This is a genomic window from Streptomyces fulvoviolaceus (genome assembly GCF_000718165.1).
GTDB classification, from domain to species: Bacteria; Actinomycetota; Actinomycetes; order Streptomycetales; family Streptomycetaceae; genus Streptomyces; species Streptomyces fulvoviolaceus.
The window spans coordinates 114,677-170,151 of the sequence record NZ_JOEY01000004.1; the positions used below are offsets into that span (position 1 = coordinate 114,677).

General features: G+C 69.2%; 57 protein-coding genes, 1 tRNA gene and 2 pseudogenes (2 of these 60 running past the window's edge). 13 read left to right on the forward strand and 47 right to left on the reverse strand.

Going from position 1 to position 55,475, the window contains the following annotated elements:
* On the forward strand, window positions 1-157 hold the end of the coding sequence (locus tag IG08_RS0105525; RefSeq protein ID WP_030596921.1) for an ABC transporter ATP-binding protein. 1,067 nt of this gene lie to the left of the window's left edge; the window shows 157 of its 1,224 coding nt (coding positions 1,068-1,224); its start codon lies off the left edge, out of view; it ends in the stop codon at window positions 155-157.
* A complete protein-coding gene (locus IG08_RS0105530; protein WP_030596922.1) occupies window positions 154-1,026 on the forward strand; it encodes an ABC transporter permease subunit in 873 nt (290 codons plus the stop codon). Before IG08_RS0105525 ends, IG08_RS0105530 begins: the two co-directional genes overlap by 4 nt.
* Before the next feature lie 8 nt (window positions 1,027-1,034).
* Here the strand turns inward: IG08_RS0105530 and IG08_RS0105535 are convergent, their stop codons facing one another.
* Window positions 1,035-1,376, reverse strand: coding sequence for a hypothetical protein (locus IG08_RS0105535; protein WP_030596924.1), 342 nt, complete (start codon window positions 1,374-1,376; stop codon window positions 1,035-1,037).
* Window positions 1,377-1,599: 223 nt separating this feature from the next.
* Between IG08_RS0105535 and IG08_RS0105540 the strand changes: the two genes are divergently transcribed.
* Window positions 1,600-2,628, forward strand: a complete 1,029-nt coding sequence (locus IG08_RS0105540; RefSeq protein WP_030596926.1) for an LLM class flavin-dependent oxidoreductase — start codon at window positions 1,600-1,602, stop codon at window positions 2,626-2,628.
* A gap of 90 nt (window positions 2,629-2,718) precedes the next feature.
* On the opposite strand, the gene IG08_RS0105545 is transcribed toward IG08_RS0105540, so the two are convergent.
* Window positions 2,719-3,111, reverse strand: coding sequence for an SCO5389 family protein (locus tag IG08_RS0105545; protein WP_030596928.1), 393 nt, complete (start codon window positions 3,109-3,111; stop codon window positions 2,719-2,721).
* Between the two features lie 246 nt (window positions 3,112-3,357).
* Here IG08_RS0105545 and nucS point away from each other — a divergent pair, with 246 nt between their 5' ends.
* Window positions 3,358-4,029, forward strand: a complete 672-nt coding sequence (nucS, locus tag IG08_RS0105550) for an endonuclease NucS (RefSeq protein ID WP_030596930.1) — start codon at window positions 3,358-3,360, stop codon at window positions 4,027-4,029.
* A gap of 67 nt (window positions 4,030-4,096) precedes the next feature.
* On the opposite strand, the gene IG08_RS0105555 is transcribed toward nucS, so the two are convergent.
* The 3 genes from IG08_RS0105555 to IG08_RS0105565 form a co-directional block, all read right to left on the reverse strand.
* A complete protein-coding gene (locus IG08_RS0105555) occupies window positions 4,097-6,661 on the reverse strand; it encodes an ATP-binding protein (RefSeq protein WP_030596932.1) in 2,565 nt (854 codons plus the stop codon).
* A 268-nt stretch (window positions 6,662-6,929) separates the two neighbouring features.
* On the reverse strand, window positions 6,930-7,253 hold the full coding sequence (locus tag IG08_RS0105560; RefSeq protein WP_030596935.1) for an STAS domain-containing protein: 324 nt from the start codon (window positions 7,251-7,253) through the stop codon (window positions 6,930-6,932).
* 151 nt (window positions 7,254-7,404) lie between these two features.
* Window positions 7,405-8,253 carry a 3-hydroxyacyl-CoA dehydrogenase family protein gene (locus IG08_RS0105565; protein ID WP_030596937.1) on the reverse strand — a complete coding sequence of 283 codons (849 nt, stop codon included), beginning with the start codon at window positions 8,251-8,253 and terminating at the stop codon, window positions 7,405-7,407.
* A 510-nt stretch (window positions 8,254-8,763) separates the two neighbouring features.
* Between IG08_RS0105565 and IG08_RS62955 the strand changes: the two genes are divergently transcribed.
* From IG08_RS62955 to IG08_RS0105580, 3 genes and pseudogenes are all read left to right on the forward strand, one after another.
* Entirely contained in the window at window positions 8,764-8,892 is a 129-nt protein-coding gene (locus IG08_RS62955; protein ID WP_420823279.1) for a hypothetical protein, read from the forward strand.
* A gap of 15 nt (window positions 8,893-8,907) precedes the next feature.
* A pseudogene (locus IG08_RS62960) lies at window positions 8,908-9,081 on the forward strand (ABC transporter permease); the annotation flags it as partial.
* 13 nt (window positions 9,082-9,094) lie between these two features.
* Complete coding sequence (locus IG08_RS0105580; RefSeq protein WP_030596941.1) at window positions 9,095-9,667, forward strand: cob(I)yrinic acid a,c-diamide adenosyltransferase; 573 nt, start codon at window positions 9,095-9,097, stop codon at window positions 9,665-9,667.
* Here the strand turns inward: IG08_RS0105580 and IG08_RS0105585 are convergent.
* Window positions 9,664-10,086, reverse strand: coding sequence for a hypothetical protein (locus tag IG08_RS0105585; RefSeq protein WP_052424492.1), 423 nt, complete (start codon window positions 10,084-10,086; stop codon window positions 9,664-9,666). The two genes, IG08_RS0105580 and IG08_RS0105585, sit on opposite strands and share 4 nt — an antisense overlap.
* Before the next feature lie 37 nt (window positions 10,087-10,123).
* A complete protein-coding gene (locus IG08_RS0105590) occupies window positions 10,124-10,690 on the reverse strand; it encodes a hypothetical protein (RefSeq protein WP_030596945.1) in 567 nt (188 codons plus the stop codon).
* A 153-nt stretch (window positions 10,691-10,843) separates the two neighbouring features.
* On the opposite strand from IG08_RS0105590, the gene IG08_RS0105595 reads away from it, so the two are divergent.
* The 3 genes from IG08_RS0105595 (at window position 10,844) to IG08_RS0105605 (ending at window position 14,596) form a co-directional block, all read left to right on the forward strand.
* On the forward strand, window positions 10,844-12,016 hold the full coding sequence (locus IG08_RS0105595; RefSeq protein WP_030596946.1) for a sensor histidine kinase: 1,173 nt from the start codon (window positions 10,844-10,846) through the stop codon (window positions 12,014-12,016).
* Window positions 12,013-12,654, forward strand: a complete 642-nt coding sequence (locus tag IG08_RS0105600) for a response regulator (RefSeq protein ID WP_030596947.1) — start codon at window positions 12,013-12,015, stop codon at window positions 12,652-12,654. The genes IG08_RS0105595 and IG08_RS0105600 overlap by 4 nt, the downstream gene beginning before the upstream one ends.
* A 118-nt stretch (window positions 12,655-12,772) precedes the next feature.
* Window positions 12,773-14,596 carry a glycoside hydrolase family 18 chitinase gene (locus tag IG08_RS0105605; protein ID WP_030596948.1) on the forward strand — a complete coding sequence of 608 codons (1,824 nt, stop codon included), beginning with the start codon at window positions 12,773-12,775 and terminating at the stop codon, window positions 14,594-14,596.
* 198 nt (window positions 14,597-14,794) lie between these two features.
* Here the strand turns inward: IG08_RS0105605 and IG08_RS0105610 are convergent, their stop codons facing one another.
* The 19 genes from IG08_RS0105610 to IG08_RS0105700 all read right to left on the reverse strand — a co-directional run bounded on the left by IG08_RS0105610 (window position 14,795) and on the right by IG08_RS0105700 (window position 33,061).
* Entirely contained in the window at window positions 14,795-15,241 is a 447-nt protein-coding gene (locus tag IG08_RS0105610; RefSeq protein WP_030596950.1) for a DUF2550 domain-containing protein, read from the reverse strand.
* Between the two features lie 145 nt (window positions 15,242-15,386).
* Window positions 15,387-15,761 (reverse strand): F0F1 ATP synthase subunit epsilon, encoded by a 375-nt coding sequence (locus tag IG08_RS0105615; RefSeq protein ID WP_030596952.1) that lies wholly within the window; start codon window positions 15,759-15,761, stop codon window positions 15,387-15,389.
* A 111-nt stretch (window positions 15,762-15,872) separates the two neighbouring features.
* On the reverse strand, window positions 15,873-17,309 hold the full coding sequence (gene atpD, locus IG08_RS0105620) for a F0F1 ATP synthase subunit beta (RefSeq protein WP_030596953.1): 1,437 nt from the start codon (window positions 17,307-17,309) through the stop codon (window positions 15,873-15,875).
* Window positions 17,309-18,226 (reverse strand): F0F1 ATP synthase subunit gamma, encoded by a 918-nt coding sequence (locus IG08_RS0105625; RefSeq protein ID WP_030596954.1) that lies wholly within the window; start codon window positions 18,224-18,226, stop codon window positions 17,309-17,311. Before IG08_RS0105625 ends, atpD begins: the two co-directional genes overlap by 1 nt.
* Window positions 18,227-18,246: 20 nt before the next feature.
* Window positions 18,247-19,839 carry a F0F1 ATP synthase subunit alpha gene (atpA, locus tag IG08_RS0105630; RefSeq protein WP_030596955.1) on the reverse strand — a complete coding sequence of 531 codons (1,593 nt, stop codon included), beginning with the start codon at window positions 19,837-19,839 and terminating at the stop codon, window positions 18,247-18,249.
* 123 nt (window positions 19,840-19,962) lie between these two features.
* Window positions 19,963-20,778, reverse strand: a complete 816-nt coding sequence (locus IG08_RS0105635) for a F0F1 ATP synthase subunit delta (protein ID WP_030596956.1) — start codon at window positions 20,776-20,778, stop codon at window positions 19,963-19,965.
* Complete coding sequence (locus tag IG08_RS0105640) at window positions 20,775-21,320, reverse strand: F0F1 ATP synthase subunit B (protein ID WP_030596957.1); 546 nt, start codon at window positions 21,318-21,320, stop codon at window positions 20,775-20,777. The genes IG08_RS0105635 and IG08_RS0105640 overlap by 4 nt, the downstream gene beginning before the upstream one ends.
* Before the next feature lie 41 nt (window positions 21,321-21,361).
* Window positions 21,362-21,598, reverse strand: coding sequence for an ATP synthase subunit c family protein (locus tag IG08_RS0105645; protein ID WP_019060721.1), 237 nt, complete (start codon window positions 21,596-21,598; stop codon window positions 21,362-21,364).
* Window positions 21,599-21,672: 74 nt separating this feature from the next.
* Window positions 21,673-22,494 carry a F0F1 ATP synthase subunit A gene (atpB, locus tag IG08_RS0105650; RefSeq protein WP_030596958.1) on the reverse strand — a complete coding sequence of 274 codons (822 nt, stop codon included), beginning with the start codon at window positions 22,492-22,494 and terminating at the stop codon, window positions 21,673-21,675.
* A gap of 225 nt (window positions 22,495-22,719) precedes the next feature.
* The gene (locus IG08_RS0105655) at window positions 22,720-23,157 is read right to left on the reverse strand and encodes a Cg1360 family ATP-synthase-associated protein (protein ID WP_030596960.1); all 438 of its coding nucleotides are present in this window, start codon (window positions 23,155-23,157) and stop codon (window positions 22,720-22,722) included.
* 311 nt (window positions 23,158-23,468) lie between these two features.
* Window positions 23,469-24,812, reverse strand: coding sequence for an MraY family glycosyltransferase (locus IG08_RS0105660; protein WP_030596962.1), 1,344 nt, complete (start codon window positions 24,810-24,812; stop codon window positions 23,469-23,471).
* A gap of 129 nt (window positions 24,813-24,941) precedes the next feature.
* Window positions 24,942-26,183, reverse strand: coding sequence for a serine hydroxymethyltransferase (locus tag IG08_RS0105665; RefSeq protein ID WP_030596963.1), 1,242 nt, complete (start codon window positions 26,181-26,183; stop codon window positions 24,942-24,944).
* Window positions 26,184-26,354: 171 nt separating this feature from the next.
* Window positions 26,355-27,023 carry an arsenate reductase/protein-tyrosine-phosphatase family protein gene (locus IG08_RS0105670; RefSeq protein WP_030596965.1) on the reverse strand — a complete coding sequence of 223 codons (669 nt, stop codon included), beginning with the start codon at window positions 27,021-27,023 and terminating at the stop codon, window positions 26,355-26,357.
* Window positions 27,020-27,667 carry an L-threonylcarbamoyladenylate synthase gene (locus tag IG08_RS0105675; protein ID WP_030596966.1) on the reverse strand — a complete coding sequence of 216 codons (648 nt, stop codon included), beginning with the start codon at window positions 27,665-27,667 and terminating at the stop codon, window positions 27,020-27,022. Before IG08_RS0105675 ends, IG08_RS0105670 begins: the two co-directional genes overlap by 4 nt.
* A 55-nt stretch (window positions 27,668-27,722) precedes the next feature.
* Window positions 27,723-28,568 (reverse strand): peptide chain release factor N(5)-glutamine methyltransferase, encoded by an 846-nt coding sequence (prmC, locus tag IG08_RS0105680; protein WP_030596968.1) that lies wholly within the window; start codon window positions 28,566-28,568, stop codon window positions 27,723-27,725.
* Window positions 28,569-28,609: 41 nt separating this feature from the next.
* Window positions 28,610-29,686, reverse strand: a complete 1,077-nt coding sequence (prfA, locus tag IG08_RS0105685) for a peptide chain release factor 1 (RefSeq protein ID WP_030596970.1) — start codon at window positions 29,684-29,686, stop codon at window positions 28,610-28,612.
* Window positions 29,687-29,805: 119 nt separating this feature from the next.
* Window positions 29,806-30,027, reverse strand: coding sequence for a 50S ribosomal protein L31 (gene rpmE / locus IG08_RS0105690; RefSeq protein WP_030596971.1), 222 nt, complete (start codon window positions 30,025-30,027; stop codon window positions 29,806-29,808).
* A gap of 170 nt (window positions 30,028-30,197) precedes the next feature.
* Complete coding sequence (locus IG08_RS0105695) at window positions 30,198-31,337, reverse strand: LCP family protein (RefSeq protein ID WP_030596973.1); 1,140 nt, start codon at window positions 31,335-31,337, stop codon at window positions 30,198-30,200.
* Window positions 31,338-31,546: 209 nt separating this feature from the next.
* Window positions 31,547-33,061 carry a trypsin-like serine protease gene (locus IG08_RS0105700; protein ID WP_234342808.1) on the reverse strand — a complete coding sequence of 505 codons (1,515 nt, stop codon included), beginning with the start codon at window positions 33,059-33,061 and terminating at the stop codon, window positions 31,547-31,549.
* Between IG08_RS0105700 and IG08_RS61150 the strand changes: the two genes are divergently transcribed.
* Entirely contained in the window at window positions 33,045-33,326 is a 282-nt protein-coding gene (locus tag IG08_RS61150) for a hypothetical protein (RefSeq protein WP_234342809.1), read from the forward strand. The genes IG08_RS0105700 and IG08_RS61150 overlap by 17 nt on opposite strands.
* 219 nt (window positions 33,327-33,545) lie before the next feature.
* Here the strand turns inward: IG08_RS61150 and rho are convergent, their stop codons facing one another.
* The 7 genes and pseudogenes from rho to IG08_RS0105735 all read right to left on the reverse strand — a co-directional run bounded on the left by rho (window position 33,546) and on the right by IG08_RS0105735 (window position 42,675).
* The gene (rho, locus tag IG08_RS0105705) at window positions 33,546-35,543 is read right to left on the reverse strand and encodes a transcription termination factor Rho (protein WP_030596976.1); all 1,998 of its coding nucleotides are present in this window, start codon (window positions 35,541-35,543) and stop codon (window positions 33,546-33,548) included.
* Between the two features lie 438 nt (window positions 35,544-35,981).
* Window positions 35,982-36,926 carry a homoserine kinase gene (gene thrB, locus IG08_RS0105710; RefSeq protein WP_030596978.1) on the reverse strand — a complete coding sequence of 315 codons (945 nt, stop codon included), beginning with the start codon at window positions 36,924-36,926 and terminating at the stop codon, window positions 35,982-35,984.
* Between the two features lie 245 nt (window positions 36,927-37,171).
* Window positions 37,172-38,230 (reverse strand): threonine synthase, encoded by a 1,059-nt coding sequence (gene thrC, locus IG08_RS0105715; protein ID WP_030596980.1) that lies wholly within the window; start codon window positions 38,228-38,230, stop codon window positions 37,172-37,174.
* A 6-nt stretch (window positions 38,231-38,236) separates the two neighbouring features.
* A complete protein-coding gene (locus IG08_RS0105720; RefSeq protein WP_030596982.1) occupies window positions 38,237-39,529 on the reverse strand; it encodes a homoserine dehydrogenase in 1,293 nt (430 codons plus the stop codon).
* A gap of 156 nt (window positions 39,530-39,685) precedes the next feature.
* Entirely contained in the window at window positions 39,686-41,077 is a 1,392-nt protein-coding gene (gene lysA, locus IG08_RS0105725; RefSeq protein WP_030596984.1) for a diaminopimelate decarboxylase, read from the reverse strand.
* 16 nt (window positions 41,078-41,093) lie between these two features.
* On the reverse strand, window positions 41,094-42,062 hold the full coding sequence (gene nrtL, locus IG08_RS0105730) for an ArgS-related anticodon-binding protein NrtL (RefSeq protein WP_030596986.1): 969 nt from the start codon (window positions 42,060-42,062) through the stop codon (window positions 41,094-41,096).
* A gap of 87 nt (window positions 42,063-42,149) precedes the next feature.
* Window positions 42,150-42,675 (reverse strand): annotated as a pseudogene (locus tag IG08_RS0105735) (response regulator).
* A 239-nt stretch (window positions 42,676-42,914) separates the two neighbouring features.
* On the opposite strand from IG08_RS0105735, the gene IG08_RS0105740 reads away from it, so the two are divergent.
* A tRNA-Arg gene (locus tag IG08_RS0105740) sits at window positions 42,915-42,986 on the forward strand.
* Window positions 42,987-43,249: 263 nt separating this feature from the next.
* Window positions 43,250-44,296, forward strand: coding sequence for a Swt1 family HEPN domain-containing protein (locus tag IG08_RS59950; protein WP_030596988.1), 1,047 nt, complete (start codon window positions 43,250-43,252; stop codon window positions 44,294-44,296).
* A gap of 49 nt (window positions 44,297-44,345) precedes the next feature.
* On the opposite strand, the gene IG08_RS0105750 is transcribed toward IG08_RS59950, so the two are convergent.
* From IG08_RS0105750 to IG08_RS0105815, 14 genes are all read right to left on the reverse strand, one after another.
* Window positions 44,346-45,788 (reverse strand): tyrosine-type recombinase/integrase, encoded by a 1,443-nt coding sequence (locus tag IG08_RS0105750; protein ID WP_030596989.1) that lies wholly within the window; start codon window positions 45,786-45,788, stop codon window positions 44,346-44,348.
* Window positions 45,785-45,955 carry a helix-turn-helix transcriptional regulator gene (locus IG08_RS0105755; protein WP_030596990.1) on the reverse strand — a complete coding sequence of 57 codons (171 nt, stop codon included), beginning with the start codon at window positions 45,953-45,955 and terminating at the stop codon, window positions 45,785-45,787. The genes IG08_RS0105750 and IG08_RS0105755 overlap by 4 nt, the downstream gene beginning before the upstream one ends.
* Before the next feature lie 332 nt (window positions 45,956-46,287).
* Window positions 46,288-47,832 carry a YfjI family protein gene (locus IG08_RS0105760; protein WP_234342810.1) on the reverse strand — a complete coding sequence of 515 codons (1,545 nt, stop codon included), beginning with the start codon at window positions 47,830-47,832 and terminating at the stop codon, window positions 46,288-46,290.
* Between the two features lie 178 nt (window positions 47,833-48,010).
* Window positions 48,011-48,928 carry a bifunctional DNA primase/polymerase gene (locus IG08_RS0105765; protein WP_234342811.1) on the reverse strand — a complete coding sequence of 306 codons (918 nt, stop codon included), beginning with the start codon at window positions 48,926-48,928 and terminating at the stop codon, window positions 48,011-48,013.
* Window positions 48,929-49,012: 84 nt separating this feature from the next.
* Window positions 49,013-49,489, reverse strand: coding sequence for a hypothetical protein (locus IG08_RS0105770; protein WP_030596994.1), 477 nt, complete (start codon window positions 49,487-49,489; stop codon window positions 49,013-49,015).
* Window positions 49,486-49,746 (reverse strand): hypothetical protein, encoded by a 261-nt coding sequence (locus IG08_RS0105775; RefSeq protein WP_030596996.1) that lies wholly within the window; start codon window positions 49,744-49,746, stop codon window positions 49,486-49,488. Before IG08_RS0105775 ends, IG08_RS0105770 begins: the two co-directional genes overlap by 4 nt.
* A 13-nt stretch (window positions 49,747-49,759) precedes the next feature.
* On the reverse strand, window positions 49,760-49,954 hold the full coding sequence (locus tag IG08_RS0105780; RefSeq protein WP_030596998.1) for a hypothetical protein: 195 nt from the start codon (window positions 49,952-49,954) through the stop codon (window positions 49,760-49,762).
* Complete coding sequence (locus IG08_RS0105785; RefSeq protein ID WP_030597001.1) at window positions 49,951-50,226, reverse strand: hypothetical protein; 276 nt, start codon at window positions 50,224-50,226, stop codon at window positions 49,951-49,953. Before IG08_RS0105785 ends, IG08_RS0105780 begins: the two co-directional genes overlap by 4 nt.
* 141 nt (window positions 50,227-50,367) lie before the next feature.
* Window positions 50,368-52,641 carry a cell division protein FtsK gene (locus tag IG08_RS0105790; RefSeq protein ID WP_030597004.1) on the reverse strand — a complete coding sequence of 758 codons (2,274 nt, stop codon included), beginning with the start codon at window positions 52,639-52,641 and terminating at the stop codon, window positions 50,368-50,370.
* 255 nt (window positions 52,642-52,896) lie between these two features.
* A complete protein-coding gene (locus IG08_RS0105795; RefSeq protein ID WP_030597007.1) occupies window positions 52,897-53,259 on the reverse strand; it encodes a hypothetical protein in 363 nt (120 codons plus the stop codon).
* Between the two features lie 32 nt (window positions 53,260-53,291).
* A complete protein-coding gene (locus tag IG08_RS0105800; RefSeq protein WP_030597012.1) occupies window positions 53,292-53,663 on the reverse strand; it encodes an RRQRL motif-containing zinc-binding protein in 372 nt (123 codons plus the stop codon).
* Between the two features lie 8 nt (window positions 53,664-53,671).
* The gene (locus IG08_RS0105805) at window positions 53,672-54,634 is read right to left on the reverse strand and encodes a DUF2637 domain-containing protein (protein ID WP_043453330.1); all 963 of its coding nucleotides are present in this window, start codon (window positions 54,632-54,634) and stop codon (window positions 53,672-53,674) included.
* Entirely contained in the window at window positions 54,631-55,284 is a 654-nt protein-coding gene (locus tag IG08_RS0105810) for a GGDEF domain-containing protein (protein ID WP_030597018.1), read from the reverse strand. Before IG08_RS0105810 ends, IG08_RS0105805 begins: the two co-directional genes overlap by 4 nt.
* Window positions 55,281-55,475, reverse strand: the 3' end of a protein-coding gene (locus IG08_RS0105815) for a hypothetical protein (protein WP_030597021.1). The gene runs 405 nt beyond the window's last position; 195 of the gene's 600 nt are visible here — the last part of the coding sequence; the start codon falls outside the window, past its right edge — the gene reads right to left on this strand; it ends in the stop codon at window positions 55,281-55,283. Before IG08_RS0105815 ends, IG08_RS0105810 begins: the two co-directional genes overlap by 4 nt.

Consider the following 55,475-nt stretch of genomic DNA (forward strand, 5'->3'; position numbering starts at 1 on the left):
GGTGCAGCCGATGCAGCCGCCCGCGAGCCCCTACGGCGCCCCTGCCGGGCCCGGTGCGGGCGCGCCCAACCCGTACGCCGCCCAGGCGCCCGCCGCGCCGCCCGCCGCTCCCGCGGCCCCCGCCTCCGACCTGACCAAGCCCGAGGACGCCCGATGAGCACCCCGCAGCCCCCGATGCCGCAGGCCCCGGCGCCGAACTGGCAGCCGGCGCCCGGACCGTCGTACCCCAGCTACACCTCGCCGATCCCGGTCGTGCGCACGCACCTCGGGCACGCGATCGCCTCGGAGTGGACGAAGATCAGGTCGGTGCGCTCCACGATGTGGACGCTGGGCGTGTTCGTGCTGCTCAACGTCGGCATCGGCCTCGGGACCGCCGCGCTGGTCGCCGCCAACGCGGGCGCGGGCAGCCTGAGGGACGAGAACCCGCTGTCCTTCGGCTTCTTCGGGCTGCTGCTCGGCTGCATGTGCGTCATCACGCTCGGCGTGCTGACCACGGCCTCCGAGTACGGCACCGGCATGATCCGGACCACGGCGGTGGCCTGCCCCTCGCGCGGCCGGGTGCTGACGGCGAAGGCGATCGTGTTCTTCTCGGTCGCGTTCGTGGTCACCCTGGTCTCGGTGCTCGTCGTCGCCCTCGCGGACGTGGCGCTGCTGGACGGCGCCAGGGAAGCGACCGGCGAGGAGTGGCTGAAGGGCACCGTCGGCATCTCGCTCTACATCGCGCTGCTCGGCCTGCTCTCGCTCCTCGTCGGCTCGATCATCCGGCACTCGGCGGGCGCGATCACCATCATGATCGGCCTGGTGCTGGCCCCGCTGGTCATCGCGCTGTTCATGTTCTCGGAGTCCCTGGACAGCCTGCGCCAGGCCCTGTTCGAGTACTCCATCCCGAACCAGCTGAGCGTCTTCTACTCCAACTCGCTCACCGAGTCCGGCCCGTCCGGCTGGGACCCGCTGTGGATCGCGCTGGGCGTGACGGCGGCGGCCTTCGCCGCCGCGTACGCGCTGCTGGAGAAGCGGGACGTCTGAGAGGACCCCTAGAACTTCGGCGCGTTACGGGACCGCTGCACCCGCGAGGTGCGGCGGTCCCGCGCGTTCCAGCAGGCCTTGTGCCAGTGGCGGCGCTCGTCGACACCCGAGTGGTCGGGCCAGGCCACCACGTGCGGGACGCCGTCCGGGATCATCTGGTCGCAGCCCGGGCAGCGGTACGTCTTGCCCTGGGCGCTTGCCCCCGCCACATGGCGGACGTTCCACTCCTCGCCCCGCCAGCTCTCCGCGGACTGGAAGCCGCCGTAGCGGCCCGAACGGTCGTCCTCGGCACTCCCGCCGGCCGAGCCTGACGAACCAGCTCCCTTGGGTCGGTTGCGACGCGGGGACACAGAACACCTCACGGGGCTATACAGGATGCAGGGGCTGTGTCCAGCCTACGCGGCGCGGACCGGGGTAGGCGTGGGGAACCAACCCCCACAAGTCCCCCTCCGGGGGGACCCATTCTGCAGACAATCCGTAAATCTCTTCGCCAGGCCGTGTCCTCGGCACGTGTCAGACGGTTATGCCCTGTGGGGGAGCTCCGTGTCGGGGCCAAGGAAGCAGGAAAAGCACATGCGCGTAGGAAGTTTCGTGTTGGCGGCCCAGTTCCCGGGGCAGGGCCAGGGGGAGGCGCTGCACCGCGCGGTCCGCTCGGCCGAGGTCGCGGAGGAGGCCGGGCTCGACGCGGTCTGGCTGGCCGAGCACCACTTCGTGCCGTACGGCACCTGTCCGTCGGCGATCACCCTGGCCGCGTTACTGCTGGGACGCACCCGGCGCATCCGGGTCGGCACCGCCGTCAGCGTGCTGCCCACCGTCCACCCCGTCGCCCTCGGCGAACAGGCCGCGCTGCTGCACCTGACGAGCGGCGGCCGCTTCTCGCTGGGTGTGGGACGCGGCGGGCCGTGGGTCGACCTGGAGGTGTTCGGCGCGGGCCTGGAGGCGTACGAGAAGGGGTTCCCGGAATCACTCGATCTGTTGGTGCGGTGGCTGCGCGAACCGTCGGTCGCGGCCTCGGGAGAGCGCTTCTCCTTCCGTGAAGTGCCCGTCGTACCGCGGCCGTCGGAGTCGCTGTCGGAGACCGCGGGACCGGAGGTCGTCCTCGCGTGCACGTCGCCGGCGAGCGTACGGCTGGCCGCCGAGCGCGGGCTGCCGATGCTCCTCGGGATGCACATCGGGGACGAAGAAAAGGCCGAGATGGTGTCCCTGTGGCGCAAGCTCGCGCGTGCGGCGGGGCGTTCATCGGAGGAGGTCCTCGGCGCGGCCCATGTCTCGGCGGGCGTCTGCCAGATCGCGGACCGGCGCACCGACGCCGTGGAGACGCTGGTGAAGGCGATGCCGGGCTGGCTGCGGCAGGGGCTCGGCGCCCATGTCACGGTGGACGGCCGCGAGCGCCCGATGCGCGACCCGCTGGCGTACACCGAACTGCTCTGCGGGCTGCACCCGGTGGGCACTCCGCGGCTGTGCGCCGACCGCCTCGCGGCGACCAGCGAGCGGACCGGCATCTCCCGCTTCGCCCTGCTCGTCGAGGGCTCGGGAGACCTGGCTGCCACCGAGGAGAACGTACGACGGCTGGGTGCCGAAGTGCTCCCGCATCTCGGCTGAAAGTGGAACGTCCCTGTCCGGCACGGAGCTTGCCGCCCCAGTACTGATGCACCTCCCGCGTACGGAGCGGCAAGCAAGCGGCGCGCTGCGTCAGCAGTCCCGGAACTCCGGCGACTGGTTCAGCAGCTGACTGCGGACCGAGGTGAAGCGGGTCAGCGTCTCGTCGACCGTGGTGTCCAACGGGAACACCGCCACGCGGTGGCAGTTCTGGAAGGCCAGCCGCACCCCGAAGTGCCGCTGCAGCGCGCCGCGTATCGCGTCACTCGCAAGCGCACGCAGCAGCTGGCCGCGTGCCTGCTCGTCCGGCGGCGGCGTCTGGTTGTCGGCGAACTGGCCGCCGTCCACCTTCAGCTGAGCCACCAGGGAGCTGATCATCTCCCATGCGTAGGGCAGGGAGGTCCGGACGCAGTCGACGAATTCCGCTTCGTCGACCTCGCCTCGCTCGGCCTTCTCGAGTAGGGCCGGTGAGACGTCGAGCGACATGGGTTCTCCTCTCGCACCCCTGTGGACAACAGGGGTTGCCGGACAGATGAGGGAGTTCGCGATACCGAACACGCTCAGTACACGTCTCGCGACCTCCCGTTTACTACGGTAAGCAACGGACGGTGACGGCACCAGGAGAATGCGTACAAAGAGCGTCCTCAATGGGCCCACAATCGGCCACAACTGAACACGGGTCTTCCGGGCCGAATCGCGTGGACATGCGCCCGTCGAGTAGCGTTGCCGACCATGCGTCTCGTCATTGCCCGGTGTTCCGTCGACTACGCGGGCCGGCTCACCGCCCACCTGCCCTCGGCCCCCCGTCTGATCCTGGTGAAGGCGGACGGCAGCGTCTCGATCCACGCGGACGACCGGGCCTACAAGCCCCTGAACTGGATGTCGCCGCCCTGCACGTTGAAGGAGGGTTCGGGCGATGAAGAGGGCGTCTGGACCGTCATCAACAAGGGCGGCGAGAAGCTGATCATCACGATGGAGGAGATCCTCCACGACTCCTCGCACGAACTCGGCGTGGACCCCGGCCTGATCAAGGACGGCGTGGAAGCACACCTTCAGGAGCTCCTCGCCGACCGCATCGACACCCTCGGCGACGGCTACACCCTCATCCGCCGCGAGTACATGACGGCCATCGGTCCGGTCGACATCCTGTGCCGGGACGCCGAGGGCGGGACCGTCGCGGTCGAGATCAAGCGACGCGGCGAGATCGACGGCGTCGAGCAACTCACGCGCTACCTCGAGCTGTTGAACCGCGACCCCCATCTCGCCCCGGTCCGCGGCGTCTTCGCCGCGCAGGAGATCAAGCCGCAGGCCCGCGTCCTCGCGACCGACCGCGGGATCGGCTGCACGGTCCTCGACTACGACGCCCTGCGGGGCATCGAGGACGACAAGCTGCGGTTGTTCTGACGGTCGCTTCCCTACGGCACAGAAGGGCCCGGTCCATCGGATGGACCGGGCCCTTCTGTGCCGAGCGTCAGATCACCGGCTTCGAGCTGCTCGCCGAGGCGGCGTCGCTGCTCTCCGGGGCGCCGGCGGAGCTGCTGGTCTCCGCCGGGGAGGACGAGACGGGGCCACTGGCCGAGTCGGAAGTGGTCGGCGTCGTGTCCGTCGGAGTGACGGTGGGCGTCTCCGTCGGGGTTTCCGTCGGGGTTTCCGTGGGCGTCTCCGTCGGAGTTTCCGTCGGCGGCTTCGACGTCGACGTCGGCGGCTTCGACGTGGGTGTCCTCGTCGGCGACTTGGTCGGCGAACTCGACGAACTGCCGCCCTGCGTCCCGCTCGGGTCGTCGGACGGCTCCGCCGTGTCCGTCGGGGTCGGGTCGTCGGAGGTGCCGTAGGTCCCGTCGGGGCCCGGGTCGGTGGGACGGCTGGTCGCCGTGCCGGTGTCGCCGTTGCCGTCGTCGTTCTTCGGCACGTCGGCGCCCAGGCTGCCGTCGTCCGCGCCCTGGCTGGCCGACGGGTTGACGCCGACCTGGTCGGACGGGTTGTCGGTGTCGGGGTTGGAGGTGGCGCCGAGCGTCACCACCGTGCCGAGCACGGCCACGAGCAGCGCGCCCGCGCCGGCCGCCACCAGGTTGCGCTTGGCGAGACCCTTGAGGCCGCCCCGGGCCTTGCGTGACGGGGCGGGCGACGGCGACGTGGCCCGGTGGACGACGATGGTCTGCGAGTCACCCACGGGCGGCTGCAGCGGCGGGAAGGCCGCGGGCACCCCTCCCGGCGGCGACGCCGACTCCTCGTACCGGGCGTCGGGCACCTCCTCGCCCGCCATGGCGCCGAGGCGGGCCAGTCCGGGCGCGGTGCCGTCGCGGTCGGAGACCAGGGCGAGGGCACGGCGGCCCGCTACGGTGCCGCGCTTGTCGGCGACCGCACCGCGCAGGCCGACGGAGGACTCCAGCTCGGTGCGGGCCCGGTCGAGCTGGCCGCCGCAGAGCGCGAGGATGCCCAGCTCGTGGTGGAAGTAGGCCTGTTCGGAGACCTCGCCGGAGAGCCGGGAGGCCTCGGCACCGGACCGCAGGGCCCGCTCCCAGGCACCCCAGTGGCCGCCCGCTGCGAACGCGGGAGCCGCCGTGCGGGCCAGCTGCACGGTGGCGCTCTCCTCGCCCTCGCCGGGCGCGGTCGTCGTCGGCGCCAGAATGCCGAGGGCGGCGAGCAGGGCGTCCGCCTCGGCGCACACCCGCTCCGGGGTGACCGAGGGATGTCCGGCCCACCAGCCGTAGTGCTGGGCGGCGGCGAGGGCGCGGGCCTCGACACCGTCGCCGTATCCGGCGGCCTCCAGCTGGGTCAGCACACCGGCGGCGAGCCGGTAACGGGAGCCGACCGGGGAGACGAGCCCGCTGTCGGCGAGTTCACCGAGCGCGGCGTCCGCGTGGGTGTCGCCGACCAGCGCGGGCAGATGGGCCTGGTGCGGCACCTCGCCGCCGAGCGCGACGGCGAACCGCAGGGTGGCGCGCGCCGACTCGCTGAGCCGGGCGGCGAGCAGCGGCGCGGGCGCGGCGGCCTCGCCGAGCGCCGGCAGGGGTACGTCCTCACCCTCGTCGGCGTCGGGACCGAAAGGCGCGTCGAGGGGTGCGTCGAAAGGCGCGTCCACGGGCGGCGCGTCCGCGAACACGCCGAACTCGTCGACGGCGCTCGCGTCGGCCCGGAGCCGGTCGCGCTGCCGCAGCAGGGCGCCGGCCTGGACGAAGCGCAGCGGCAGACCCTCGGACTCGAACCAGAGGTCGCCCGCCCAGTTCGACTCCTCCTCGGTGAGGACCCGGCCGACGGCACGCTCCAGGAGCTCCACGCCGTCGCCTCGGTCCAGGCCGCCGAGGAAGACCTCTTCGAGCGCGGAGTCGGCGGACGGGGCGGGCACGTCGGGCGTGGCCGCGATCAGGAAGGCGCACTCGGGAGTCGCGTCGAGGAGCTCGTCGAGGGCGGCACCGCCGAACTCGATGTCGTCGAGGACGACGACCGCACCGATCTCCCGGACGTGGGTGAGCAGCTGGTCCCGGTCGGGGCGGTACAGGGGCGAGTTGTAGACGGCGTAGAAGAGGTCGTAGAGCAGGTCGCTCGCCGTGCGGTGGAAGCCGGTGAGGCGGACCACGCCGTCGGGGGCGAGGTCCGCGCAGTCCTCGGCGACGAGGTCGAGGAGGCTGGTGCGGCCGGTGCCGGCCGCACCGGTGAGGCGTACGGAACGGCCGCGGGCGAGCAGCCGTACGAGACGCTCGCGCTCGTCCTGGCGGGCCAGGAGCGGCAGCGCGCGCCGGGTCGGTCCGGGCGGGACGGGCGGCTTGGCCGCGCGGTCCACCTCGGCACGCTCGGCCGCGCCGAACTTCTCGGGCCGGGCCGGTCGCTCGCCCGGCGGGCAGGCCTCTATCTCGCTGCCGTCGACGGGATTGACGGTGAGCAGGAAGTCGCCGGCGACGAGCTGCACCGTGCGGGCCAGCGCCGGCGCGTGCTGGCCGAAGTCGGGTGTGAGGGGGTCCCTGGGCGGGCGCTGACGGGGCGTACTGCCGTCCCCGTCATGGCCGTACTCCTCGGGTCCCCGGTTGTTCGGGTCCATAGGTTTCAAGCCCCCCAAAAGCGTCTCGTGTGCCGATTGCGGCCCCTCCCGGCCTGTTGCACACCGCGCTGTCGCTTCTGGTCCGGGCCCGCTGGAAGGGAATTAGGCAGCGGGCGACCGAACCCTAAACCTTCGCACAGTATCTACGACAGCCCGGGGTACCGCGCCGTTCGAGACGTCACAGTCTCGTGAGGATTGCGCGCGTCGTGCGTTGCGTGGACGCCTGCCGAGGTCTCCCCCGAAACACGTGACACTTCCGGCGGAAGTGTCACACTCGGGGCAGTGACTCCACCCCGATACCACCCTCGATCGCCAGGATCCGGTGCAGCCGGGTGGCGACCAACAGGCGCTGCATCTGCGGCGGTACGCGACGCAGCACCAGGCGTCGGCCGCAGCGGCCGGCACGTCGGTGCGCCCCCATGATCACCCCGAGTCCGGTGGCGTCCCAGGAGTCCAGCTCGGACAGATCGAGCACCAGGTCGCCGACTCCGTCGTCGACGGCCGAGTGCAGGACCGTACGGGCGTCCGCCGCGCTGCGGACGTCGAGGCGGCCCCCGACGACCAGCTCGGCGTGGTCGCCCCTGATGTACATATGCGCTCCCCGAGAGTGCGTGTCGTACTCCACGAATGTGATGTCCGGTGATGCCACCTCTGACTGCGTTGAGCGGTCATAGGTTGCCGTCCGTAAGCGAACCGATACCGAATTCACCCCCCGGTGTGATGCGCGAGGGGTCTGTGCGGTTTCAGTGCTTGTAGAAGCCCTGCCCGCTCTTGCGCCCGATGTCACCGGCATCCACCATCCGGCGCATCAGCTCAGGCGGCGCGAACTTCTCGTCCTGGGTCTCGGTGTAGATGTTGCCGGTGGCGTGCAGCAGGATGTCGACGCCCGTCAGGTCCGCCGTCGCAAGGGGTCCCATGGCGTGACCGAAGCCCAGCTTGCAGGCGAGGTCGATGTCCTCGGCGGTCGCGACTCCCGACTCGTACAGCTTGGTCGCCTCGACCACGAGGGCGGAGATGAGACGGGTGGTCACGAACCCGGCCACATCCCTGTTCACGACGATGCAGGTCTTGCCGACGGACTCGGCGAACTCCCGCGCGGTGGCGAGGGCTTCGTCGCTCGTCTTGTAGCCGCGGACCAGTTCGACGAGTTGCATCATCGGCACCGGCGAGAAGAAGTGCACACCGACGACCCGTTCGGGGTGCTCGGTGGCCGCCGCGATCTTGGTGATCGGGATGGCGGAGGTGTTGGAGGCGAGCACGGCGTCCGGACGCACGATCTTGTCGAGCGCACGGAAGATCTCGTGCTTGACCTCGAGCTTCTCGAAGACGGCCTCGACGACGATGTCCGCGTCCGCGGCGGCGTCCAGGTCGGTGGTCGCGGTGATCCGGCCGAGGGCGGCGTCGGCGTCGTGCGCCTCCAGCTTGCCCTTGCTCACGAACTTGTCGTACGACGCCTTGATGCCGTCGGTGCCACGCTTGAGTGCCTCGTCCGTGACGTCCCTGAGGACGACGTCCCAGCCCGCCTGCGCGGAGACCTGGGCGATACCGGAACCCATCAAGCCGGCGCCAATGACGGCAAGCTTCCGTGCCACTGTTGCGACTCCCCTTTGCAACGCCTTACACCCTGTTTACGTGCCTCTCCGGCGGACCCTAGCGCTCGTGAGGGGCTGTGTGACCGGTAAGTAATGCGCGTCACGTCTCATCTGACGGACATCACACCGGCATGGGTCATCAGTGGTCTCGTACGGCGTAGTTGAGGACCTTTTCGCTCAACAGCTCCTCGATGTCACCGAGAAGCACGAGCACCTCTCGTGACACTTCGTCCGGATTGTGCCCGGCGATCATCTCACGGCCGACGGTGACGAAACCCGTCTGGTGGACCCGGCAGACCTGACCGGCGATCAGGCCGGGGAGCGGGTCGTGGGAGCGGGTCGCCCGGAGTCACGCCGGTCTCCTCGCGCGGGGTGGCTGCGAGCTGGTCGCGGCTCTCCTGGCCCCGGACGCCTCCCCGATGGCCTCCGTCACAAAGCCGTGCAGCGCACTCATCCACTGCCGCCACCTGCACCAGTCCCGTCCGCGCCCGCTTCGCGCCGCTGTTCGGTGTGCCGGCGCCCGGGCTGCTGCTCCAACTCGGACCGTTCGGGGCGCTGTTCGCGGGTTTCCTGGTCATCGTCGAGAAGGGGCAGGGGGCGATCGAGCGGATGCGGGTCTGTCGTACGCGCCGGCGATGAAGGTCCGCGATGACCCTGGACGCGCTCTCCCACTTCATGCCGTTCCGCTATCCGGTGGACGCGATGCGGGACGCGTACGTCGGCTCGTACGCGACGGATCACCTGCTGTACGGCGTCCTCGTGGCCGTCGCCTTCGCGGGACTCGCCGTGACAGTGGGCACACGCGTGTTCCGGACGGCCGGAGCGTAACTACGCTGGCCATATGGTCAATCTGACGCGCATCTACACCAGGACCGGCGACCAGGGCACCACCGCCCTCGGCGACATGAGCCGGGTCGCCAAGACCGATCTGCGGATCTCCGCGTACGCGGACGCCAACGAGGCGAACGCGGTGATCGGCACGGCGATCGCGCTGGGCGGCCTGGAGGAGGAGATCGTCAAGGTCCTCACCCGCGTCCAGAACGACCTGTTCGACGTGGGCGCGGACCTGTCGACGCCGGTGGTGGAGAACCCGGAGTTCCCGCCGCTGCGGGTCGAGCAGTTCTACGTCGACAAGCTGGAGGCGGACTGCGACCACTTCAACGAGCAGCTGGAGAAGCTCCGCTCCTTCATCCTCCCGGGCGGCACCCCGGGCGCGGCCCTGCTCCACCAGGCCTGCACGGTCGTACGACGGGCCGAGCGCTCGACGTGGGCCGCGCTGGAGGTGCACGGCGAGGCGATGAACCCTCTCACCGCGACCTACCTCAACCGGCTGTCGGACCTGCTGTTCATCCTGGCGCGGACGGCCAACAAGGACGTGGGCGACGTGCTGTGGGTGCCGGGCGGGGAACGCTAGGAAGGCTCCTTCAGTACGCCGTCGGCAGTCAACCGCAGACTCCCCTGCAGGGCCTGGTCGCATGCCGCCCGCGCCATCCGCAGCGTCACGGTGCCGGAGGTGGCCAGCTTCGCGGTGCCCTGCCGGGTGGTGAGGCTCAGGCGGACCTGCGTCCGCCGTTCGTCGAAGTCCTCCGGCAGCCGCACCGACACCCGCCCGGTGCCGCCGTACACGAGCGGCTCCCCGCTGTCGCAGTGGGACGCCACGCACATCCGGTACATGTCCGTCTCGCCGTACGGCAGCTCGTCCGCCTCCCAGGTCACGGAGACCTGGGAGGCGAGGTCGAGCAGCGGGCACGTCCTGGTGTCGCTGCCGCAGGCGGTCAGCCACCAGAGCGCCAGGCCTGCCGCGCCGGTGGTCAGGAGCGGTCGGCTCCGCACGTCGTGTTCCTCCCCGGGTCAATCCCCGAGCCGAAGATCACCCGGGAGGAGGATTATGCGGGACGGCGTACGCCGGCGGCTTCTTCGGCCAGATCAGATACGTCAGCGCGATCAGCCCGTGGATGCCGGCGGCCCGCAGCGCCGCCCACTGGAAGGACCTCAGCGACGACACGTCGCCACTGTCGCCGACGTACCAGACCGCGGCCTGCAGCAGCGTGCAGGCCACGGCCGCGGCCAGCAGCGTACGCAGCCACAGGCGGCCCTCGTGGCGGGCCCGGGCGAGGCCGAAGCGCGGGGGCTTCGGCGGGGACGGGCCGCCGGCCAGGCGGTGGGCGGCGTGGCCGTCCAGCCAACGGATCGTGTAGTGGCCGTAGGCGACGGTGAAACCGATGTAGAGCGCCGCGAGGCCGTGCTCCCAGCTCGGTTCGGCACCGTTCTTCAGGTCGATGGCGGTCACCACGAACAGGACCAGCTCCAGGACCGGCTCGCACAGCAGCAGGACCACGCTCGTGCGACGCCACTTCAGCAGGTAGCGGACGCCCAGGCCCAGCGCCAGCAGCACCCAGAAGCCCACCTCACAGGCGATGATCAACGCGACGATCACGGCTCGCTCCCTTCGGTCACCCTTCCAGGCTCCCGTCGGGATCCGCCCCGCTCGTCGTCGGCGGTGACGAAGTCGCGGTACATCGAAAGATGCAGTCCAGGACCCTTCCCCGGGGGCAGGCGGCCGGGACGCGGGCCGTGTTGGATGGAGCGCATGGCCGTAGCGCTCCCCCGTCCGCATCGTTTCGACGTGTACGTCGCCGTCGGTGGGCTGCTCGGCGGTCTGCTGCTGGTGGGCATCGGGCTGGGCGTGCGGACGTCCGGGGACCCGGTCACGCTCCTCGACGGCCCTTGGCCGGTCCTGGTGCCGTTGTGCGTGATGGCCGGTTGCGAGCTGCTGCGCCGGACCGCGCCGCGCACCGCCCTGCTGACCGGCACGGTCGCGATCACCGCGGACACGCTGACCCAGGGCAACGTGGCCACGGTGCTGATGTTCACCGACCTCGTGTACGCCGCCGTCCTGTACGGCCCGCCCGCCTCCGCCCGCCGTATCCCCTGGATCACCGGGCTGCTCACGGTGGCCGGGATGCTGGTGCCGTTCGCGGTGTGGCGCGACCCGGAGACCCTGCTGATCGGCGTGGTCATCGGCGTCGTCGCGTTCGGGCCCGCGGCCACCGGCTGGATCGTCCGCGACCACCGGGACGCGGCCGTCGCCGCCCGCCTGCGCGCCGAGCAGACGGCGCTCCTCGCCGAGATGGACCGCACCCAGGCGGTCACCGCCGAGCGGGCGCGCATGGCGCGGGAACTGCACGACATGGTCGCCAACCATCTGTCGGCGATCGCCATCCACTCCACGGCCGCGCTCTCCATCGACGACCCGGGCACCTCCAAGGAGGCCCTGTCCGTCATCCGGGAGAACAGCGTGGCCGGCCTGACGGAGATGAGGCGGCTCATCGGCATCCTGCGGGACGCCGGCAGCGACACCGCACCGGCGGCCGCACCCACCCTGGACGGCCTGGCCTCGCTCGTCGAAGGCGCCCGCGCCAACGGCCTCGACATCCGCCTCGACGCCGACCACGGCAGCGTCCCCGCCCCCGTCGAACTCGCCGCCTACCGCATCGTCCAGGAGTCCCTCACCAACGCCCTCAAGCACGCCTGCCCGGGCCGGGTCACCGTCGCCCTCGGCCGCCGTGACGGCGTGCTCGACGTCCGGGTGAGCAGCCCGTACGGCCACCGGGACGGCCCGCGTGCCCCGGGTTCCGGAGCCGGACTGGTCGGCATGCGGGAGCGGGCCGCGCTGCTGGGCGGCACCTTCACCGCCGGTCCCGACGGCGCGCTGTGGGCCGTACGCGCCACCCTTCCCCTCACCGAAGGAGACCCGGAATGATCCGTGTTCTCGTCGCCGAGGACCAGTCCGCCGTCCGCGCCGGGCTCGTCCTCATCCTGCGCAGCGCACCCGACATCGAGGTGGTCGGCGAGGCGGCGGACGGCGAGCAGGCGGTGGCGCTGGCGCGGGAGCTGAGGCCCGATCTCGTCCTGATGGACATTCAGATGCCGCGGGTGGACGGGGTGTCGGCGACCCGGCAGGTCGTCGAGGAGCGCCTGGCCGACGTGCTCGTGCTGACGACCTTCGACCTCGACGAGTACGTGTTCGGGGCGTTGCGGGCCGGTGCTGCCGGGTTCCTGCTGAAGAACACGGAGGCGAAGGACCTGCTGGAGGCCGTGCGGACGGTCGCGCGCGGGGAGGGGCTGATCGCTCCGGCCGTCACCCGCCGCCTGATCGCCGAGTTCGCCGCGAGGCCCGTCCGGGGTACGACCGTCGATCCCGCCGTCCTCGACACCCTCACCCGGCGGGAGCGCGAGGTGCTGTCCTGCCTCGGCGAAGGCCTGTCCAACGCCGGCATCGCGGCCCGCCTCGACATGGCCGAGGCCACCGTGAAGACGCACGTCAGCCGACTGCTGGGGAAGCTCGAACTGCGCAGCCGGGTACAAGCAGCCGTGCTGGCACAGGAGTTGGGCGTCTGAGCCGCACGTCGACAAGTGGTCCAGACCTATTGACCGATGGTCCAGACCTTCCTATCCTCGCGGCACCGTGGGTGTGAAGGCTCAGTCACGCCCCCAACCCCCGACGAGGAGGCGCACCATGCGCTTCAGACACAGAGCCGTGGCCGGATTCGCGACCCTGTTGCTCCCGCTGGCCGCGCTGGTCGGCCTCGCGAGCCCCGCCCAGGCCGCCACGTCCGCCACCGCCGCCTACGCCAAGACCCAGGACTGGGGCACCGGCTTCGAAGGCAAGTGGACGGTCACCAACACCGGTACCACCAGCCTCAGTTCCTGGACGGTCGAGTGGGACTTCCCCTCCGGAACGTCCGTCACCTCCGCCTGGGACGCCGACGTCACGTCCTCCGGCACCCACTGGACCGCCAAGAACAAGTCCTGGAACGGCACCCTCGCCCCCGGCGCCTCCGTCTCCTTCGGCTTCAACGGCACCGGATCCGGCTCCCCCTCCAACTGTCTCCTCAACGGCGGCAGTTGTGACGGCGGCACGGTCCCCGGCGACAGCGCGCCAAGCGCCCCCGGCACCCCCACCGCCTCCGACATCACCGACACCTCGGCCAAGCTGACCTGGAGCGCGGCCACCGACGACAACGGCATCAAGAACTACGACGTCCTGCGCGACGGCACCAAGGTCGCGACGGTGACGACGACGTCGTACACGGACACCGGTCTCACCGCCGGCACGGACTACTCGTACACCGTCCAGGCCCGCGACACCGCCGACCAGACGGGCCCGGTCAGCGGCGCGGTCGCCGTGCACACCACGGGCGGCACCACCGACCCGCCCCCGTCCGGCGACAAGGTCAAGCTCGGCTACTTCACCGAGTGGGGCGTCTACGGCCGCAACTACCACGTCAAGAACCTGGTGACCTCGGGCTCCGCGTCCAAGATCACGCACATCAACTACGCGTTCGGCAACGTCAAGGACGGCAAGTGCACCGTCGACGACACCTACGCCGCCTATGACAAGGCCTACACCGCCGACCAGTCGGTGTCCGGCACGGCTGACACCTGGGACCAGCCGCTGCGCGGCAACTTCAACCAGCTGCGCCAGCTGAAGGCCAAGTACCCGAACATCAAGGTGCTGTACTCCTTCGGCGGCTGGACCTACTCCGGCGGCTTCACCCAGGCCGCGGCCAACCCCGCCGCCTTCGCCGCCTCCTGCAAGGCGGTCGTCGAGGACCCGCGCTGGGCGGACGTCTTCGACGGCATCGACATCGACTGGGAGTACCCGAACGCCTGCGGCCTGACCTGCGACACCAGCGGGGCCGCGGCCTTCAGGACCCTGATGTCGGCGCTGCGTTCGGAGTTCGGGAGCAGCTACCTCGTCACCGCGGCCATCACCGCCGACGGCTCCTCCGGCGGCAAGCTCGACGCTGCCGACTACGGTGGCGCCTCGGCCTCTGTCGACTGGTACAACGTGATGACGTACGACTACTTCGGCGCTTTCGACGCGGACGGCCCGACCGCCCCGCACTCACCACTCACGTCGTACTCCGGCATCCCGACCGCCGGCTTCAACGCGGCCGACGCGATCGCCAAACTGAAGACGAAGGGCGTCGCCTCCACCAAGCTCCTGCTCGGCATCGGCTTCTACGGCCGCGGCTGGACCGGCGTCACCCAGGCCGCCCCCGGCGGCTCGGCGACCGGCGCGGCCCCCGGCACCTACGAGGCGGGCATCGAGGACTACAAGGTGCTCAAGACGTCCTGCCCGGCCACCGGCACGATCGCGGGCACGGCGTACGCCTACTGCGGCAACAACTGGTGGTCCTACGACACCCCGGCCACGATCGCCGGAAAGATGACGTGGGCCGAGAACCAGGGCCTGGGCGGCGCGTTCTTCTGGGAGTTCAGCGGTGACACCAGCGACGGCGAACTGGTGAGCGCGATCAACAGCGGACTGAGCTGACGCCGCGCACGCACTGCGAAGCCGCCGTGGGCAGACCTTCGGGCCGGTCCGCGGCGGCTTGCGTGTGCCCCGCGCGCCCCGGCGCACGCCACCCAGGGTTCTTCGGCCAGCCACGGCCGATCGATCGGCCACGTCCAAAGTCGGACCCGGACCCGGCACGGTCGGCGCCAGCCAGGACGACGGTCAACACCCGGTGTGTCAGGCGACGTTGACGCGCTGACCGGGCGGGGCCGCCTCCAGCCAGGCGAGGAAACCGGTCAGCGCGTCTTCGCTCATGGCGAGTTCGAGTCGCGTGCCCCGGTGCAGACAGGTGAGGATGATCGCGTCGGACAGGAGCGCCAGCTCCTCCTCGCCCTCGGGAAGACGGCGGCCGGCGACCTCGATCGCGGCGCGCTCCAGGACGCGGCGCGGACGGTAGGCGTAGGAGAAGACGCGGTACCACTCGACGCGGTCGCCGTTGTAGCGGGCGACGCCGTAGCTCCAGCCCTTGCCGCTGGTGTCCGTTTTCTCCGGCACGTCCCAGCGCAGGGAACAGTCGAAGGTGCCGCCGGAGCGCTGGATGAGTCTGCGGCGCAGGCCGAAGACGAACAGCCCCAGCACCACCAGGGCCACGACCAATCCGCACACAGTCAGAGCGAGGACCATCGACACCGACCTCCTCGTTCTCCTCGGTTACGGATTTCTCGGTAACGGAATGGAAAAAACACCCGTATCTGCCTCAGCCGCGGCTGGTACCGGATCGCTCCGGTTCCAGCCGCGGCTGAGTGACGTCATCGCACAGCGAGCTGATTCAGCTCGCCGTCGCCGCACGCAGTCGTACGTCCGCGCGGCGCTCGGCGGAGGCGTCGCCCTCCGCCTTCGCGCGCTCGAGCTCGCGCTCAGCGCGCTGGACGTCGATCTCGTCCGACAGCTCGGCGATCTCGGCCAGCAGCGACAGCTTGTTGTCCGCGAACGAGATGAAACCGCCGTGCACCGCGGCGATGACGGTTCCACCATCACTCGTACGGATGGTCACCGGGCCCGACTCCAGCACACCGAGCAGCGGCTGGTGACCGGGCATGACGCCGATGTCGCCGGACGTGGTGCGCGCGACGACAAGGGTGGCCTCGCCGGACCAGACCTCTCGGTCGGCCGCGACCAGCGCGACGTGCAGCTCAGCAGCCAAGGTGGCTCCTCGGGTCACCACCCGGCGGTTCTGCCGGGTGTTGGTTACAAGTCTAGTAGGCGTGAAAGAGGGGGCGGGACGCACCCGCCCCCTCAGTCGAACTCAGGGAGTTCAGGAGACGCCGAGCTCCTTGGCGTTGGCCTTGAGGTCCTCAATGCCACCGCAGAGGAAGAACGCCTGCTCCGGGAAGTGGTCGTAGTCGCCGTCGATGATCGCGTTGAACGCGGTGATCGACTCGTCCAGCGGTACGTCCGACCCGTCGACGCCGGTGAACTGCTTGGCGACGTGGGTGTTCTGGGACAGGAAGCGCTCCACGCGGCGGGCACGCTGGACGACCAGCTTGTCCTCCTCGCCGAGCTCGTCGATGCCGAGGATGGCGATGATGTCCTGGAGGTCCTTGTACTTCTGCAGGACACCCTTGACACGCATGGCGGTGTTGTAGTGGTCCGCCGTGATGTAGCGCGGGTCCAGGATGCGGGACGTGGAGTCCAGCGGGTCCACGGCCGGGTAGATGCCCTTCTCGGAGATCGGACGGGACAGAACCGTCGTCGCGTCGAGGTGGGCGAACGTGGTGGCCGGGGCCGGGTCGGTCAGGTCGTCCGCGGGGACGTAGATCGCCTGCATCGAGGTGATCGAGTGACCACGGGTCGAGGTGATGCGCTCCTGGAGGAGACCCATCTCGTCGGCCAGGTTCGGCTGGTAGCCCACCGCGGAGGGCATCCGGCCGAGCAGGGTCGAGACCTCGGAACCGGCCTGCGTGAAGCGGAAGATGTTGTCGATGAAGAACAGCACGTCCTGCTTCTGCACATCGCGGAAGTACTCCGCCATGGTCAGACCAGCGAGGGCCACGCGCAGACGGGTGCCCGGGGGCTCGTCCATCTGACCGAAGACCAGGGCGGTCTTGTCGATGACGCCCGAGTCGGCCATCTCCTCGATGAGGTCGTTGCCCTCACGGGTGCGCTCGCCGACACCGGCGAACACGGAGACACCGTCGTGGTTGTTGGCGACGCGGTAGATCATCTCCTGGATGAGCACCGTCTTGCCGACGCCGGCACCGCCGAACAGGCCGATCTTTCCACCCTTGACGTACGGGGTGAGAAGGTCGATGACCTTGACGCCGGTCTCGAACATCTCGGTCTTCGACTCGAGCTCGTCGAAGCGCGGGGCCTTGCGGTGGATGGACCAGCGCTCGCCCGAGTACTTCTCGTCGGAGTTCAGCACCTCACCGAGGGTGTTGAACACCTTGCCCTTGGTGAAGTCACCGACGGGCACGGTGATACCGGAGCCCGTGTCGGTCACCGCGGCCTGGCGGACCAGACCGTCGGTGGGCTGCATCGAGATCGTGCGGACCAGGCCGTCACCCAGGTGCTGGGCGACCTCAAGGGTCAGCGTCTTCTTCTCGCCGTCCTTCGCCGGGTCGGCGATCTCGACGTGAAGGGCGTTGTAGATCTCCGGCATGGCGTCGACGGGGAATTCCACGTCGACGACCGGGCCGATGACCCGGGCGACGCGGCCCGTGGCAACGGCCGTCTCAACTGTCGTCGTCATTACCTGTCACTCCCCGCGGTCGCGTCGGCCAGGGCTGCGGAGCCACCGACGATCTCGCTGATTTCCTGGGTGATTTCGGCCTGGCGGGCCGCGTTGGCAAGTCGGGAGAGGCTGGTGATCAGGTCTCCCGCGTTGTCGGTGGCCGACTTCATCGCGCGCCGCGTGGCGGCGTGCTTGGAGGCGGCCGACTGGAGAAGCGCGTTGTAGATACGGCTCTCCACGTAGCGCGGCAGCAGGGCGTCGAGGACGTCCTCCGCCGAGGGCTCGAAGTCGTACAGCGGAAGGATCTCGCCCTGGGGGGCGGCCTCCTTCGCCACGTCTTCGAGGCTGAGCGGCAGCAGACGGTCGTCCAGCGCCGTCTGCGTCATCATCGAGACGAATTCGGTGAAGACGATGTGGAGCTCGTCCACCCCGCCCTCGGCCGTGTCCTTCTCGATGGCCTCGATCAGCGGAGCCGCGACCTTCTTGGCGTCCGCGTACGAGGGCTGGTCGGTGAAGCCCGACCACGACTCCACGACCGTGCGCTCGCGGAAGTTGTAGTGGGCCAGACCGCGGCGGCCGACGATGTACGTGTCGACCTGCTTGCCCTCGGCCTCAAGACGCTCGGTCAGCCGCTCCGCCACCTTGATGGCGTTGGAGTTGAAGGCACCGGCAAGACCACGGTCGCTGCTCAGGAGCAGCACAGCGGACCGCACGACCGTCTCGGCCTGCGTGGTCAGCGGGTGCTTCGTGTTCGAGCCGATACCGACCGCCGTGACCGCACGCGTCAGTTCCTGCGCGTACGGCGTGGAGGCCGCCACCTTGCGCTGCGCCTTGACGACGCGCGAGGCGGCGATCATCTCCATCGCCTTGGTGATCTTCTTGGTCGCGGTGACGGATCGGATGCGACGCTTGTAGACCCGGAGCTGGGCTCCCATGAGTCAGGTCCCTTCCGTGGTCACTTGGCCGTGGCGGCCGGCGCGTCTTCGCCGAGAAGCTTGCCGTCCGAGGTCTCGAACTGCTTCTTGAAGTCCGCGATGCCGTCGGCGATGGCGGTGAGCGTGTCGTCCGACATCTTGCCGCCCTCCTTGATGGAGGTCATGAGGCCCTGCTCCTTGCGGTGCAGGTACTCCAGGAGCTCCTTCTCGAAGCGGCGGATGTCGTTGACCGGAACGTCGTCCATCTTGCCGGTGGTACCGGCCCAGACGGAGACGACCTGGTCCTCGGTCGGCATCGGCTGGTACTGAGCCTGCTTGAGCAGCTCGACCAGTCGCTGACCGCGCTCCAGCTGCGCCTTCGACGCGGCGTCCAGGTCGGAACCGAAGGCGGCGAACGCCTCCAGCTCACGGTACTGGGCGAGGTCCAGGCGGAGACGGCCGGCAACCTGCTTCATCGCCTTGTGCTGCGCGGAACCACCGACTCGGGAGACGGAGATACCGACGTTCAGCGCGGGGCGCTGACCGGCGTTGAACAGGTCCGACTCCAGGAAGCACTGGCCGTCGGTGATGGAGATGACGTTGGTCGGGATGAACGCCGAGACGTCGTTGGCCTTGGTCTCGACGATCGGCAGACCGGTCATCGAGCCGGCACCCAGCTCGTCGGAGAGCTTCGCGCAGCGCTCCAGCAGACGGGAGTGCAGGTAGAAGACGTCACCCGGGTAGGCCTCACGGCCCGGCGGGCGGCGCAGCAGCAGGGACACGGCGCGGTAGGCGTCGGCCTGCTTCGAGAGGTCGTCGAAGATGATGAGGACGTGCTTGCCCTCGTACATCCACTGCTGACCGATGGCCGAACCGGTGTACGGCGCCAGGTACTTGAAGCCGGCCGGGTCGGACGCCGGGGCGGCGACGATGGTCGTGTACTCCAGCGCGCCGGCCTCTTCCAGGGCGCCACGCACGGAGGCGATGGTCGAGCCCTTCTGGCCGATGGCGACGTAGACGCAGCGGACCTGCTTCTTCGGGTCGCCGGAGCGCCAGTTGTCGCGCTGGTTGATGATCGTGTCGACGGCCAGGGCGGTCTTGCCGGTCTGGCGGTCACCGATGATCAGCTGACGCTGGCCACGGCCGACCGGGGTCATCGCGTCGACGGCCTTGTAGCCGGTCTCCATCGGCTCGTGCACCGACTTACGGGCCATGACGCCCGGAGCCTGCAGCTCAAGGGCACGACGACCGCTGGTCTCGATCTCGCCGAGGCCGTCGATCGGGGCGCCGAGCGGGTCGACGACGCGGCCGAGGTAGCCCTCGCCGACAGCCACGGAGAGGACCTCACCGGTACGGGAGACCGGCTGACCCTCCTCGATGCCGCTGAACTCACCGAGGACGATGGCGCCGATCTCGCGCTCTTCCAGGTTGAGCGCGAGGCCGAGGGTGCCGTCCTCGAACTTCAGCAGTTCGTTGGCCATGGCCGAGGGAAGACCCTCGACCTTCGCGATGCCGTCGCCGGCAAGGGTGACCGTGCCGACCTCCTCGCGCGAGGCCGCGTCCGGCTTGTACGACTGGACGAAGTTCTCCAGCGCGTCCCGGATCTCCTCCGGCCGGATCGTGAGCTCCGCCATCTGGGTTCCCTGCTCTCCTTGTTGGGCCCGAAGTTTCACTTTGGGGGTCTGGGGGCGACCCCCAGGATTCTTCTGCACGGCCCAACCGGGCCGTCGTAAGTACGTACTGCTATGAAGTTGCTGCTAGCCCGCCACGCGGCGGCCGGCGTCCTCGATGCGGTCCGCGATCGAGCCGTTGATGACCTCGTCGCCGACCTGCACCCGGATCCCTCCGAGGACCTCGGGGTCCACGTCCAGGTTCAGGTGCATCGTGCGGCCGTAGAGCTTCGCGAGGGCGGCGCCCAGGCGCTGCTTCTGCGGTTCGCTCAGCGGAGCCGCCGAGGTGACGACGGCGACCATGCGATCCCGGCGATCGGCGGCGAGCTTGGACAGGGACTCCAGTCCCGCTTCCAGGCTACGTCCCCGCGGCGCGGTCACAAGGCGCGTCACCAGACGCTCGGTCGTCGCATCGGCGCGGCCGCCGAGCAGGCTGCTCACCAGCTCGCCCTTGGCCGACACCTTCGCGGCGCGGTTGGTCAGTGCGGCGCGCAGCTCGGTGTTCGAAGAGACGATCCGGCCGAACCGGAAGAGCTCGTCCTCGACGTTGTCGAGCGCGTTCCGCTGCTGCGCGGCGGTGAGGTCGGCGAGGTTCGCCAGCTGCTCCAGCGCGTCCGTCAGGTCGCGCGACTGCGACCAGCGGGAGCGCACCAGACCGGCCACCAGGTCGGCGGTCGTACCGCTGACCTGGCCGCCGAGCAGGCGCTGGGCCAGTTCGGCCTTGGCCTCGCCGGCCTGCGCCGGGTCGGTCAGGACCCGACGCAGCGACACCTCGCGGTCGAGCAGCGTGGTGACGCCGGCCAGCTCTGCGGCGAGCGAACCCGCGTCCACGGACGTGTTGTCCGTCAGCGCGTCGAGACGCTCACGTGCGGCTGCCAGGGCCTCGCGGCTCGCTCCGTTCATCGCGCGGCCTCGGCCTTCTCCTCAAGGTCCTCGAGGAAGCGGTCGATGACGCGGCTCTGCCGGGCGTGGTCCTCGAGGGACTCGCCGACGAGCTTGCCGGCCAGGTCGGTCGCGATCTTGCCGACGTCCTGGCGCAGCGCGGAAGAGGCGGCCTTACGGTCGGCCTCGATCTGGGCGTGACCGGCGGCGATGATCTCCTCACGCTGCCGCTGGCCTTCCGCGCGCATCTCGGCGATGAGCGTGGCGCCCTGCTCCTGCGCCTCCTGGCGCAGCCGCGCGGCCTCGTGACGGGCCTCGGCGAGCTGGGCCTTGTACTGCTCAAGGACGCTCTGGGCCTCGGTCTGTGCGGCCTCGGCCTTCTCGATACCGCCTTCGATCGCCTCGCGACGCTGCTCCAGAACCTTGTTGATGTTCGGGAGGAGCTTCTTGGCGAGGAAGCCGAAGACGATGACGAAGGCGATCAGGCCGATGACCAGCTCGGGAATCGGCGGAACGAGGGGATTTTCCATCTCCTCGGCCGCGACAATGAGCAGCTGGCTCATATCAGTGCCTTTCGTCTAGTGGGCTGTCGTGAATCCGACGACTACTTGCCGTAGACGAACGGCATGACGAGGCCGATGAGGGCGAGCGCCTCACAGAAGGCGAAGCCGAGAATCTGGTTGGCACGGATCAGGCCGGCAGCCTCGGGCTGACGGGCAAGAGCCTGGGTGCCGTTACCGAAGATGATGCCGACGCCGACGCCGGGGCCGATCGCGGCGAGGCCGTAGCCGATGGAGCCGAGGGAGCCGGAGACAGCGGCGAGGGTCTCAGTGGCAGCCATGCTGATTCTTCCTTCTCTGTACGGACCGGCGGGGGTTGACCACCGGACGCTTAGGGGGTTTTACAGGGGGTGGCTCAGTGGTGCTCGGCGAGCGCGCCCTGGATGAAGGTGCAGGTCAGAAGCACGAATACATATGCCTGCAGGGCCTGGATGAACAGCTCAAACGCCGTCATGACGATCACCATGACGAACGAGACACCCGCGTAGGCGATTCCGATGCCGTTGAGCAGGTACCAGCTGGCGATCGTGAACAGCAGCAGCAGGGTGTGGCCGGCGAACATGTTCGCGAAGAGCCGCACCGCGTGCGTGAACGGCCGCACGATCAGGTTCGAGAGGAGCTCGATGAACATGGCCAGCGGGAGAACCGGGCCCAGCGACTTGTCGTATCCGGTGAAGTTCTTGAACGCCCCGACGAATCCGTGCCGCTTGAAAGTCAGCGAGACCCACGTGACGTAGACGATCGCCGCGAGAACAGCGGGGTACGCGATGATCGACGTCACGGGGAACTGGGCGAGCGGGATGATCGACCAGAGGTTCATCATCCAGATGAAGAAGAACAGAGAGACGACCAGGGGTACGTACTTCTCGCCTTCCTTCTTGCCGATCGTCTCGTAGACGACGCCCCGGCGGATGAAGTCGTAACCCGCCTCGGCGACCATCTGCAGCTTGCCCGGAACGACCTTCGGCTTACGGAAGGCGGCCCAGAAGAAGCCGATGACAATGACCGAGCCGAGCAGCGCCAAGAGCATCGTCTTGTTGAAGTAGACGCTGCTGTCCGCGTCGCCCACGAGGGGCTCGAACAGGAACGAGTGCAGGCCGGGAGCCGGGAAGCCACAGCCGTCGAAGATGTGGCAGTCGGTCTCGAAGGCGAGCACCTGCGTCGGGTCAGCACTCACCGCGGGCTCCTTCAGCGTGGCGCATAGGTACGGCAACCTCGTTGTGTCGGCGCGGCGCGCAGCCGCGGTTCGGCACTGGACTGGTGTTACGGATGTGGGGGCGGCTGTGGGGCATCAAGCCTCGCGATTGAGCAGGCGTCAGCTCAGATGCCCGCGCCCGCGATGCCGCAGTTGGCACCGGACGATAGCAGGATCTCTTACGCGCACTTATCCCGCCCCTACCCTTCACGACGATGGCCCGGTTTTGGTGGGGTTGTCACCCTTCACCGAGTCGGGTTCGACATAGAGGATCTTGGCCTTCATGTGGGCGCGCGCCTGGGCGCCGATCCACGCGAGCGTGCTGACGAGCAGCGTCAGCGCAAAGGCCTTGGGGTTGAACAGCGTCGTGTTCTTGAACGCGGCCATGAAGATGAACAGCAGAAGAATCTGCGCCGCGTACAGCATCAGACCCATCGCCTGGAACAGGTGCGGAAGCGATTTGGCAGTGCGCTGCAGAACGTAGAGCCCGATTCCCATGAAGAGGATGACGATCACCGTCGCGACAGCCGCCCCGATCGCCCCTTTACCACCGGCGACCACACCACTGACGACGGCTGCAACAGCGCCGACGGCAGCTGTGGGCACAGCAGCCTGAAGGAGGATCCGGACGTCATTGGACGGCATGGCGGCAACTCCGCTTTCACAGGGGGGCAGGGTGTCGTCATGGACGAGCGTAGCCCCGGAGGCGAGGGCCGAGCCTCACACCAATGGACCGTCGCACTGCGGTCCTTCGGCTCTGTCCGGGGTTCTCGTGAACCGTATCACAAACTATTTGATGCGGTCTTTACCAAGTGGGTGTGCCCGGTGTCACACATGAGAGTGAAGCTGCGCGTCTGTGCAGAACAGCGGCCTGTATGTCTGGTATTGGGGGCGTTCGCACCCCAACTCGTCCCCCACGCTTTGGCAATGCTTTAGTCAGATTCTTACCTTGGGCGTCAGCGCGACGTCCCCGCTTTACGCCTCTCCAGGAAGCGCGAACGGGCCCCGATGGCGGTCGCTCCGTTGACACCGGACACTCCCGCGGCCACCGGAGTGCGGTGTTCCTCCGCGGCGCTCTCCTCGGCCTGTGCCGGGGTCGCGGCCGGAGGGGGAACCATCGCCGCCGCCGTACGACGCCGGCGGTACCGCGGCGGCACGAAGGCCTCGGCCCAGCGCGGGGCACGCGGCGTGAAGCGCGGCAGCAGAAGCAGCAGGAGACCGATCGCACTCAGGAACACCACGCCCAGCACGATCCACATGGACGCCGAGTTCACGGAGTAGGCGAGCGCGCCGAACGCGATCAGCGCCGACCAGAAGTACATGATCAGCACCGCCCGGCTGTGCGAGTGCCCGATCTCCAGGAGCCGGTGGTGCAGGTGCCCCCGGTCCGCCGCGAACGGCGACTGGCCCTTCCAGGTGCGGCGCACGATCGCCAGCACCAGGTCGGCCGCCGGGATCGCGATGATGGTGAGCGGCAGCAGCAGCGGGATGTAGACCGGCACCGTCTGGTGAACGGCCGCCTTCTCGGACCCGGCGAACAGCTTCAGCGCGTCCGGGTCGACCTGCCCCGTGATGGAGATCGCACCCGCCGCCAGCACCAGGCCGATGAGCATCGAGCCGGAGTCGCCCATGAAGATCCGCGCGGGGTGCATGTTGTGCGGCAGGAAGCCGAGGCACATGCCCATGAGGATCGCCGAGAACAGCGTGGCCGGGGCGGCGGCCTCGATGCCGTACGACACCCAGACCCGGTAGGCGTAGAGGAAGAACGCGGCCGAGGCGATGCACACCATGCCGGCCGCGAGGCCGTCGAGGCCGTCGACGAAGTTGACCGCGTTGATGGTGATGACGACGAGCGCCACCGTCAGCAGGGTGCCCTGCCACTGGGTCAGCGCGACCGAGCCGAAGCCGGGGATGGGCAGCCACAGGATCGTCAGACCCTGCATGACCATGACGCCGGCGGCGATCATCTGGCCGCCCAGCTTGATCAGGGCGTCGATCTCGAACTTGTCGTCCAGGACGCCGATCAGCCAGATCAGGGCGGCGCCGCTCAGGAGCGCCCTGGGCTCGTTCGACTTGGAGAACACCTCGTTGAGGTTGGTGAGGTGGTCCGCGACCAGCAGGCCCGCGCACAGGCCGAAGAACATGGCGATCCCGCCGAGCCGCGGAGTCGGTTCCCGGTGCACGTCACGGGCCCTGATCTCCGGCATCGCTCCGGCCACGATCGCGAACTTACGCACCGGCCCTGTCAGCAGATACGTCACCGCGGCCGTCACGCAGAGCGTCAGCAGGTATTCACGCACGGGCTTCCCCACAGGTCTCGCTGGCCATCTCAGCCCCACACACTAGCGATGGACGCATACGGTTGGGGACTTCCGGGTATCGAAGATGGTTGCACGTGTGCCTGTGCACCCAGGCTCGTCTACCCCCGCTCAGGCCGGATACGGCGGAAATCCACCGACCAGATCCCGCACTTCTTCACGTGTTTTCTGACTCTCGGCCTCCCCCTTGAGCACCCCCGCGAGCAGTACGGCGATCCGCGCCATCTGCTCCTGCCCCATCCCCTGCGTGGTCACGGCCGCCGTGCCCAGCCGCAGCCCGCGGGCGTCCGCGTGCGGTAGCGCACAGCAGTCGAGCACCATTCCGGCGGCCGCGAGCCGCCCTCTCGCCGTCCGCCCGTCGACACCGAGCGGCGCCGGATCGGCGGTCACCAGGTGGGTGTCGGTCCCGCCGGTGGTGACGACCAGCCCCTCGGCGGCCAGCCCCGCCGCGAGAACCCTCGCATTGGCGACCACCTGATGGGCGTACGCGGTGAACGCCGGTGTTGTCGCCTCGCCGAACGCGACGGCCTTGGCGGCGATCGTGTGCATCTGCGCGCCGCCCTGCGTGAACGGGAAGACGGCCCGGTCGACCCGCTCGGCGAGATCGGCGCCGCACAGGATCATCCCGCCGCGCGGCCCGCGCAGCACCTTGTGCGTGGTGGCGCAGACGACGTCGGCGTACGGCACCGGATTGGGCGCCGCTCCCCCGGCGACGAGCCCGATGGGATGGGCGGCGTCCGCGATCAGGTACGCGCCCACCTCGTCGGCGACGTCCCGGAAGAAGGCGTAGTCGATGTGCCGGGGGTAGGCGATGGAGCCGCAGACGATGGCCTTGGGCCGGTGGTTTCGCGCCAGGGCCCGCACTTGCTCGTGGTCGATGAGCCCGGTCTCCGCGTCGACGCCGTACCCGACGAAGTCGAACCAGCGGCCGGAGAAGTTCGCGGGCGAGCCGTGGGTCAGGTGACCGCCGTAGGGCAGGCCGAGGGCGAGCACGGTGTCGCCGGGGCGCAGCAGGGCGGCGTACGCGGCGAGGACGGCGGACGACCCGGAGTGGGACTGCACGTTGGCGTGCTCGGCGCCGAAGAGGGCCTTCGCCCGGTCTACGGCGAGACGCTCGGCGACGTCGACGATCTCGCAGCCGCCGTGGTGACGGGCGCCCGGATATCCCTCGGCGTACTTGTTGGCGAGCGGTGAGCCGAGCGCGGCCAGCACGGCCGGCGAGGTGAAGTTCTCGGCGGCGATCAGCTGCAGCGTCGACGACTGCCGGTCGAGCTCCCCGAGCAGGATCTCGGCCAGCTCGGGGTCCTGCCGCCGCAGGACGTCGGCGGTCTCGGGGGCATGGGTGACCGACATGGTGGACTCCGGGCGTCGACGGTGACGTACGTCCAATGTAGGCCGGAGGCGTCGGAGGCGCCCGGTGTTGGCGTCCTGAACCGCTGTGGGCAGTCGTTCCGCTGGGGCGATGGGGGTGGGTGGGCACAGCCTGCAGCGCCGGGCAACCACCCGGGCGACGCCGGTAGTCACCTACGTCCGGGCCGGCACCCCGGTCAACGCCGTCACCACCGGATCCAGCGCCTGGTTTATCTCGTCCCCGATCGACCGGAAGAAGGTCAGCGGTGCGCCGTACGGGTCGAACACCTCGTCCGCCTCGGCGGTCGGGGCCAGGAGCCACCCGCGTAGAGCGGCGGCAGCCCGGACCAGGGCACGCGCGCGTGCGACCATGCCGTCCTCAAGGGGAGGGAGGGTAGCGGGGTCTATCGCCTTCACCAGGCGGGTGAACTCCTTCAGGGTGAAGGTGCGCAGGCCCGCCGAGTGACCCATGGAGATGACCTGGGCGCGGTGGTCGCGGGTCGCCGTCAGGACCAGGTCGGCCATGATGACGTGCTCGTCGAGGAGCTCGCGGCCGGTGAAGCCGGAGGCGTCCGCGCCGAAGTCGGCCAGCACGGCCTCCGCGTTGGCCTCCATGGGCGCGCCCTCGTGACCCCAGGTGCCCGCGCTCTCCACGATCAGCCCGCCCCACAGCGGGTCGCCGAGCCGGTCCGCCAGGGCATGCCGGGTCAGCCGCTCGGTGATCGGCGAGCGGCACACGTTGCCGGTGCTGACGTGGAGGATGCGGAAGCTGTCGAGAGGGAGCCCGAAGGTGCCCGTCTCTTCCCCGTTGCCTATGCCACGCCCCGCGTCAGGGGCCGTCAATTCGCCACCTCGAGGTCGGGTACGACCTTCCTGAGCTCGTCGGCGGAGATGGCGCCCGCGCGGAGGAGCAGGGGTACCTCACGGGTGACGTCGACGATCGACGACGGGACGTTGCCGGGGGTCGGCCCGCCGTCCAGGTACACGGACACGGAGTCGCCGAGCATCTCCTGCGCGGCGTCACAGTCCTCCGGCGCCGGGTGGCCCGTCAGGTTCGCCGAGGAGACCGCCATGGGGCCGACCTCGGTCAGCAGCTCGATGGCGACGGGGTGCAGCGGCATGCGCACGGCAACCGTGCCACGGGTGTCCCCCAGGTCCCACTGCAGGGACGGCTGGTGCTTGGCGACGAGCGTGAGCGCGCCCGGCCAGAAGGCGTCAACGAGCTCCCAGGCGAGCTCGGAGAAGTCCGTGACGAGGCCGTGCAGGGTGTTCGGGGAGCCGATGAGGACAGGGGTGGGCATGTTGCGGCCCCGGCCCTTGGCCTCCAGCAGGTCGTGCACCGCTTCCGAGGAGAACGCGTCGGCGCCGATGCCGTACACCGTGTCGGTCGGGAGGACCACGAGCTCGCCACGGCGGACGGCGGACGCGGCTTCGCGCAGACCGGTCGAACGGTCGGTCGCGTCGTTGGTGTCGTATCGCCGTGCCATATCTAGCGGGCCTCCTCGTACACGTACTGCTGGGGGTCGAAAGTCTGGTGGGTGGTCACGGCATCGCCTTGCGGGCCGTCGCGAACCGGGGGCGGTTGTTGAGGTCCGGGTGGTCGGCCGCGTCGGCCCAGCCCCGCTCCTCGGTGAAGATCCACGGCACCTGGCCGCCCTGGGTGTCGGCGTGCTCGATGACGACGACGCCGCCGGGGCGGAGCAACCGGTGTGCGGTGCGTTCCAGGCCGCGGATGAGTTCGAGGCCGTCCTCCCCTGAGAACAGGGCGAGTTCGGGATCGTAGTCCCGCGCCTCGGGAGCGACGTACTCCCATTCGGTGAGCGGGATGTAGGGCGGGTTGGAGATGACGAGGTCGACCTGGCCGTCGAGGTCCTGGAAGGCGTCCAGGGCGTTGCCCTGACGCAGGTCGACCCTGGACCCCTCCATGTTCTTGCGGGTCCACTGGAGGGCGTCCTCGGACAGCTCCACGGCGTGCACCCGGGAGCGCGGGACCTCCTGGGCGAGGGCGAGCGCGATGGCGCCGGAGCCCGTGCACAGGTCCACGATCAGCGGTTCCACGACGTCCATCGCGCGTACGGCGTCTATGGCCCAGCCGACCACGGACTCCGTCTCGGGACGCGGGACGAAGACGCCCGGCCCGACCTGGAGCTCCAAGTACCGGAAGAAGGCACGGCCGGTGATGTGCTGGAGCGGCTCACGCTGCTCGCGCCGCGCGATGGTCTCCCAGTAGCGGGCGTCGAAGTCCGCGTCCTTCACGGAGTGCAGCTCGCCCCGCTTCACGCCGTGCACGAACGCGGCGAGCTCCTCCGCGTCGTTGCGCGGCGAGGGCACGCCGGCGTCGGCCAGCCGCTGGGTGGCCTGGGCCACCTCTGCGAGCAGCAGGTTCACGCAAGTCCTCCGTGTCGTACTCGGTCGTGCGTACGTGCCTCTTACGCGGCCGCCAGCTTCGCCGCCGAGTCCGCGTCGACGCAGGCCTGGATCACCGCGTCGAGGTCGCCGTCCAGGACCTGGTCCAGGTTGTACGACTTGAAGCCGACGCGGTGGTCCGAGATGCGGTTCTCCGGGAAGTTGTACGTGCGGATCTTCTCGGAGCGGTCGACGGTGCGGACCTGGCTGCGGCGGGCGTCGGCGGCATTCTTCTCCGCCTCCTCCTGCGCCGCTGCGAGCAGCCTGGAGCGCAGGATACGCAGTGCCTGCTCCTTGTTCTGCAGCTGGCTCTTCTCGTTCTGGCAGGAGGCGACGACTCCGGTGGGAATGTGCGTGATGCGCACCGCGGAGTCGGTCGTGTTGACGGACTGGCCGCCGGGGCCGGAGGACCGGTACACGTCGATGCGGAGGTCGTTCGGGTTGATCTCGACGTCGACCTCCTCGGCCTCGGGGGTCACGAGGACACCGGCCGCGGAGGTGTGGATACGGCCCTGGGACTCGGTCGCCGGCACGCGCTGCACGCGGTGCACGCCGCCCTCGTACTTCAGCCGGGCCCAGACGCCCTGCCCGGGCTCGGTCGCGCCCTGGCCACCCTTGGTCTTCACGGCGACCTGGACGTCCTTGTAGCCGCCCAGCTCGGACTCGGTGGCGTCGATGATCTCGGTCTTCCAGCCGACGCGCTCGGCGTAGCGGAGGTACATCCGCAGGAGGTCACCGGCGAACAGGGCCGACTCGTCGCCGCCCGCGCCCGCCTTGACCTCCAGGATGACGTCCTTGTCGTCGTTGGGGTCGCGCGGAACGAGGAGAAGGCGCAGCTTCTCCGTCAGCTCCTCGCGGGCCTTCTCCAGCTCCTTGACCTCGGCCGCGAACTCCGGGTCGTCGGCGCCGAGTTCACGCGCGGTCTCGATGTCGTCGCCGGTCTGCTTCCAGGAGCGGTACGTGGCGACGATCGGGGTGAGCTCGGCGTAGCGCTTGTTCAGCTTGCGCGCGTTGGCCTGGTCGGAGTGCACCGACGGGTCGGCGAGCTTCGTCTCCAGGTCGGCGTGCTCACCGACGAGTTCCTCGACGGCCTCGAACATCTCTGGCTCCTGTGCTGCGAAAGTGCTGCGAAAGAAAAGGGGAAGGCAGGCGACCAAAAACGCCGGTCCCGGCACGCCCTGGAAGGGGGCGCGGCCGTGGACCGGCGATCTGGAGCTCGCTACTTCTTGGAGGCAGCAGCCTTGCCGAAGCGGGCCTCGAAGCGGGCCACACGGCCACCGGTGTCGAGGATCTTCTGCTTGCCCGTGTAGAACGGGTGGCACTCGGAGCAGACCTCGGCGCGGATGGCGCCGCTGGAGATCGTGCTACGGGTGGTGAACGACGCGCCACAGGTGCAGCTGACCTGCGTCTCGACGTACTCGGGGTGGATGTCGCGCTTCAAGGTGTCTCCTAGTTTCGGGAGGGCGCCGGGTCGCAACCGCGGATTGCGGAGGCGTGAACCGGAGCCGACGTACCAGTCTGCCAGGACTGGGGCCATCCCCCAAAACGAGGGGTCACCGGGATCTATTCCCCGTGGGCCGGTGGGGGCTGGGCGCGCGGTTCCCCGCGCCCCTAGGAGGACGTCACCACGCCCTTGGCCTGGCCGGTGGCCGTTCCTGCGGTGGCGCTCTTGGGGATCGTCCGGTCGTTCTTCAGGGCGGTCCACACCTGCTTGGCCTTCGCCTCCTCGACGAGCACGCGGTTGGGGTTCGCGGGGTCGTACTGGACCGGCATCGTGACCATGTGCATGTTGGAGGAGCTGATGCCCTTGAGGCCGCCCGCGAAGGACACCAGCTTGTTGACCGAGCCGAGGTCGGAGTCGGTGGTGACGGCCTTGGTCGCGGTGTTGGCGATGTCGTACAGCTTCTTCGGGTTGGTCAGGACGCCGACGTCCTTGACCTGGTTGACCAGGGCCTTGATGAAGGCCTGCTGAAGCTGGATACGGCCGAGGTCGGAGCCGTCGCCGACACCGTGCCGGGTGCGGACGAGGCCGAGGGCCTGCTCGCCGGTGAGCGTGTGGGTGCCGGCCTTCAGGTTCAGGTGGCTGTCGGAGTCGTTGATGTCCTTGGTCGTGGTGACCTTGACCCCGCCGAGGTCGTCGATGAGCTTCTCGAAGCCGCTGAAGTCGACTTCCAGATAGTGGTCCATGCGGATGCCGGTGATGGACTCGACGGTCTTCACCGCGCAGGCCGCGCCGCCGGTGGTGTACGCGGAGTTGAACATCACGCCCGTGGCGGCGTCGTGCTCGGTGCCGTCGGTCTCGGTGCACTCGGGCCGGTCGATGATGGTGTCGCGCGGTATGGAGACCACGCTGGCCTTCTTGTGGCCCTCGTACACGTGAATGACCATCGCCGTGTCGGAACGGGCGCTGCCGTCGTCGGTGCCGCCGCCGAGCTTCTTGTTGGAGCCGGAGCGGGTGTCCGAGCCGAGGACGAGGATGTTCTCGGAGCCGTTGTCGACCTTCGTCGGCCGGGCCGTACCGAGGGCGGAGTCGATGTCGACGCTCTTGATGTTGCCGTTGAGCTTGAAGTACAGGTAGCCGGCTCCGGTGCCGCCCAGCACGACGATGCCCGCAGCGGTCCAGGCCGTGATCATCAGGCCCTTGCGACCCTTGCTGCGGGTCTTGCGGCGGCGGCCCTTCCCGCGGTGGCGGGGGCCGGTCTTGCCGGTGTCACCCGGTATGCCGGGTTCCGGCGTGCTCTCGGCGGACATACGCTCCTCGAATCTCGTTCGGTCGGTTACCCCCTGCTTTCAGGGTCAGGCGTACTCGGGAAGAAGACGCGTACCGCCCCATCGTCGCTCCGCCTGGTCAGACGGCGAAACTCGGGAAAGGGTTGCACAACGCACTGTGACCACCCTGTGAAACGGTGGCCACAGTGCGTAACGGGCTATTCGGGGTGAAACCCCGCTCACCTGCGGTTTCAGCCGAAGATGTCGTACTGCTTGAAACTGGTACCGACGGAGATCCTTGTGGCAAAGATCTCGCTGGTCGCCTTGCCGGTGCCCTTGTACAGGTAGAGCGTGCCGGCAGGGGTGCGAGCGAGCAGGTCGGCGCGGCCGTCACCCGTGACGTCTCCGACGGTGTCGAAGGCGTTGTAGCCGGTCCAGGCCTTGCGGACCTTGATACGGGTCGCAAAGGCGCCCGTGCCGGACTTGCCGGCGCCCTTGTACAGGTAGACGTCCCCGGTGCTCTTGGCCCGCGCGATCAGGTCGGTCTTGCCGTCGCCGGTGAAGTCGCCGTGTCCGAGCAGGGCGTTGTACTGGTACCAGCCCGAGCCGACCTTCACCCGGGTCGCGAAGGTGCCGTCGCCCTTGCCCGGGTAGATCCACAGGACGCCCGCGGAGTCGACGGAGAGCAGGTCGGCCTTGTAGTCGCCGGTGACGTCTCCGGGCGTGACGACGCGGGTGCGGGTCTTCCAGCCGGTGAAGATCTTCTTCGGGTCGGCCCAGCTGTTGGTGGCGGGGACGAACCGGTACCAGTAGATGTCACCCGTGGCGGCCACGCGGTAGACGAAGTCCTGGAAGCCGTCCCGGTTGAGGTCGGTCTGCCGGACCAGGTTCACCCCGCTCCAGCTGCCCCAGGACTGGCGGGCGCCGAGGGACGTGCCCTTGGAGTCCATCTCGTAGCCGGTCTTGGTGGAGGAGTTGCGCACCCACAGGTCGGCCTTGTGGTCGAAGCTGAGGTTGGTGTCGTCGACGCGCGGATAGGCGGCGCCGACATACTTGCTGACCTTGGTGAAGACGCTGTAGGCGCCCTTGTAGACGCAGTCCTTCACGTTCCAGGAGACGACGCCGACGATCCGGTTGTTCACGACGAGCGGCCCGCCGGAGTCACCGCTGCAGATGGCGGTCGTACCGGAGTCGCTGCCGCTGGCGGCCGTGCCGGCGCAGACCATGTGGCCCTTGATGAACCAGTCCCCGTAGGCACCGGCGCAGGTCGCGTCGGACTTGATGGGCAGCGTGGCCGTCTTCAGCGTCTCGGAGATGTCGTCGCTGGTGGAGCTGGTACGCCCCCAGCCGTAGACCTTGGCGCTGGTCCCCGACGCGTACGAGGCGGTGTCGCCGGACGTCGCCATACGGATCGGCGTGGCCGTGACGGGACTGGCCAGCGTGAGCACCGCGATGTCGTTGTCGATGGTGTCCGCGTCGTACGACGGGTGCGACCACTGCCGCAGTACGGCGCTGGCGGTGCCGCCGTGCAGATCGCCGTCCGAGGGCAGCTGCGACGTGCCGGTGACGACGGTGCCGCCCGTCTTCCAGTCGGCCCCCACGACGCAGTGTGCGGCGGTCAGGATCTTCGTCGGCGCGATGACTGCGCCCCCGCAGAAGAACCCGGTGTCGTCGCTCTCGTCGGTGGTGCCCTGGTCGTCGACGTACCAGAGCTGCGCCATCCAGGGCGCCTTGGTGATGGTGGTGGTCGTGCCACCGATGACCATCGGCTCGATGGTGGCGGTGCTGCTGCTCGTCCCGCTGCTCATCGTCGACCGGGTCGTGCCCGATGTGTCCTCGGCGGCCATCGCGCGGGCGATCCGCTGCTCCAACTCGGCCTGCGAGGGCGTATCGACGGCAGTGGCGGCGGGCGCCTGCGGCTCGGGCGAGGTGGTGGCCGCGCTCGCGGGTGTCATCAACGACAGAGCGGCGACGATCGCCGCCACCGGCAGAACGATCCGTCTGCCCCCGGACATGCGTATGCCCACGTAAGTCCCCCCTAGGGATCACGAGTTACCGGTCGCATAACCGACCGAAGGGCGTGATCGTACCCCGCAGATGAACAGCAAAAAGGGCCGCCCCCTGTTGAACAGGGGGCGGCCAAAACGCCGCTAAGGGGCGCGGGACTGTATCGATTTGCGGCTCCGCCGCGGGGCGCGACAAGCCACGACGAACCCGCAGCCGACAACTCAGCCGCAAGCTCAACGGCGACTAGTCACCATTACCAGGCGTAGGCGTCGTCTTCTGAATCTGCAGCAGGAACTCCGCATTCGACTTCGTCTGCTTCATCTTGTCGAGCAGCAACTCAATCGCCTGCTGCGAGTCAAGCGCATGCAGCACCCGACGCAGCTTCCAGGTGATCGCCAGCTCATCGCTGCCGAGCAGGATCTCTTCCTTACGGGTACCGGACGCGTCGACGTCGACGGCCGGGAAGATCCGCTTGTCGGCGAGCTTCCGGTCGAGCTTCAGCTCGGCGTTACCCGTGCCCTTGAACTCCTCGAAGATCACCTCGTCCATGCGGGACCCGGTGTCCACCAGAGCGGTGGCGAGGATGGTGAGCGAGCCACCGTCCTCGATGTTGCGGGCCGCACCGAAGAAGCGCTTCGGCGGGTACAGCGCGGTCGAGTCGACACCACCGGAGAGGATGCGGCCGGAGGCGGGCGCAGCCAGGTTGTACGCACGGCCCAGACGCGTGATCGAGTCCAGCAGCACGACGACGTCGTGGCCGAGCTCGACCAGACGCTTCGCACGCTCGATCGCCAGCTCGGCGACCGTGGTGTGGTCCTCGGCCGGGCGGTCGAAGGTCGAGGAGATGACCTCGCCCTTCACCGACCGCTGCATGTCGGTCACCTCTTCCGGACGCTCGTCGACCAGGACGACCATCAGGTGGCACTCGGGGTTGTTGACGGTGATCGCGTTGGCGATCGCCTGCAGGATCATGGTCTTGCCGGTCTTCGGCGGGGCCACGATCAGACCGCGCTGGCCCTTACCGATCGGCGCGACGAGGTCGATGATGCGGGTGGTGAGGATGCCCGGGTCCGTCTCCAGACGGAGGCGGTCCTGCGGGTACAGCGGCGTGAGCTTGTTGAACTCCGGCCGCCCGCGCCCGGATTCGGCGGCCATGCCGTTCGCGGAGTCGAGGCGGACCAGCGCGTTGAACTTCTCGCGACGCTCGCCGTCCTTGGGCTGACGCACGGCACCGGTGACGTGGTCACCCTTGCGCAGGCCGTTCTTGCGGACCTGGGCGAGGGAGACGTACACGTCGTTGGGACCCGGCAGGTAGCCCGACGTACGGATGAACGCGTAGTTGTCGAGGATGTCGAGGATGCCCGCGACGGGGATCAGGACATCGTCGTCGGCGAGCTGCGGCTCGGGGCTGCCGATCTCGTCGCGGCCACGACGGCCACGGCGGTCCCGGTAACGGCCCCGACGGCCACGGCGGCCACCCTCGAAGTCGTCGTCGTCCTGCGGGCCGTTGTCCCGCTGCTGGCGGTCCTGACGACCGCCGCCCTGCTGCTGGTTCTGCTGCTGGCGCTGACCGCCCTGGCCCTGCTGGTCGTCGCCCTTGCGGCGGTCGCCACGGTCGCTGCGCTCACCGCGGTCGCGGCCGCGCTCACGGCGGTCGCGACGGCCACGGCCCTCGCCGTCACCGGCGTCGCCCTGCGGCTGGGCCTGCGCGGGCGCCTCGGCCTTCGGCTCGCTCTTCGCCTCGGCGGTGACCGTCTCGGGGCTGCCCGCCTCGGCGGTGGCGCGGCGACGGCGGCGATCCGCGGGAGCGTCCTCGCTGGCCGGCTGGCCGGGGATCTCGATCTGCTGCTGGGCCACGGCCTTCTCGGCGGGGGCCTCGGCCTTCGCCTCCGCCTTCTTCTCGGCGGCGGCGTCGCCCGTACGAGCCTTGGAGGTGGCGCGGCGCTTGGGCTTGGTCTCGGTGGCGTCCCCAGCGGGAGTTGCAGCCTTCGGGGCCGCGGCACCCCCGCCCGCCTGCGCCTCCTTGATGACCTCGATCAACTGGCTCTTGCGCATACGGCCCGTGCCCTTGATGCCGAGGCCGGATGCGACCTGCTGCAGCTCGGCCAGCACCATGCCGTCGAGGCCGGTACCGCGGCGCCGCCGGGAGCCGGCACCGGTGGCAGGCGCGGAGGCGTCCGTGGCGGGCGCGGCAGCGGTCTCCTCGACACGTGCGCCCATCAGATCGGTGGTGTCGCTCACGAAGGGTCCTTCCCTGGAGCGGACGTCGGCCTGTCTGGCTCGGCGACCGGTTGTGCTGTCCGACGGCGGTCCCATCCTTGTGGACCGTGCCGGGGCGGTGGTCCGCCTAAGCGGCGGAGGAATGTGGTGACGGCACTTCCCGGAGCCATGACACTGACTTTCCGTGTCACGTGGCTTGGGAGCACCGGTTCCGGAGCGTGCCCGGCAAGTCGCTCAGTGCTCGCGTACGAGGTACTGCCCGCGTACGACGTACGAAACACAGTGCGGCTTGGGAGGCTCCCGGAAGAATGTCTGTCCCGGACGGGGACGTGAAGCACCTCGCCATGGTGGGGTCGGGTGCAGACTTGAGGTTAACACTACCGGATCCAACAAACATTCCCCCTCTCGAAATCCGGCGATCGCCGCCGGTTTTCAGATGTCGCTGTTCAGATGTCGCTGTCAGACGTCACCGGTGGTCGTGTCACTGGTGGTCGCGAGCGGCAGCACGCTCGCTCCTTGGGCGTCGAGGTCGAGCCGGTTCGCGGCCCAGCCCCCGCCCGCCAGATGGGCGACCTTGTCGGCGGTGTCGCCGTCGGCCAGCGCGAGCACCGTGGGGCCCGCGCCGGAGATGACTGCCGGGACTCCGTCGGCCCGCAGCCGCTCCACCAGTGCGGCGCTCTCCGGCATGGCCGGGGCGCGGTACTCCTGGTGGAGACGATCCTCGGTGGCCGGCAGCAGCAGCTCGGGACGCCTGGTGAGGGCCTCGACGAGCAGGGCGGCACGGCCGGCGTTGGCGGCGGCGTCGACGTGCGGCACGGTGCGCGGCAGCAGACCGCGCGCGGTCTCGGTGAGGACCGGCTTCCCGGGCACGAAAACCACCGGAACGATGGAATCGGCGGCATCCATCCTGATCGCCCGGGCGGCACCGGCCTCCATCCAGGAGAGCGTGAAACCGCCGAGCAGACAGGCCGCCACGTTGTCGGGGTGGCCCTCGATCTCGGTGGCGAGCTCCAGGAGGGCCGTGTCGTCGAGCCTGGCCTCGCCGCCTATGGTCACGGCACGCGCGGCGACGATGCCGGCGCAGATGGCGGCCGAGGAGGAGCCGAGACCGCGGCCGTGCGGAATGCGGTTCGCGCAGACGATCTCCAGGCCGCGGGGCTGTCCGCCCAGCAGGTCGAAGGCGGTGCGCAGGGACCGTACGAGGAGGTGCTTCTCGTCACGCGGGAGGGTCTCGCTGCCCTCGCCCGCGATGTCGATGTGCAGCCCGGAGTCGGCCACCCGGACGACCACGTCGTCGTAGAGCCCCAGCGAGAGGCCGAAGGCGTCGAAGCCCGGGCCGAGGTTGGCGCTGGTGGCGGGGACGCGCACCCTGACTGCGGCTGCGCGGAAGGCGGGACCGGCCATCTCTCGATGACTCTCCTTGAGCTGCGTGATTGTCGAAGACATTCGATACGTACGTGGAGACCCTCAGGCCACGGAGACGGCGCGGCACCGTCCACATGCTCCATGTGCGGAGGCATATGCAACGGGCGGGTTCACTACAGCTTATCGAAGGAAGGTTCTGTGGCGACATAGGGCGCACAGGAGGCGCACGATGCGTGTCGTAAGCCCCCTGTGCACCCCCTGTCGGGATTACCCGTTCGCAGAGGTCAGACGAGCCCGAGGCGCTCGGCCGCCGTCGCCGCGTCGACCGGGACGGTGACCGGCTGCGGGGCGCCGGCGACGGCCCAATCGGGGTCCTTCAGTCCGTTTCCGGTGACGGTGCAGACGATGCGCTGCCCCGGGTCGACCTTGCCCTGCTCGGCGGCCTTCAGTAGACCGGCGACGGACGCGGCGGACGCCGGCTCGACGAAGACGCCCTCCTGAGCGGCCAACAGCCGGTAGGCGCGCAGGATTTCACGGTCCGTCACCTCGTCGATGAAGCCGCCGGACTCGTCCCGGGCCGCGAGGGCGAACTTCCAGGACGCGGGGTTGCCGATACGGATCGCGGTGGCGATGGTCGACGGGTCCTTGACGACCTCGCCGCGCACGATCGGGGCACTGCCGGACGCCTGGAAACCCCACATTCGGGGGGTCTTGGCGGCGATGCCGTCGGCGGCGTACTCCGTGTAGCCCTTCCAGTACGCGGTGATGTTGCCCGCGTTGCCCACCGGGAGGACGTGGATGTCGGGCGCGTCGCCGAGCATGTCCACGATCTCGAAGGCGGCGGTCTTCTGGCCCTCGATACGCACCGGGTTGACCGAATTGACCAGCGCCACGGGGTAGTTGTCGCTCAGGGCACGGGCGAGGGTGAGGCAGTCGTCGAAGTTTCCGTCGACCTGGAGGATCTTCGCGCCGTGGATGAGGGCCTGGCCCATCTTGCCGAGCGCGATCTTTCCCTGCGGAACGAGCACGGCGCAGACCATGCCCGCGCGCACGGCGTACGCGGCCGCGGAGGCCGACGTGTTGCCGGTGGAGGCGCAGATGACCGCCTTCGCGCCTTCCTCCTTGGCCCGCGTGATGGCCATGGTCATACCGCGGTCCTTGAAGGACCCGGTGGGGTTGGCCCCCTCCACCTTGAGGTGGACCTCGCACCCGGTGCGCTCGGAGAGCACCTGCGCGGGCACGAGGGGCGTGCCGCCCTCACGGAGCGACACGACCGGCGTGTTGTCGGAGACGGGCAGCCGGTCCCGGTACTCCTCGATGATTCCGCGCCACTGGTGGGTCATTGCTGGTTACTCTCCTTCAACCCGCATGATGCTGGCGACACCCCGCACGGTGTCGAGCTTGCGCAACGCCTCGACGGTTCCGCCCAGGGCGGCGTCGGACGCGCGGTGCGTGACGACGACGAGGGAGGCCTCGCCGTCCTTCCCCTGCTGGCGAACCGTATCGATCGAGACGCCGTGCTCGGCGAAGACGGTGGCCACCTGGGCGAGAACACCCGGTTTGTCCGCCACGTCGAGGCTGATGTGGTAGCGCGTGACGACCTCGCCCATGCCCGACACGGGGAGGGCGGTGTACGCGGACTCGCCGGGGCCGGTCGCGCCGTTGAGCCGGTTGCGGCAGACGGCGACGAGGTCGCCGAGGACCGCGGAGGCGGTGGGGGCACCGCCGGCACCGGGGCCGTAGAACATGAGCTGACCTGCGGCGTCGGACTCGACGAACACGGCATTGTACGCGCCGCGCACGGAGGCGAGGGGGTGCGTGAGGGGGATCATCGCCGGGTGGACGCGCGCGGTGACGGAGGCCCCGTCCTCGGCCCGCTCGCAGATGGCGAGCAGCTTGATGGTGCAGCCCATCTCCCTGGCGGAGGCGAAGTCGCTCGCCGTCACCTCGGTCATGCCCTCGCGGTAGACGTCGTCCAGACGCACGCGCGTGTGGAAGGCGATTCCGGCGAGGATGGCGGCCTTGGCGGCGGCGTCGAAGCCCTCGACGTCTGCGGTGGGGTCGGCTTCCGCGTACCCCAGGGCGGTGGCCTCGTCGAGGGCCTCCTGGTAGCCGGCGCCGGTGGAGTCCATCTTGTCGAGGATGAAGTTGGTGGTGCCGTTGACGATGCCCAGCACGCGATTCACCTTGTCACCGGCGAGGGACTCGCGCAGCGGGCGGATCAGCGGGATGGCACCGGCGACGGCGGCCTCGTAGTAGAGGTCCGCGTCGTGGTCCTCGGCGGCGGCGTGCAGGGCGGCGCCGTCCTGGGCGAGGAGGGCCTTGTTGGCCGAGACGACGGAGGCGCCGTGCTCGAACGCGGTGGTGATGAGGGAGCGGGCGGGCTCGATGCCACCGATGACCTCCACTACGACGTCGATGTCGCCGCGCTTGACGAGGGCGGTGGCGTCGGTGGTGACGAGCGCGGGGTCGATGCCCTCGCGCACCCTGGAGGGCCGCCGTACGGCCACACCGGCCAGCTCGACGGGGGCACCGATACGGGCGGCGAGGTCCTCGGCGTGCGTCGTCATGATGCGCGCCACCTCTGAGCCGACCACTCCACAGCCCAGCAGCGCCACCTTCAGCGGACGCGTACGCATCATCCGACCTCGTTTCCTCATACCGTCTACGGTTCGACCAGTCTCACTCACCGGACGGGAGTTTCTATCCCTCGTCCGGATCGTGAGACATCTATTTCATTTGCACGGGGGTGGCAGACAGGAGATCTTCCGCCCCTTCTTTGTCGGGCTCTATTGCGCTCATCCGACGTCGAGACGCAGGAGGTCGTCCTCCGTCTCGCGGCGGACGATGACACGGGACTCGCCGTCGCACACGGCGACGACCGGCGGACGGAGCACGTGGTTGTAGTTGCTGGCCATGGAACGGCAGTAGGCACCGGTGGCGGGTACGGCGATGAGGTCACCGGGTGCCAGGTCGGCCGGCAGGAACGCGTCCTTCACCACGATGTCCCCGCTCTCGCAGTGCTTGCCGACGACGCGGGCGAGCATGGGTGCGGCGTCGGAGGTGCGGGAGACGAGGGCGACGCTGTACTCGGCGTCGTACAGCGCGGTCCGGATGTTGTCGGACATGCCGCCGTCGACGGAGACGTAGGTACGGAGGCCGTCGAGGGGCTTGATGGTGCCGACTTCGTAGAGCGTGAACGCGGTGGGGCCGACGATGGCGCGGCCGGGCTCGACGGAGATACGAGGAGTACGGAGCTTGGCCGACTCGCACTCGCGGGTCACGATCTCGGTGAGCGCCTTGGCGATCTCGTGGGGCTCGCGGGGGTCGTCGTCGCTGGTGTAGGCGATACCGAGGCCGCCACCGAGGTCGATCTCGGGCAGTTCGACCCCGTGCTCGTCGCGAATGTCCTTCAGCAGCCCGACAACGCGGTGGGCGGCGACCTCGAAGCCGGACATGTCGAAGATCTGGGAGCCGATGTGGGAGTGGATCCCGATGAGCTCGAGCCCGTCGAGCTGAAGTGCGCGGCGTACGGCCTCGGCGGCCTGTCCCCCGGCCAGCGGAATGCCGAACTTCTGGTCTTCGTGGGCGGTGGCGATGAACTCGTGCGTGTGTGCCTCGACGCCGACGGTGATACGGATCTGGACGCGCTGCCGCCTGCCGAGGGACTGGGCGATGTGGGCGACGCGGACGATCTCCTGGAAGGAGTCGAGGACGATGCGGCCGACTCCTGCCTCGATGGCCCGGTGGATCTCTTCCTCGGACTTGTTGTTGCCGTGGAAGGCGATGCGGTCGGCGGGCATGCCGGCGGAGAGGGCGGTGGCGAGCTCGCCGCCGGAACAGACGTCGAGGTTGAGCCCTTCGTCGTGCAGCCACCGCACGACGGCGCGGGACAGGAACGCCTTGCCGGCGTAGAAGACGTCGGCGTCATGCCCGAAGGCGGTGCGCCAGGCGCGGGCACGGGCACGGAAGTCGGCCTCGTCGATGACGTAGGCGGGGGTGCCGTGCTCTTCGGCGAGGGCCTTCACATCGATGCCGCCGACGGTGACGACGCCGTGGTCGTCACGGGTGACCGTCTGGGCCCAGACCTTGGGGTCAAGGGTGTTGAGGTCGGTGGGCGGCGCGGAGTAGTGGCCCTCGGGAAGGACATCGGCGTGACGGGGCCCGGCGGGGTGTGCGGAACGGCTCATCTTCGTGACTGGCTCTCTAGAGGTGTTGGGGTGCGTCGATGCCGAGCAGGGACAGGCCACCGGCCAGCACCGTCCCGGCGGCTTCGGCGAGTGCGAGCCGGGCACGGTGGGCGGCCGAGGGTTTCTCGTCGCCGCGCGGGAGGACGGTGAGGAGGAAGGGGAGGGCGGCATCGGCGACGGTGACGAGATGCCGGGCGAGACGGTCGGGGGTGCGGTGGGTTGCGGCCGCGAAGAGGATGCGGGGGTAATCGGCGAGGAGGGTGGTGACGCTGTTTTGTACGTCGCCGGGCTCGGCGTCGAACCCCAGGTCGGCGGCGTTACGGCTGAGGGCCCGGGTACGGGCGTGGGCGTAACGCACGCGGAAGAGAGGGTTGCTCTCGCGCTGGACGAGGTGCTCGTCGGTGCTGCGGGGCCGGTCGTGGGCGGCGGGGTGGAGAAGGGCCCAGCGGGCGGCGTCGGGGCCGAGGGGGGTGGGGTCCTCGGGGGCGGGGACGGGGCGGAGGTCGACGGGCTGCTCGCCGTGGATGACCTGGGCGCGCCCGCCCTGGGAGCCGATGATGCGGGTGAGCGCGTCGGCGACGACCTCGGCACGGATGTCGTACGGAATGCGCAGCGGGACGATCTGCCCGGCGAGGGAGTCGCTGTGCCCGTACCGCGGCCCGAGGCGACGGATCTCCCGTACGAGGGCGGCGGAGGTGTGGGCCCCCTGCAGGCTGATGTTGAGGAACCCGGGCCCGGTGATGACGACGTCGGTGACGCCGGCGGTGTCTCGGACGTAGGGCCGGAGGATCTCGGCGACCCTGGCGGGCGGCTGTCCGGCCGGCCGGGCGAGCTGGAGGGCAATGCTGGTGGCGTAGTCGCCGCAGCCGCCGGGCCCGGGAGCGGTGACGGCCACCCGCTCCGGCACGGCCACGCTCAGCTCCCCGTCGTCGACAGCACGACGCACCGCGCGCAGCACGGTACGGGAGAGCTCGACGGGGGTCACGGGACAAGCGTATGGGAGGAGGGGGGTGGGTAGGCGAGCCGGTTTGGGCGAGGGTCCGGGATGTGGACGGAGCCGGGTCGTCGTCGCTCAGCCGCCGGCGCGGCCCGCTCGCTCGGTTTCTCCGGAGCCGAGGACACTCCCCAGGACGGGGTCGTCCTCCTGACCGCCATCCCTTCCCTCCTGCTTCCGCTCGATCAACTGCCGTACGAGACGCACGAGTTCGGCGGGCTCGAAAGGCTTGGCGAGGAAGGCGTCGACGCCGACGTCGAGGCCGCTGTCGACCTCGTACTGGGTACAGGCGCTGACGATGGCGAGGGGAAGATCACGGGTCCGGGGATCGGAACGCAGCCGAGCAGCGGTCCGAAGCCCATCAAGCCGGGGCATCACCACATCGAGGGTCACGACATCGGGCCGCACCTGATGAACGACATCCAGACACTCGGCACCATCGGCCGCGGTCACGACCTCGAGACCCTCCAGCTCGAGATTGACCCTGATCAACTGCCGGATGACCTTGTTGTCGTCCACAACAAGCACCCGACCCGACGCGCCTGGCACAACTCCGAGAGTAGGCGCGGACCGGCCACCGCGTCCGGGTTTTCCCCACTTCCACCCCGTGCGGGGGAGGCTTCCGCTGTGCGGAGGCTTTCGGGTGCGTGCACTCGTCGCCTGCGGCGCGTGCACTCGTCTACGGCAGCGAGCGGACCGCTGCACGCGAGCCCCGCGAAGAGGCCTCCGATCAGCCCGTCCGGACTGCCACCGACCTCGCCACGACCCCGCAAAACCCGTTCATGAACACCCCGATGGAACTGGTAGGGTTCTACCCGTCGCCGCAAACACCGCGACCGACACGCCCCCGTAGCTCAGGGGATAGAGCAACGGCCTCCGGAGCCGTGTGCGCAGGTTCGAATCCTGCCGGGGGCACTCGCCGATGATCAGCAGAAACTAAGCGCTGACCAGGGCGGATGCCGACATGAAAGAGCGGGACCCTGTCTCACTGGGTCCCGCTCTTTGTCGTTGTTGCGCGCTGATCGCGATAGACCTGCGATAGACACGGCACCTCCTGGTTGCCGACTGAACTGCACTGCCTGTTGGACACCGAAGCGCCCCACCACAAAACCCAGGGCCGACGCACACGCTGACGGCTACCCTCCCCACAGGCAGCCGTTACGCAAGGAGGAGCGCAAATGCGGGCCCGCAGCACATGGCAGCGATTTTCCTTCAGCACGAAGGCAGCCATCGATCAGGCGTTGTATTCGAGTGGAATGCCCGAGGAAACCCTTGCCCTGTACTCACGCTGGTGGCAACTGGAAACTTACCTAAGATCCTTGATCTACGTAGAACTCCGCGCACTTCACGGCATCGATTGGGTGAACCACATCGGCCAGAGCGCGACCACCAGACAGCAGAGAGACGAGTCTCTCCAGTACATGGCTACTGCGGACTGGGAAGATCCGCTGAGCTACCTTGACGTCGGAAAACTATTTCCGCTACTCGAGGCTAACTGGTCTCTGGTCGAGCCAACGCTGATGAACAAAGAAGTCCTCATGTCTCGGACTTCGGAGCTGCTAGCGATTCGCCACCGCCTCGGCCATCTACGTCGCCCCCACAGTGACGATCTAAACCGGCTTGAGCAGACATTGCGGGATCTGGAAAAAGGAGCATTCACCGCTTACGCCTCATATAATCGCGACTTTTACCCAGACTCTAATTTGGCTGATCCGGTTGTAGCTGCTTGGGTTCGAGGAGAGCACTCAACAGCACAAAGGCTTATCCAGCACGCCGATCGTCAGTACGACGTAGTGTTCCGCCTTTCCTACACGGTTCGCCCTTACGCAGCTGCCCCCGCAAGTGGAGATCCAATCAGTGGTAGCACTGGCCTTCTATGGAAGGCGACCTTTCATCTTCGCGACCGAGAGCCGCGTCCATCCGCGCTATGGCGAGATAGCTATCTCAACCGCAACGCAAGACAACTACTCGTTCACATGCTCCTAGATAGCGGCTGGGTAGCCTTCACCTTCCCCGCCGTTGATGACAGCAATCGAGTAGCCGACGCTATCGGGGAAGCGTTCGACGCGGTACTTCTGAACCTACGCTCTAGGCGCGAAAAGAGCGAGCGTGAGCTCCTCGAATCCCCGATGCGAAGCATCCACCTGGACCCCCGCATCGAGATGAATTCCGGATGGAACATTGTGGACGACACCACCGTGCCGATCTCAATCTTTGGGGCTTGACGGTGGGGCGCCCTATCCGATGATGCCTCACCGCCAAGCAATTGGCAGATCAGAATGACCAAGCGAGTTCTTTCTCGATCTTCTGGTTCATCAGTTCCTCTTGACCGTAGATACACCCCTCATACACACGGTGGATCACCTCGGGTGAGTTGCCAACCCTCCGGGCGACCTCGGCTACGGGCACGCCAGCATTCAGCCACGTGGTGATGCAGGTGTGCCGCAGGTCGTACGGCCGGCCACCGAGGATGGATGCCTGAAGGTCCGGCGAGAGCGCGTATTCCCGAGCGTCCCGCCACACGCGCCAATACGTGCTGCTGCCCACGAGACCGCCCCGCTCGTTCGTGAAGAGCCGCCCGTCCTTGGCCGTGCCGAACTCCGCCACGTGGGCACGAAGCATGGCCACGAGTGGCGGAGGAATCGGGACCGGCCGGTCTTCCTTGGCTTCCCTCGACTTCAGGCCGCGCTTGTCGTGGCGCTCTCCGCTGTCTGTCCACTGCTTGCCCGACACGGGGTGTGTGTCGTGAAGCGTCAGAACGCCCCACCCCTTCTCCGGGAGGAAGCAATCAGCCTTCCTGAGACCCACGGCCTCACTCGGGCGGAGCCCCGCGAAGTACATGACCGCGTAGAAGCCCACCAGGCGACGCCCCTTCTTGCGGTCCCATGTCCCGACGTACGAGACCGAGGCGAGGAGTTGAGCAGCCTGCGTCTTGTTCACGAGAACGCGGGGGTCCACACGGTCCGATGAAGCACTCTTCACCCTCTTGATAGCGGTGAGTGGATTCTCCGTCAGGAGCTTGCGCTCGATGGCGTATTCAACTGCGGTGTTGAGCGCGCGCCTGCGGCGACGGGAGGTCTCCCCCGCCGCGGGGGTTCCGTCCAATTTGAAGGAGATCCGATACTGAACATCGCGAAGAATCTTCGGGTCTTCCAACGATGAGACGAGAAGCGATTTCTTGGAGATCCACCCGTAGGCGTCTTCAAGTTCCTCCGGCGGGTCAAGTTCGGCGTTCTTGGGAATGACCGCCCATCGGAAGGCGAGGCGCAGCTCTTCCGATGACGGCATCTTCTGCTCCTGCTCCACCAGAGCCAGCGTCACCGCGGCAAGCCCGTCGGCGATGCCCTCACGCGTCTTGGCCGCAGCCGTCGGCCAGCGCATCGCCATGTACTCGCGACAGAACGCGAACCAGGGCAGTTCCTCACGGACTTGCTCCGCACTGATCTCCGCCCGTACTTCGGACTCAGGCAGACCATCCGTGATGCGGAATGCCTCGCCACGGCGCATTGCCTGCCACAGTTCAGATCTACGGCTCTCTGCGAGAGCCACCGTGGCGAAGGTGGCGCTACTGACCCTTCCTCCGACTTTCCAACGGAGTTGGTAGGGGCGGGTCTTGCTCTGCGCCTTGGACACCTTCCACAGGCGGACATCGAGCGAAAACCCCTCCGGGGCCGAGCGGTTGTTCTGCTCGGCCCCACTGTCGGTGTCCTTCGTCACGCGCTCTCCTCCAGCGTCTGGAGCCACCGACTGAGTTCGGACCGCCGGATTCGCACCGCGCCGTTCGGGAGCTTGATGGACTTCGGGCCCTTCTTGTACTGCCGCCAGCGGTAGAACGTCGCTCGCGGTACACCTATCTCTTCGATCACTTCGGGGATGGTCAGCATCTCGTCGCGGGGTGCCACGACTCCTCCTTGGGCGAGAGAGCAAGGGAAGGGGTGGGACCAGCCGAGAGCCGCCACAGAAACCACGAAATACACAGAAACCCTGGATTGCGGGTCTGACCTGCGGCGATGCCGCATGGTGCGTGCTGCCACAGAAATCGCGGAAAGCTCCACAGAAATAAGCGGCCGGACCGGTGCAGCCGGTGCCCGCTTATTTCTGTGGCTTCTCGGTTCGTTTCTGTGGCAGCGCACTGCAAGCCCCTGACGCGGCTGTCTGTGCTGGTCAGGGGCTTGTCGAGGGTATTTCTGTGATTCTGTGGTTTCTGTGGCGGGGGTCAGGCGGTCTGGTCGGTCAGGCGGGGGTGGACCAGGTAGCGGGGGGAGGGTGGCCGGCCGCGTCCTCCGGTCCGATGGACGGCCTGTGCTCGCACGTATCCGTGGTCTTCCAACAGGGCCAACACGGGGTCCAGGTCGTTGGCGGTGCGGAATTCGGAGCGGGAGAGCTTGACCATCAGGTCCCGCTTGCTGACCTCGCGCCACCCGTGGGTGCGCAGGGCTTCCAGCACGGTGCGGGCCCGTTCGGCGATGCGGTCGGCGCCCATGGAGTCGAACGCGGCGAGGCTGTGGCTGATGAAGTACTCGGCCAGTGCGATCGAGTCGCGCATGGTCGCTTCCGCCACCGGCACGGTGTGTCCCTTGGTGAGGTGTTCGGCGAGGTGGAGGAGGGCGGCCATACGGGCGGTGGCGCCGACCAGCTTGCCGCCCCAGTCGCCGATCTGGCCCATGATGCCGCCGCGGGCTTCCAGCATCGGTTCCACCCGTGCCTGAAAGGCGGTGAGGGTGGCGACCGCCTCGGGGGTGAGCTGGATGAGGGCGGGGTCGGTCCACTCGGCAAGGAACAGCGTCAGGTCGAGGACGTGGCGCCGGTAGGTCTCCATCACCTGCTCGGGGATGGGGTCGGGTTCAATCTTGCGGCGGCCGACCAGCGACTCGGGAACCGAGTAGAGGAACCTGCCGAGCAGGCCGCGGCCCTTGAATCCGTCCTGGCGTCCGATGTCGTCCAAGACCTGAGGCTGGACGCACAAGCCCATGGTGAGGGCGGGGTGTTCGATGTATTCCTCGCGGGTCTGCCGGTCGACCTTGAGGCGGTCTCCGGCGTGGCCTTTGAGGAAGACGCCCATGTTGGGCTTGCCGGAGTAGCGTCCGGCGATGATGTCGAAGATGTCGCCCTCGGCGGACATGACGGCGATCCGGCCGCCCTGCTCCGCCATGCGGGAGGTGACCGTTTCGGCGGTGGTGTCGTCGGCGAGCAACTGCGGTTTGGCCGGCACGGTGACGTGGTCCGCGGTCTGTGCCAGCGCGATCGCGGTGGCCACCATCTCGTCCCGCTCGTCCGCGTTCGCGGATGCCGCCTTGGCGGTGGCCTTGTCGGCCGCTTCCTTGGCGAGCCGGGCGGTCATCTCGGCTTCCACGATGGCCGGTTGGATCAGCGTGCGCAGTTTCTGTTCCGCCTCATACAGCGGATCGGTGAGCAGGCCGAACACGGCGGATTTCCGGTTGGCGGGTGGCAGCGAGACGACGACGTAGAGGTTGGTGGGCTCGCGCCAGTGCCCGCGCACCTGCACCACCGACCGGCCGCCGGCCGCCGTGGCGAGCACGGACAGGGCGATGCATCCGGCGAGGTCGACGGGGGTCTGTGTCTCCTCGGCGACCGCGGCCACGAACTCCCGCAGCCAGCCAGGCAGCGAGCCCACGGGGAAGGCGGTGAGCTTGCGGGGTCCGGCGAGGGGAACGGGGTCCTCCCACACTGGCGTGGGCGGTTCGTCGAGGGTGGGCAGTCCGGCCCACAGGTCGGGGCTGTCCACAGGGTGTGTGGTCATGAGGCTGCCCTCCCTTCGAGGGGGTTCAACAGCGGGCGGCGGCCGTCGTCCCTGTGCGGGTCGGGACCAACGGCAGTGCGGACGCCTTCGGCGACGTCCTTTCGGTCGCCTCCGGCCGCCCGTGATGCGCGCTGTACGGCGTTCTGCGCCTCTTTGGAGGGAGTTCGGGGCTTGATGGTCACTCCGCACTCTCCTCGGCCGTCTGGAGGCCGTTGGTGACCGCGCGGTGGGCGTAGTCCTCGGGTACGCCGACGGAGACGGCCGCGGCGACGATCTGCCGGCCGATGGCGTCCAGTCCGCACGGTCCGGGGCACTGTGCGTGCTGGCCTCCCAGGAACCGGGCGACGCCGAACGCCTGTGAGGCGGCCCCGGATTCGGTGCGGGCACGCACCATAGCGAGGCCGCGATCCAGGCCGGTGCGGACGTAGTCGTCGGTGTGGCGGCAGCCGGTGGCCACCGTCCGATCCCACGTGGCGCGCTCGGGGAGGGAAGAGACCACCTCCCCCGGGGCGGGGGTGGTCTCTTCCTTCACGACCAGGGCGCGGACGGCAGGCGGCAGAGCGGCCATGGTGCCGGTGCCGGGTCCGAGCCAACGGGCGTACTGCATGAGCGACTTGACGTCCACGCCGGGCCGAACGGCGTTGGCCGACCGCGTCGCCCCTCGGTAGAGCCAGTGCTCGCCGCGGGTGGTCGGCACGGTCCGGGTCCGGGGCAGTGTCTGCCGCGCCCACGCGACCGCGTCCGCGTTGTCGAGGTCCACGATCGTCAGCCCGGCGCCTCCGGGGTGGTAGGCGACGGCCGCAGCCTGCCGCCACGCCGACGCCCATGCGTCGGAGGTGATCACGGTGGTGTCGGTGGTTGCGGCGGCCCATGCGTGGCAGACCGCGGGGCAGTGGCAGGTGCCCGCGCTCTTCATGTGCGGGCGTCCGCCGCACGCGCCATGCGCGCATGTCCGGCAGTTCCCGAACGGCACCTTCCCGGCTCGCAGCGGCAGGACGGGCACGCCTGCCGCGGCGAGTTCCAGGGCCGTCTTCAGGTGAGGGCTCGCGGTCAGATTCACGCCGTGGGGCGGCATGGTCGTGCGGTCAGGTGTCATGCTGGAGGTCTCCTGTTTCTGTCGAAGGGACGGAGAACCGGGGCGGTCGCGGTCTTTGGCGAGAGGCGACCGCCCCAGCCACGTCTAGCCGTGGAAGTGGTTGCGCTTGATGACGGCCTTGCGGATGTGGACCGTGCTCCCGCTCCGGCCGTTGGCGATCGCACGGACGGGAGTGCGCCAGGCGAGGACGGCGAGGGCGATCCACATGGCGGCTCCGGAGCTGAACCCGGCAACCGCGTTGATGACCTCGCCGATGCCGTAGCCGACGCCGGCCGACAGGGCGCCTCCTCCGATCCCGGCGCCGATGAAGCGCTGAGCGATCGGGTCCAGGAGCGGGAGCGGGGTCAGGTCGCGCGGCTCGGGGCGGACCATCGGGAGCGGGGCGAGGTGCTTGGGCATGGGGACCATGCGGCCGTAGGCGTCGGGCACCCACACCACCGGGCCGCGTTCGGCGGCCAGTTCGACGGCCGCCGGGTCCGGCGCGTACCGGCTGAGCGACGCCGGGTCGTACGCCGTGGCGGTCGGCGTGTCCGACCACAGGGCGGGGGCGCGTTCGTTCACTTCGTACCTCCGGTGAGGTAGGCGCGTCCGGCGTCGGTGATGGTGACGGGGACGCTCAACGGGTCGTCGCCGGTGACTGCGATCAGGCCGCGGCCGGTGAGCGGGTGGAACGTGCGCGCCTGCACGGCGTAGCCGCGGGGGTGCCCAGCCAGCCGCCACCGGCCGCGCGGGATCGCGCGGAAGGTGACGCCCTCGCCGTAGTCGTAGGCGGCCACCATGTCCAAGAGCTTGAGCACGTGCTTGGGCATGCGGGACATCAGGGGTCTCCTCTCAGTTGCCGAGCTGGGACAGGAAGCGGGCGAAGGACTCCACCAGGTCGTGAATCGGGCCGTAGGCGCCGGTCCCGGCGGTGAAGAAGCCGAACAGGAACAGCAGCACCGCGGCGCCCGCGCCGGCCGACTTGGTCTTGACGGCGACGACGGAGGCGATGCCGAACAGCAGCACGGCCGAGAAGGTCAGGGTCATCGCGAGCCCTCCGTGTGCGGGGTGTCGGTGCCGGCGCGGTAGATGCGGGCCCACCGGTTGTAGAGCCAGCGGCCGGCGCGTATGCGCTTGCCGGTGGCCTTGCAGCGGCGGCAGTCCTTGCCGCGCTTCTGGCGGCCCTTGCGGTCGGTCTTCATCTGGAAGCCCCAGCCGTTGCACTTGCGGCAGTTGCCGAACGGCGAGGCAGCACACACAGCGATGTAACACAGCGTGACGCCGAGCAGGAGCGTGATAGCGAGCAGGGCAGGGGTCATGACGGGCCCTCCGGGGCGGTTTTCAGGGGTTTCCGCAGGTGGGCCGCTATGCGCTAGCGACCTGATCAGGGATGGTTTGGGGCGCTAAGCGGGCCGCTAACGCTAGCGGGGTGTGCCGCTAGCGCTAGCGGCCCGAGATGGTCAGCCCGCGTCCCGCTTTCCGTCACGCTCCGCAATCGCGGCCGTGATGTGGGAGCGGTCGACGCCGCGCCGGTTGACGACCTTGCCGTCGATGCGGCGGCCCACCTGGATCGTGGACAGGCCGCGCGGCTTCAACGCGGCGGCGAGCGTCTCCGGCTCCCAGCCGTCGTAGACCTCCGGCCGCAGGTCGGCGAGCCGCATGACGACGGTCTCGGACCACACCTTGGTCTCCTTGACGGGGATCACGGCGAGGATGTCGGCGAGCAGGTCGTACGCGCTCGCCACCGTCTCCGGCTCCTCCCCCAGCGCGTGGCCGGACAGCAGTCCGGCCTGCTCACGGGCCTTGCGGGCGCGGGCGGCGATGCTGTCGGCGCCGGGCCCGTCCACGTAGACCGAGCCCACGATCCGGGCGTCGGAGCCTTCACCGATGAAGTAGTGGATGCCCTTGTCACCCCAGCTGAACATGGTGGCCCGCACGCCCCGCTTGTAGGCGGACGTGCCGAGGACCATGTCGTTCTCCAGCTGGCCCATGACCTTCAGGCACCAGCGGGCCGACGCGTTCGCGCTGATGCCGGTGGGCAGTGCCTTGGCGTCGGGGCGCTGGGTGGCGAGCAGGAGCACGATGCCGGTGGCCGGACCGCGCTTGACCAGGTCGGTTGCGATCTCCTCGAACTCGTCCTTGTGCTTGGGGTGCTCAAAGAGAACCTGGCACTCGTCCACCCCGATCACGATGGGGTGCAGCCCGAGGGAGCGCTTGTCGGCGAGTTCGCTGGTCACCTTCGACTCCGGGCAGATGTCCCGCGGAAGCGAGCGGATCACCTTGGTACGGCGGCGCAGTTCCTCGCGCAGCGCCCGGAAGTCGTTCAGGCAGTACTCGATGGCGTCGTCATCGTCGCCCGCGGCGTGCCGATGTGAGACGGCGTTGCCGACCGGGTCCAGGTCGCCGGTGCCCTTCATGTCGTAGGTGTGCAGCTCCGCCCGCGGGTCCAACGCCGCGATGAGCAGGAGCAGGCGGAGCAGGAAGGTCTTGCCCATGCGCGGGATGGCGCCGATGATGCCCGCGATGTACATCAGGGTGACCTCGACCCAGCGTCCGCGCTGGTCGGTGCCGTAGGCGACGGGCTTGAACAGGTTCACCGAACCGCTGGTCAGCAGCGGCCACTTGGGCTTGCGCGAGGTCGACATGTCCTGATCCCCGACCCACAGCACCAGGCGCCCGGTGTGCTCGTCGGGCACGGCCTCGGGCCACACGCACCCGAGCGGGCGGCGCAGGCCGGAGGCGAGCCGGTCGCGCCGCTCGATGACGTCCGTGACCGTCACGCCGTAGGGCAGGTTGCCCTCCGCACGCCAGCCCGGACCGTCGCGGGTGATCGGGGCGGTGAACTCGAACCCGTCGCGGCCCTTGCCCTGCGCCTGGTTGATGGCGGGGATGCCGAGCGAGCCGAGCGCCCGCAGCACGATGTCACTGGTGAGCTTGACCGCCTTGGGCAGCTCCACCGCGCGGTGGATGACCGGATCATCCGCGCGGCGGCCGGCGGCCCCCAGCGCCATCACGACCGCGCCGGCCGACAGGGCCTGAAGCCAGTCGGGGGCGAGGACGTAGATGGCGAGCGCGGAACCGAGCCCGATGAACATCGCGAGCACGGCGACCAGAGTGCGCAGGCGGACGCGGCCGTCGCGCTGCCGCGACAGCTTCAGGTACTCCGCCGCGTCCTCGCGGCGCACCGCGGCGAGCCGGACCGGCTCGCCCTCGCGGTCGGCCATCCACCGCAGGGTGCCGCCCACGAACCTCGCGGCCCCGGTGGGGGCTTGCAGAGTGAGGCGGGCGGCGTAGACCGGCGAGCGCAGCGCGTGGTAGCCGACCGAGTGGGCGTAGTGGCGGGCCACCCACGCCGTGGCGGTCCGCAGCTCCGCCACGGACTTCAGCCACACCGGAACGACCGGGCGACGCTGCGCGGCGAGCAGCCGACCGAGGTAGCCCGGACCGGCCGCCTTGGCGGTCGGAAGGTCGACCAACCGGCGGGCGGTCGGGTCACCCGACCCGGCACCCGACCGACCGGCCTCGGGGTCGGCCGACGGGTCGGAGTCGGATCGGGTAGTCGGGTCGGCCGACTCGCTGCGGGCCGACCGTGCCTTGTCGAGGTCGACCACGCGGGAGTCGAGGTCGCGGAACGCGTCGAGGTCACGGCCGTTGTCGACGACATGGATGTCGTCGCCGGTCATCTCGGCTTCGAGCCGGTTGAACAGTTCGTTGTCGTCGTCGGGGTGCTTCACTGAAGGTTCCTTCCAATGGGAGGCAGGGCGGGGTCCGGCCGACGCTGTAGGAGGTGGGCGGACGGACCCCGCGGGGCGGTGCTACGGGGGGTGGCATGGGGGAATCTGAGTTCAGGACGCGGCCGTGCAAGTGGTGCGGCAAGCCGGTGCAGCAGCCAGACAGCCGGTGGCGAAGGCGGCGTTTTTGCAGCAAGGCACACCGCCGCAGGAACCGAATCCTGGACGCTGTCTGGGACTTCGTGGACATCCTGTAGATCAGGCGCGCTGTTCCTCGGGATAGGCGCAGGGCACGCACATGCCGGGCGGGAGTGCGCTGCCGGTGGGGAACTCGAAGACCGTGACCAGGACTTCAAGGCCGGGATCGTCGGCGTGCGCGACGCGGGTGTAGATGACCGTGAACGGGGTGCCATCGCGGCCGGTGGTCGGATAGGCGTGGACGTCGTGTCCCCATGCCTGGCGTCGGCTGACCTCGAAGCGGGCGTGGGACGCCGGGATCACGCCGTGAACGCCGAAGTTGCGGCCGGACAGGCAGACGAACCGCACTGAGTCGGCAGGGAGCCGTTGACGGAGCGAGCCACCCGAGACGCGGAACAGATTGGTGATCCTTTTCAGGCTCACGCCTGAACTCCTTCCGGTTGATTGGACGGTGGTCAGGCGGCGCGCTGTTCCTCGGGGTAGGCGCAGGGCACGCACATGCCGAGTGAGGTGGGGATGACGTATCCCGCATCCGTGTGGCACTGCGGGCAGGTGCGGCGCGCTTGCATCGCCTTGGCGAGCGCGGCCCGCTTGCCGGGCGTCATCGGCCGCACGGGCTTGGCGCGGTCGACGCGGTAGAGGTAGGCGGTCAGCGGGCCGCGCCGGTAGCGCGGGCGCAGCACCTGAGCCGCGATCGGCTGACCGCCCGGACGTAAGCCGCGGGCGCGCAGTTGGCGGCGCGTGGCGAGCCCGTCGGGGGCGTAGCGCCACGGGTAGGTGGGGATCCCGTGGCGCGCCCCGGTTGGGTCGTAGCACTTGGCGAACATGCCGGGCCTCACGGAACGGCGTGCAGCTGGGGGCCGTTGGCCCGCTCGGTCTTGAGGGCGTCGCGCAGCTTGCGCGCGTTGTCCTGGGAGACCCGGACCGTCGTGCGGATGCGGTCCGCTGTCAGTTCCGCATCCGACCATCCCGCGGTCAGCGTGCGCGCCTCGGTCAGCACCTCATCGAAGGTGCGCTGCACCTTGCCTGTGGCCTTGCTGGTGGGGCGGCGCCGCGGGCGCGGCTTGGGCTTGACCGGGGGTGCCGGCGGATTCACCAGGGGCGGCGCGGGTGTTTCCTGCTCGGTGGCTGGGGCCAGTTCGCCCATGCGCAGCATCACCCGCTCGCGCCGCGGGGTCTTCGAACGCCACCTGCGGCCGTACCGCTCGCGCAGGTCCGCACGAGCCAACAGCCGCTCACGCTCCAGGGCGAGCGCATTGCTGTAGGAGATGACCTCCCACAGCGTCATGCGCCGCCACAACGCGAACGTGGACAGCGGGGCGAGCAGCCAGCGCGAGAACCGGATCTTCTCCATACGCCGGCCGGTGGCCGCGCCGATCCGCACGGCGTAGACGTGCGCGCCGATCTCGGAGAACACCACCCACAGCAGCGGCATCGTGCCGTGCGCGACCTTCGCCGACAGGGAGTGTCCGGCCGCGATGTTCAGGCCGCACGTGATGAGCGTGAGGACCCAGGGCACGAACCGCACCCAGGCCAGCGCCATGTCCATCCGGATCAGCAGGAGGTTGGCGACGGTGAACACCGGGATGGACACGTCGATGCCGACCGGCAGCATCCACGGAGCGGAGAATCCCCAGCTCGCCGCGGCAGCGGACACCGCATCGAAGGAGGAGATCAGACCGAGCGCGCCGACGCCGGCCGCGGCCAGTGCGCCGACGCCCGCGAGGCCCATTTCCGGGCGGGTCAGCGGCGGCACGCCGGACGGCGGGACTTCGAGGGCAGGGGTCGCGGTGGTCATGCCGTCGCCTCCGTCCCGCCCGACGTACCGAGCCGTCCGGCGCGGCGACCGTTGGCCGTCTCGCACTGCGGGGTCAGGTCCAGGGCGGTGAGCCAGTCGGCACCGGAGCGCTTGGCCGCGTACATCTGCTCATCGGCCAGCCGCAGCAGCGTGGACAGGTCTACGTCGTCGGTGCGGGGGTCGTAGGCGACCGCGCCGGTGGAGGCGCCCACGGTGAGGGGGCGGCCGTCGACGGTGACCGGCTGCTCGATGGCGCGCGTCAACTCGCCCAGCGTCCATGACAGATCAGCGAGGCTGAACACGCGAGCGACCGCGGCGAACTCATCGCCCCCCAGGCGCACCACGATGCCCCCGTTGACGTCGGCCCATTCCGCAAGCCGCCGGCCGGTGGCCGCGATGACCGCGTCCCCGGCAGCGTGCCCGTAGGTGTCGTTGATCTCCTTGAACCTGTCGAGGTCGATGACGTAGACCGCGCCAGGACCGCCCGCCAACACCTTCGGGGCGCGCTCAGCGAACGCGTCACGGGTGAACAGACCGGTCAGCGGGTCACGCCGGGCGGTCTCGATACGGCGACGCAGGCGCAGCGCGTGCAGCGACCAACCGGCCGCCATCGGCACTCCGGCCGCCGCGGCAAACAACAGCTCACTCATGCCGCACCCCCCTGAAGCGGAGGGTTGACCAGGCCGGTCAGGGCGGCGATCTCGTCGCCTGCCAGCACGGTGCGCTTGTCCATGGCGTGCGCCACGGTGCGGATCTCGCGCCACAGGTGGCCGACCTTGCGGCGGGCCATCCCCTGGACCATCCCCCACGACTTGCCGCCCTCGGGGACGCTGCCGTGTCC

Coding starts and splice junctions, on each gene's coding strand:
- lysA (WP_030596984.1), bottom strand. CDS start 41,077: ATGAGCCGTTCCGCACACCCCGCCGGGCCCCGTCACGCCGATGTCCTT.
- IG08_RS0105530 (WP_030596922.1), top strand. CDS start 154: ATGAGCACCCCGCAGCCCCCGATGCCGCAGGCCCCGGCGCCGAACTGG.
- thrB (WP_030596978.1), bottom strand. CDS start 36,926: ATGGCCGGTCCCGCCTTCCGCGCAGCCGCAGTCAGGGTGCGCGTCCCC.
- IG08_RS0105810 (WP_030597018.1), bottom strand. CDS start 55,284: ATGAGTGAGCTGTTGTTTGCCGCGGCGGCCGGAGTGCCGATGGCGGCC.
- IG08_RS0105640 (WP_030596957.1), bottom strand. CDS start 21,320: ATGAGCCAGCTGCTCATTGTCGCGGCCGAGGAGATGGAAAATCCCCTC.
- IG08_RS0105560 (WP_030596935.1), bottom strand. CDS start 7,253: ATGTACATCAGGGGCGACCACGCCGAGCTGGTCGTCGGGGGCCGCCTC.
- IG08_RS0105595 (WP_030596946.1), top strand. CDS start 10,844: ATGGCCGTAGCGCTCCCCCGTCCGCATCGTTTCGACGTGTACGTCGCC.
- IG08_RS0105695 (WP_030596973.1), bottom strand. CDS start 31,337: ATGTCCGCCGAGAGCACGCCGGAACCCGGCATACCGGGTGACACCGGC.
- IG08_RS0105635 (WP_030596956.1), bottom strand. CDS start 20,778: ATGAACGGAGCGAGCCGCGAGGCCCTGGCAGCCGCACGTGAGCGTCTC.
- IG08_RS0105805 (WP_043453330.1), bottom strand. CDS start 54,634: ATGACCACCGCGACCCCTGCCCTCGAAGTCCCGCCGTCCGGCGTGCCG.
- IG08_RS0105610 (WP_030596950.1), bottom strand. CDS start 15,241: ATGGTCCTCGCTCTGACTGTGTGCGGATTGGTCGTGGCCCTGGTGGTG.
- nucS (WP_030596930.1), top strand. CDS start 3,358: ATGCGTCTCGTCATTGCCCGGTGTTCCGTCGACTACGCGGGCCGGCTC.
- IG08_RS0105600 (WP_030596947.1), top strand. CDS start 12,013: ATGATCCGTGTTCTCGTCGCCGAGGACCAGTCCGCCGTCCGCGCCGGG.
- IG08_RS0105540 (WP_030596926.1), top strand. CDS start 1,600: ATGCGCGTAGGAAGTTTCGTGTTGGCGGCCCAGTTCCCGGGGCAGGGC.
- prfA (WP_030596970.1), bottom strand. CDS start 29,686: ATGTTCGAGGCCGTCGAGGAACTCGTCGGTGAGCACGCCGACCTGGAG.
- IG08_RS0105720 (WP_030596982.1), bottom strand. CDS start 39,529: ATGATGCGTACGCGTCCGCTGAAGGTGGCGCTGCTGGGCTGTGGAGTG.
- IG08_RS0105785 (WP_030597001.1), bottom strand. CDS start 50,226: ATGACCCCTGCCCTGCTCGCTATCACGCTCCTGCTCGGCGTCACGCTG.
- IG08_RS0105760 (WP_234342810.1), bottom strand. CDS start 47,832: ATGACCACACACCCTGTGGACAGCCCCGACCTGTGGGCCGGACTGCCC.
- IG08_RS0105800 (WP_030597012.1), bottom strand. CDS start 53,663: ATGTTCGCCAAGTGCTACGACCCAACCGGGGCGCGCCACGGGATCCCC.
- IG08_RS0105775 (WP_030596996.1), bottom strand. CDS start 49,746: ATGTCCCGCATGCCCAAGCACGTGCTCAAGCTCTTGGACATGGTGGCC.
- IG08_RS0105765 (WP_234342811.1), bottom strand. CDS start 48,928: ATGACACCTGACCGCACGACCATGCCGCCCCACGGCGTGAATCTGACC.
- atpD (WP_030596953.1), bottom strand. CDS start 17,309: ATGACGACGACAGTTGAGACGGCCGTTGCCACGGGCCGCGTCGCCCGG.
- IG08_RS0105700 (WP_234342808.1), bottom strand. CDS start 33,061: ATGGTCATCGGTGGCACGACCACCACCATCACCAAGGCGCCCTGGATG.
- atpA (WP_030596955.1), bottom strand. CDS start 19,839: ATGGCGGAGCTCACGATCCGGCCGGAGGAGATCCGGGACGCGCTGGAG.
- IG08_RS0105625 (WP_030596954.1), bottom strand. CDS start 18,226: ATGGGAGCCCAGCTCCGGGTCTACAAGCGTCGCATCCGATCCGTCACC.
- thrC (WP_030596980.1), bottom strand. CDS start 38,230: ATGACCCACCAGTGGCGCGGAATCATCGAGGAGTACCGGGACCGGCTG.
- IG08_RS0105545 (WP_030596928.1), bottom strand. CDS start 3,111: ATGTCGCTCGACGTCTCACCGGCCCTACTCGAGAAGGCCGAGCGAGGC.
- IG08_RS0105675 (WP_030596966.1), bottom strand. CDS start 27,667: ATGGCACGGCGATACGACACCAACGACGCGACCGACCGTTCGACCGGT.
- IG08_RS0105665 (WP_030596963.1), bottom strand. CDS start 26,183: ATGTCGGTCACCCATGCCCCCGAGACCGCCGACGTCCTGCGGCGGCAG.
- IG08_RS0105580 (WP_030596941.1), top strand. CDS start 9,095: ATGGTCAATCTGACGCGCATCTACACCAGGACCGGCGACCAGGGCACC.
- IG08_RS59950 (WP_030596988.1), top strand. CDS start 43,250: ATGCGGGCCCGCAGCACATGGCAGCGATTTTCCTTCAGCACGAAGGCA.
- IG08_RS0105605 (WP_030596948.1), top strand. CDS start 12,773: ATGCGCTTCAGACACAGAGCCGTGGCCGGATTCGCGACCCTGTTGCTC.
- IG08_RS0105655 (WP_030596960.1), bottom strand. CDS start 23,157: ATGCCGTCCAATGACGTCCGGATCCTCCTTCAGGCTGCTGTGCCCACA.
- IG08_RS0105645 (WP_019060721.1), bottom strand. CDS start 21,598: ATGGCTGCCACTGAGACCCTCGCCGCTGTCTCCGGCTCCCTCGGCTCC.
- IG08_RS0105780 (WP_030596998.1), bottom strand. CDS start 49,954: ATGACCCTGACCTTCTCGGCCGTGCTGCTGTTCGGCATCGCCTCCGTC.
- IG08_RS0105755 (WP_030596990.1), bottom strand. CDS start 45,955: ATGCTGACCATCCCCGAAGTGATCGAAGAGATAGGTGTACCGCGAGCG.
- IG08_RS0105555 (WP_030596932.1), bottom strand. CDS start 6,661: ATGGACCCGAACAACCGGGGACCCGAGGAGTACGGCCATGACGGGGAC.